This window comes from Enterobacter sp. 118C5, from assembly GCF_034107645.1.
Taxonomy (GTDB): Bacteria; Pseudomonadota; Gammaproteobacteria; order Enterobacterales; family Enterobacteriaceae; genus Enterobacter; species Enterobacter nematophilus.
The window spans coordinates 1-57,671 of record NZ_JAWNEU010000015.1 but is presented as its reverse complement, the minus strand read 5'-3'; the positions used below and the strand labels follow the sequence as shown (position 1 = coordinate 57,671).

The 57,671-nt window shown below is 56.3% G+C and carries 49 protein-coding genes and 1 pseudogene (1 of these 50 running past the window's edge); 27 read left to right on the top strand and 23 right to left on the bottom strand.

The annotated features are described in order from the left end of the window. The 3 genes in view from UTO39_RS19290 to fabY are tightly spaced (at most 44 nt apart) and all read left to right on the top strand, a layout consistent with a single transcriptional unit that may run on beyond the window. Window positions 1-211 carry the 3' portion of a virulence factor BrkB family protein gene (locus tag UTO39_RS19290; RefSeq protein ID WP_045260235.1) on the top strand. 671 nt of this gene lie to the left of the window's left edge, so the window shows 211 of its 882 coding nt (coding positions 672-882); the start codon falls outside the window, past its left edge; its stop codon occupies window positions 209-211. Then, window positions 208-645 (top strand): D-aminoacyl-tRNA deacylase, encoded by a 438-nt coding sequence (gene dtd, locus UTO39_RS19285; RefSeq protein ID WP_008501836.1) that lies wholly within the window; start codon window positions 208-210, stop codon window positions 643-645. Before UTO39_RS19290 ends, dtd begins: the two co-directional genes overlap by 4 nt. A 44-nt stretch (window positions 646-689) precedes the next feature. Beyond that, the gene (gene fabY, locus UTO39_RS19280; protein ID WP_023331628.1) at window positions 690-1,631 is read left to right on the top strand and encodes a fatty acid biosynthesis protein FabY; all 942 of its coding nucleotides are present in this window, start codon (window positions 690-692) and stop codon (window positions 1,629-1,631) included. A gap of 8 nt (window positions 1,632-1,639) precedes the next feature. On the opposite strand, the gene UTO39_RS19275 is transcribed toward fabY, so the two are convergent. The 10 genes and pseudogenes from UTO39_RS19275 to fdnG form a co-directional block, all read right to left on the bottom strand. Beyond that, window positions 1,640-2,560: an alpha/beta hydrolase gene (locus tag UTO39_RS19275; protein ID WP_320727833.1), complete on the bottom strand. Its 921-nt coding sequence runs from the start codon at window positions 2,558-2,560 to the stop codon at window positions 1,640-1,642. Between the two features lie 673 nt (window positions 2,561-3,233). Continuing rightward, window positions 3,234-3,392, bottom strand: coding sequence for a hypothetical protein (locus tag UTO39_RS19270; RefSeq protein ID WP_316330806.1), 159 nt, complete (start codon window positions 3,390-3,392; stop codon window positions 3,234-3,236). A gap of 492 nt (window positions 3,393-3,884) precedes the next feature. Continuing rightward, window positions 3,885-4,247 (bottom strand): annotated as a pseudogene (locus tag UTO39_RS22360) (VENN motif pre-toxin domain-containing protein); the annotation flags it as partial. 294 nt (window positions 4,248-4,541) lie between these two features. Next, window positions 4,542-13,097 carry a hemagglutinin repeat-containing protein gene (locus UTO39_RS19260; protein ID WP_320727831.1) on the bottom strand — a complete coding sequence of 2,852 codons (8,556 nt, stop codon included), beginning with the start codon at window positions 13,095-13,097 and terminating at the stop codon, window positions 4,542-4,544. A 19-nt stretch (window positions 13,098-13,116) separates the two neighbouring features. Then, window positions 13,117-13,629, bottom strand: coding sequence for a toxin-activating lysine-acyltransferase (locus UTO39_RS19255; protein WP_151412541.1), 513 nt, complete (start codon window positions 13,627-13,629; stop codon window positions 13,117-13,119). Window positions 13,630-13,631: 2 nt separating this feature from the next. Continuing rightward, a complete protein-coding gene (locus UTO39_RS19250; RefSeq protein WP_320727830.1) occupies window positions 13,632-15,317 on the bottom strand; it encodes a ShlB/FhaC/HecB family hemolysin secretion/activation protein in 1,686 nt (561 codons plus the stop codon). A gap of 200 nt (window positions 15,318-15,517) precedes the next feature. Next, the gene (gene fdhE / locus UTO39_RS19245) at window positions 15,518-16,447 is read right to left on the bottom strand and encodes a formate dehydrogenase accessory protein FdhE (RefSeq protein ID WP_061096528.1); all 930 of its coding nucleotides are present in this window, start codon (window positions 16,445-16,447) and stop codon (window positions 15,518-15,520) included. Next, complete coding sequence (fdoI, locus tag UTO39_RS19240) at window positions 16,444-17,079, bottom strand: formate dehydrogenase cytochrome b556 subunit (RefSeq protein ID WP_010436852.1); 636 nt, start codon at window positions 17,077-17,079, stop codon at window positions 16,444-16,446. Before fdoI ends, fdhE begins: the two co-directional genes overlap by 4 nt. Further along, window positions 17,076-17,978 carry a formate dehydrogenase subunit beta gene (gene fdxH / locus UTO39_RS19235; protein ID WP_003861960.1) on the bottom strand — a complete coding sequence of 301 codons (903 nt, stop codon included), beginning with the start codon at window positions 17,976-17,978 and terminating at the stop codon, window positions 17,076-17,078. The genes fdoI and fdxH overlap by 4 nt, the downstream gene beginning before the upstream one ends. A 12-nt stretch (window positions 17,979-17,990) precedes the next feature. Continuing rightward, window positions 17,991-21,041, bottom strand: coding sequence for a formate dehydrogenase-N subunit alpha (gene fdnG, locus UTO39_RS19230; protein ID WP_266179929.1), 3,051 nt, complete (start codon window positions 21,039-21,041; stop codon window positions 17,991-17,993). A 371-nt stretch (window positions 21,042-21,412) separates the two neighbouring features. On the opposite strand from fdnG, the gene fdhD reads away from it, so the two are divergent. The 7 genes from fdhD (at window position 21,413) to UTO39_RS19195 (ending at window position 28,331) form a co-directional block, all read left to right on the top strand. After that, entirely contained in the window at window positions 21,413-22,249 is an 837-nt protein-coding gene (gene fdhD / locus UTO39_RS19225) for a formate dehydrogenase accessory sulfurtransferase FdhD (protein ID WP_320727829.1), read from the top strand. A gap of 114 nt (window positions 22,250-22,363) precedes the next feature. Continuing rightward, complete coding sequence (locus UTO39_RS19220) at window positions 22,364-22,576, top strand: DUF1471 domain-containing protein (protein ID WP_021242795.1); 213 nt, start codon at window positions 22,364-22,366, stop codon at window positions 22,574-22,576. A 448-nt stretch (window positions 22,577-23,024) separates the two neighbouring features. Continuing rightward, complete coding sequence (locus tag UTO39_RS19215; protein ID WP_320727828.1) at window positions 23,025-23,741, top strand: DUF1120 domain-containing protein; 717 nt, start codon at window positions 23,025-23,027, stop codon at window positions 23,739-23,741. Between the two features lie 87 nt (window positions 23,742-23,828). Beyond that, window positions 23,829-24,536, top strand: a complete 708-nt coding sequence (locus tag UTO39_RS19210) for a DUF1120 domain-containing protein (RefSeq protein WP_320727827.1) — start codon at window positions 23,829-23,831, stop codon at window positions 24,534-24,536. Between the two features lie 62 nt (window positions 24,537-24,598). Further along, window positions 24,599-25,282, top strand: coding sequence for a fimbria/pilus chaperone family protein (locus tag UTO39_RS19205; protein WP_320727826.1), 684 nt, complete (start codon window positions 24,599-24,601; stop codon window positions 25,280-25,282). A gap of 32 nt (window positions 25,283-25,314) precedes the next feature. Next, entirely contained in the window at window positions 25,315-27,741 is a 2,427-nt protein-coding gene (locus tag UTO39_RS19200; protein ID WP_320727825.1) for a fimbrial biogenesis usher protein, read from the top strand. Further along, complete coding sequence (locus UTO39_RS19195; protein WP_320727824.1) at window positions 27,732-28,331, top strand: hypothetical protein; 600 nt, start codon at window positions 27,732-27,734, stop codon at window positions 28,329-28,331. The genes UTO39_RS19200 and UTO39_RS19195 overlap by 10 nt, the downstream gene beginning before the upstream one ends. Before the next feature lie 42 nt (window positions 28,332-28,373). On the opposite strand, the gene UTO39_RS19190 is transcribed toward UTO39_RS19195, so the two are convergent. Together UTO39_RS19190 and UTO39_RS19185 are read right to left on the bottom strand one after the other, a co-directional pair. Beyond that, window positions 28,374-28,697 carry an AzlD domain-containing protein gene (locus tag UTO39_RS19190; protein ID WP_061096520.1) on the bottom strand — a complete coding sequence of 108 codons (324 nt, stop codon included), beginning with the start codon at window positions 28,695-28,697 and terminating at the stop codon, window positions 28,374-28,376. Beyond that, complete coding sequence (locus tag UTO39_RS19185; RefSeq protein WP_253543441.1) at window positions 28,697-29,356, bottom strand: AzlC family ABC transporter permease; 660 nt, start codon at window positions 29,354-29,356, stop codon at window positions 28,697-28,699. Before UTO39_RS19185 ends, UTO39_RS19190 begins: the two co-directional genes overlap by 1 nt. A 99-nt stretch (window positions 29,357-29,455) precedes the next feature. Here UTO39_RS19185 and UTO39_RS19180 point away from each other — a divergent pair, with 99 nt between their 5' ends. From UTO39_RS19180 to UTO39_RS19155, 6 genes are all read left to right on the top strand, one after another. Then, window positions 29,456-30,004, top strand: coding sequence for a helix-turn-helix domain-containing protein (locus tag UTO39_RS19180; protein ID WP_061096518.1), 549 nt, complete (start codon window positions 29,456-29,458; stop codon window positions 30,002-30,004). 538 nt (window positions 30,005-30,542) lie between these two features. Then, complete coding sequence (locus UTO39_RS19175) at window positions 30,543-31,088, top strand: fimbrial protein (RefSeq protein ID WP_154643284.1); 546 nt, start codon at window positions 30,543-30,545, stop codon at window positions 31,086-31,088. 45 nt (window positions 31,089-31,133) lie between these two features. Further along, a complete protein-coding gene (locus tag UTO39_RS19170; RefSeq protein ID WP_320727823.1) occupies window positions 31,134-31,859 on the top strand; it encodes a molecular chaperone in 726 nt (241 codons plus the stop codon). Between the two features lie 30 nt (window positions 31,860-31,889). Beyond that, window positions 31,890-34,394, top strand: a complete 2,505-nt coding sequence (locus tag UTO39_RS19165; RefSeq protein WP_320727822.1) for a fimbria/pilus outer membrane usher protein — start codon at window positions 31,890-31,892, stop codon at window positions 34,392-34,394. Between the two features lie 15 nt (window positions 34,395-34,409). Beyond that, complete coding sequence (locus UTO39_RS19160; RefSeq protein WP_320727821.1) at window positions 34,410-35,720, top strand: fimbrial protein; 1,311 nt, start codon at window positions 34,410-34,412, stop codon at window positions 35,718-35,720. Next, window positions 35,717-36,415: a molecular chaperone gene (locus UTO39_RS19155; RefSeq protein WP_320727820.1), complete on the top strand. Its 699-nt coding sequence runs from the start codon at window positions 35,717-35,719 to the stop codon at window positions 36,413-36,415. Before UTO39_RS19160 ends, UTO39_RS19155 begins: the two co-directional genes overlap by 4 nt. Window positions 36,416-36,430: 15 nt before the next feature. Here UTO39_RS19155 and rhaM read toward each other — a convergent pair whose 3' ends face one another. The 4 genes from rhaM to rhaB all read right to left on the bottom strand — a co-directional run bounded on the left by rhaM (window position 36,431) and on the right by rhaB (window position 40,425). Further along, window positions 36,431-36,745: an L-rhamnose mutarotase gene (gene rhaM, locus UTO39_RS19150; RefSeq protein WP_320727819.1), complete on the bottom strand. Its 315-nt coding sequence runs from the start codon at window positions 36,743-36,745 to the stop codon at window positions 36,431-36,433. 88 nt (window positions 36,746-36,833) lie between these two features. Continuing rightward, window positions 36,834-37,664 (bottom strand): rhamnulose-1-phosphate aldolase, encoded by an 831-nt coding sequence (gene rhaD / locus UTO39_RS19145; RefSeq protein WP_151412532.1) that lies wholly within the window; start codon window positions 37,662-37,664, stop codon window positions 36,834-36,836. 35 nt (window positions 37,665-37,699) lie between these two features. Continuing rightward, window positions 37,700-38,959, bottom strand: coding sequence for an L-rhamnose isomerase (gene rhaA, locus UTO39_RS19140; RefSeq protein ID WP_151412531.1), 1,260 nt, complete (start codon window positions 38,957-38,959; stop codon window positions 37,700-37,702). After that, window positions 38,956-40,425 (bottom strand): rhamnulokinase, encoded by a 1,470-nt coding sequence (gene rhaB, locus UTO39_RS19135; protein ID WP_320727818.1) that lies wholly within the window; start codon window positions 40,423-40,425, stop codon window positions 38,956-38,958. Before rhaB ends, rhaA begins: the two co-directional genes overlap by 4 nt. 301 nt (window positions 40,426-40,726) lie before the next feature. Here rhaB and rhaS point away from each other — a divergent pair, with 301 nt between their 5' ends. Both rhaS and rhaR read left to right on the top strand, forming a co-directional pair. Next, on the top strand, window positions 40,727-41,560 hold the full coding sequence (rhaS, locus tag UTO39_RS19130; protein ID WP_266179917.1) for an HTH-type transcriptional activator RhaS: 834 nt from the start codon (window positions 40,727-40,729) through the stop codon (window positions 41,558-41,560). A 72-nt stretch (window positions 41,561-41,632) separates the two neighbouring features. After that, window positions 41,633-42,481, top strand: coding sequence for an HTH-type transcriptional activator RhaR (rhaR, locus tag UTO39_RS19125; protein WP_061096508.1), 849 nt, complete (start codon window positions 41,633-41,635; stop codon window positions 42,479-42,481). On the opposite strand, the gene rhaT is transcribed toward rhaR, so the two are convergent. Continuing rightward, entirely contained in the window at window positions 42,482-43,516 is a 1,035-nt protein-coding gene (gene rhaT, locus UTO39_RS19120) for an L-rhamnose/proton symporter RhaT (RefSeq protein WP_320727817.1), read from the bottom strand. Window positions 43,517-43,805: 289 nt separating this feature from the next. Here rhaT and sodA point away from each other — a divergent pair, with 289 nt between their 5' ends. Together sodA and yiiM are read left to right on the top strand one after the other, a co-directional pair. Continuing rightward, window positions 43,806-44,426: a superoxide dismutase [Mn] gene (sodA, locus tag UTO39_RS19115; protein ID WP_003861999.1), complete on the top strand. Its 621-nt coding sequence runs from the start codon at window positions 43,806-43,808 to the stop codon at window positions 44,424-44,426. Window positions 44,427-44,492: 66 nt separating this feature from the next. Beyond that, a complete protein-coding gene (yiiM, locus tag UTO39_RS19110; RefSeq protein ID WP_320727816.1) occupies window positions 44,493-45,167 on the top strand; it encodes a 6-hydroxyaminopurine reductase in 675 nt (224 codons plus the stop codon). 87 nt (window positions 45,168-45,254) lie between these two features. On the opposite strand, the gene cpxA is transcribed toward yiiM, so the two are convergent. Further along, window positions 45,255-46,628 carry an envelope stress sensor histidine kinase CpxA gene (cpxA, locus tag UTO39_RS19105; protein ID WP_015569937.1) on the bottom strand — a complete coding sequence of 458 codons (1,374 nt, stop codon included), beginning with the start codon at window positions 46,626-46,628 and terminating at the stop codon, window positions 45,255-45,257. Continuing rightward, the gene (cpxR, locus tag UTO39_RS19100; RefSeq protein ID WP_006179159.1) at window positions 46,625-47,323 is read right to left on the bottom strand and encodes an envelope stress response regulator transcription factor CpxR; all 699 of its coding nucleotides are present in this window, start codon (window positions 47,321-47,323) and stop codon (window positions 46,625-46,627) included. Before cpxR ends, cpxA begins: the two co-directional genes overlap by 4 nt. 150 nt (window positions 47,324-47,473) lie before the next feature. Between cpxR and cpxP the strand changes: the two genes are divergently transcribed. From cpxP to UTO39_RS19070, 6 genes are all read left to right on the top strand, one after another. Then, window positions 47,474-47,977, top strand: a complete 504-nt coding sequence (cpxP, locus tag UTO39_RS19095) for a cell-envelope stress modulator CpxP (protein WP_061096505.1) — start codon at window positions 47,474-47,476, stop codon at window positions 47,975-47,977. A 153-nt stretch (window positions 47,978-48,130) separates the two neighbouring features. Continuing rightward, a complete protein-coding gene (gene fieF, locus UTO39_RS19090; RefSeq protein WP_266179914.1) occupies window positions 48,131-49,024 on the top strand; it encodes a CDF family cation-efflux transporter FieF in 894 nt (297 codons plus the stop codon). 174 nt (window positions 49,025-49,198) lie between these two features. Further along, a complete protein-coding gene (gene pfkA / locus UTO39_RS19085) occupies window positions 49,199-50,161 on the top strand; it encodes a 6-phosphofructokinase (RefSeq protein WP_028014852.1) in 963 nt (320 codons plus the stop codon). Window positions 50,162-50,295: 134 nt separating this feature from the next. After that, window positions 50,296-51,285 carry a sulfate ABC transporter substrate-binding protein gene (locus UTO39_RS19080; RefSeq protein WP_320727815.1) on the top strand — a complete coding sequence of 330 codons (990 nt, stop codon included), beginning with the start codon at window positions 50,296-50,298 and terminating at the stop codon, window positions 51,283-51,285. 107 nt (window positions 51,286-51,392) lie between these two features. Continuing rightward, on the top strand, window positions 51,393-52,136 hold the full coding sequence (locus UTO39_RS19075) for a CDP-diacylglycerol diphosphatase (RefSeq protein WP_061099596.1): 744 nt from the start codon (window positions 51,393-51,395) through the stop codon (window positions 52,134-52,136). Between the two features lie 73 nt (window positions 52,137-52,209). Next, window positions 52,210-53,514 carry an SLC13 family permease gene (locus UTO39_RS19070; protein ID WP_266179912.1) on the top strand — a complete coding sequence of 435 codons (1,305 nt, stop codon included), beginning with the start codon at window positions 52,210-52,212 and terminating at the stop codon, window positions 53,512-53,514. A gap of 98 nt (window positions 53,515-53,612) precedes the next feature. On the opposite strand, the gene tpiA is transcribed toward UTO39_RS19070, so the two are convergent. Together tpiA and UTO39_RS19060 are read right to left on the bottom strand one after the other, a co-directional pair. Continuing rightward, the gene (gene tpiA, locus UTO39_RS19065; protein WP_006808674.1) at window positions 53,613-54,380 is read right to left on the bottom strand and encodes a triose-phosphate isomerase; all 768 of its coding nucleotides are present in this window, start codon (window positions 54,378-54,380) and stop codon (window positions 53,613-53,615) included. Between the two features lie 111 nt (window positions 54,381-54,491). Beyond that, window positions 54,492-55,088 (bottom strand): DUF1454 family protein, encoded by a 597-nt coding sequence (locus tag UTO39_RS19060; RefSeq protein WP_320727814.1) that lies wholly within the window; start codon window positions 55,086-55,088, stop codon window positions 54,492-54,494. Window positions 55,089-55,200: 112 nt separating this feature from the next. Between UTO39_RS19060 and UTO39_RS19055 the strand changes: the two genes are divergently transcribed. After that, the gene (locus UTO39_RS19055; protein ID WP_320727813.1) at window positions 55,201-55,620 is read left to right on the top strand and encodes a DUF805 domain-containing protein; all 420 of its coding nucleotides are present in this window, start codon (window positions 55,201-55,203) and stop codon (window positions 55,618-55,620) included. Here the strand turns inward: UTO39_RS19055 and fpr are convergent, their stop codons facing one another. Both fpr and glpX read right to left on the bottom strand, forming a co-directional pair. Next, window positions 55,621-56,367: a ferredoxin--NADP(+) reductase gene (gene fpr, locus UTO39_RS19050; RefSeq protein ID WP_320727812.1), complete on the bottom strand. Its 747-nt coding sequence runs from the start codon at window positions 56,365-56,367 to the stop codon at window positions 55,621-55,623. It abuts the gene before it with no gap. Between the two features lie 96 nt (window positions 56,368-56,463). Next, window positions 56,464-57,474, bottom strand: coding sequence for a class II fructose-bisphosphatase (glpX, locus tag UTO39_RS19045; protein ID WP_061096499.1), 1,011 nt, complete (start codon window positions 57,472-57,474; stop codon window positions 56,464-56,466). Window positions 57,475-57,671: the final 197 nt, after the last annotated feature.

The following is a 57,671-nucleotide window of genomic DNA, read 5'->3' as shown; positions in this document are numbered from 1 at the left end:
TAAAAAAGGGTTTGCCCTTTACATCACCATGTTCCCCTCTTATCAGCTGATTTACGGCGTGCTGGCGGTGATCCCCATTTTGTTTGTCTGGGTTTACTGGACCTGGTGTATCGTCTTGCTCGGCGCCGAAATAACTGTCACTCTCGGCGTATACCGCGAACTTAAAAAAGCAGCAGAAGCTGAAAAACAATTAGAAGCAGACCAACCATGATTGCATTGATACAGCGCGTAACCCGTGCCAGCGTCACCGTGGAGGGAGAGGTGACGGGTGAAATTGGCCCAGGACTTTTGGTGTTGTTAGGTGTCGAAAAGGATGATGACGAACAAAAAGCGAACCGCTTATGCGAGCGCGTGCTGGGCTACCGCATATTCAGCGATGCGGAAGGCAAGATGAACCTGAACGTCCAGCAGGCGGGCGGCAGCGTGCTGGTGGTTTCCCAGTTTACGCTGGCAGCGGATACCGAGCGCGGCATGCGCCCGAGTTTCTCTAAAGGCGCCGCGCCGGATCGTGCGGAAGCACTTTACGAATACTTTGTTGAGCGTTGTCGCCAACAGGAAATGAATACGCAAACCGGACGATTCGCTGCAGATATGCAGGTCTCGCTGGTGAACGATGGCCCCGTCACATTCTGGCTCCAGGTATGAGCCAACTGGCGGCGTGGCCGCGGGTAACAAGAGAGAGCACAGCTATGTATCACCTTCGAGTACCGCAAACGGAAGAAGAGTTAGAAGCGTATTACCAGTTCCGCTGGGAAATGCTGCGCAAGCCCCTGCATCAGCCAAAAGGCTCTGAACGCGACGCCTGGGACGCGATGGCCCACCATCAGATGGTGATGGACGAAGAGGGCAACCTTGTTGCCGTCGGGCGACTGTATATCAACGCCGATAACGAAGCGTCGATTCGCTTTATGGCGGTTCACCCGTCAGTACAGGACAAAGGCCTCGGCACCCTGATGGCGATGACGCTGGAGTCCGTCGCCCGTCAGGAAGGCGTCAAGCGTGTCACCTGTAGCGCCCGGGAAGATGCCGTGGAGTTTTTTGCCAAACTTGGTTTCGTTAACCAGGGTGAAATCACCGCTCCGCAAACCACGCCGATCCGTCACTTTTTGATGATCAAACCCATCGCCACGCTGGATGACATTCTCCACCGCGCGGACTGGTGCGGGCAGCTGCAGCAGGCCTGGTATGAACACATCCCGCTGAGTGAAAAGATGGGCGTGCGTATCCAGCAGTACACCGGACAAAAATTCATTACCACCATGCCGGAAATCGGCAATCAGAACCCTCACCACACCCTGTTTGCCGGCAGCCTGTTTTCCCTGGCGACGCTCACCGGCTGGGGGCTAATCTGGCTAATGCTGCGCGAGCGGCATCTCGGCGGCACCATTATTCTGGCCGATGCCCACATTCGCTACAGCGCACCGATAAGCGGCAAGCCGAGCGCGGTGGCGGACCTTGGCGCGCTGGGTGGTGACCTTGACCGTCTGGCGCGTGGCCGCAAAGCGCGCGTGCAGATGCAGGTTGAGCTGTTCGGCGATGAAACGCCGGGCGCGGTGTTTGAAGGAACTTACATCGTTCTCCCTGCGAAGCCGTATGGCGCGTATGAAGAAGGGGGGAACGAGGAGGAGTAATCGCCTGTTCACTCTCGTCGGATGTGATGAATCCGCCATGCGATATCCCGGATAACGTCTCGCGCTGACTGGCTAATTCCACCAAGCTGGAAGAAGCCGTGGATGACACCCAGCCAGCGCTGAGCGGTACACGTCACCCCTTGTTCCGTGAGGCGTTGGAACAGCGCCTCTCCTTCATCGCGTAGTGGATCGTACTCAGCGGTAATGATATGGACAGCCGGCAGGCCGCTGAAGTCTTCTCGCCACTGCGGGCTAACTTCAGGGTGCTGACGGTCGGCTCCAGCCAGATATATTTCATAGCCGCTCAGCAGGGTATCGCGAGTAATCACGTAATCCATGCCGTTGAGGCTATAGCTTTCAAAACTGGCCGTGGCGTCGAGCATGGGGTAGATAAGGATAAGCTGCGCAGGTTGCCACAGCCCTTTAGCCTTAAGCCGCAGCGCCGTCACCAGCGCCAGATGTCCCCCCGCGCTGTCTCCACAAAGGGTGATCTGATTCCTATCCACGCCCAATTTGTCTGCATACTTCCAGATCAGATCCGCACCTTTTTCGGCATCGTCATGTGCGGCGGGGAAGGTATGCTCCGGTGCCAACCTGTACTGAACCGCAATCACCCGGCAATTGCCGTAGCAGGCTAACTGACGGAGTTGGTTATCATGGGTATCAAAGCCGCCGCTGATAAAGCATCCGCCGTGATAGTAGATGGCAGCAGGCAATATTTCAGGCGCATTGAGAGGTGAAAACACGCGAATGGTCATATTTTCAATAACAAGCGTTTTAATCTGGACGCGCGTTTCTGTCTTCCCGGCAAGACCTGTGCTGAGAACATACCCCGCTCGTCGTAACTCAATAGTCTGACGACGTGATGAGGGGCGACCTGCAGCGATAAATCCTTTAACAAACCGTTCAATACCCTTTTCCAGTGCCATGAAAACCCCCTTAAGCTGTATGGATGTACAGTTTTATAGCCTGGTTTGATTCAAAAGAAAACAAGAATATTGTCGAGGATTATAAGCTAGAAAGCGGCTCGCAAGGGTGAGTGTTGTTATAAGCTGCGCTGTTCTCGCTCCTTATCGAAGAGGGTGTTGATGGTGCCGTTTGCATTTTCCGTGTCGCAGGAGAGGGCGGCAGTGTCCTGCGTCTAATTTGCTTTATTACGCACCACAATACGCACCAGCGAGTTATTCTCCACCACGCTTTCCCCGGTCTGCGCCTATGCCAACGCAGATGCCGTGCTGTCGCCCGTCATTTCGCCAAGTTTGGCATACCGATTCTGATGGGCCTTCATTACAAGTTGTCATGTCAACACCATGCTGACGTGACCACATAACTTCACTCCGGTCATATCCCACAAATTTCTGAAGCGAAAGTGATCATTTTTTTAGCGAATTAGCAACCCATAACATTGAACCAACAAAGCTACCTATACTTACACTTAATTTGATTAACAAAAGAAAAAACCTTGATGAAAAAGACATTTGTATCCCTCTATAAAAAAAGAAAAAAACTCCCCACATATATATAAAACCACCCCTGTTAGAAAAATTGACACTATGCTAAAAGCAATCAAAAAAAATAAAGGGAACATGAAATTTAGTGATTTCATTTACCACCTCCTGCTTTTTTCATTTTGTATTCTTTATATGTACCGCCAACTTCTGAAGATATACTATCTCCAATGTCGCCAATTGAACTGGGAACATTACTTGGCACCATTTCCTTTGAAATCCAGAAATCTCCTTTTATTTCAGTCAGCTGCATTAGCTCTGGGTTGAATTTCGGATCCCATCCAACTTTCCACCAGTTTGCACCAGAGTTTATTCATCACGAAAGGCCCTTACCGATACCATAGCCTGCGACAGAACCCACACCATTGATTAATGCGCCAGACAACGGGACTTTACCATCAATCCAGTTACCCAATGCCCCTCCGGCGGCATTCCAGCCCACAGTACCTACTGCGCCATAACCCCTACTAATTACGTTTACCCAGCCAGCAATAACTGCATTTGCCGGATCAATTGTGCCATAAAACCAATAACTTATACCTGCATTCGCTCCAGCCCCTAATGCCCAAAGTGCCAGTGCCTCCCCTGAGAGAAAAGCCGTTCCTCCAGATGCAATCGCCAGTGTGACAGCATCCCGCTCATTTATTGCTTTCTGACATGCCGCCCCGGACGGGTTATCGGCACATGACGCCATATCCGTTCCGTGTTGTCGTAACCACGCCGCCTGTGCATCTTCATTCCCGGCCATCAGGTTATTCTCCACCGTCGTCTTCCCGGCCTGCGCCCCTTCCACCGCAGATGCCGTGCTGTCGCCCGTCAGCCCGCCCGCGATGCCTGCGGCGAGGGTCGCCAGGGCGCTGATGGTCTGCTTTTCCCTTTCGCTCAGCGCACTAACATCCTTCCCGTACATCTCCAGCGCGAGCGTGCCCGCCAGCTCTCCGGCCGCAGCACCCGCTGAACCCGCAAGCGCGTCTTTCCCCTGCATTGTTGCCAGTGCGGCATTTGCCACCGCGTGGGCAGCGCCTTTTTCCATCCCGTCGTCCAGTCCGGACCGGTGACCGATAATCTCCGCCACGTACGGTGCGGCGGCTCCGGCCAGCGCGGTGGTCGTAACCACGCTGCCTGTGCATCTTCACTCCCGCCCATCAGGTTATTATCAACTATAATTTTTCGTTTTTATAATAAATATACCAGCATCCAATGCCAGCAATGATTGCTCCAAAAGAAAACCCTTTGATTATCCTAAAAAAGCCAGGGAGATACGTACCAAAGGGAATATCGCGAACAAAATAAAGATATATTTTTGCAGCTAAATATATAAAACAACTAAGTATAAAAGATGAAAACATAAAACTTAGCACAAGAAAAATCAGTAATGATAGCCATTTTAAAAATAACATTTTTATTGTTCTCCATTAACGGTATTTTTATTGGGATCAACTAAAACATTAAATCCTTCACCTGCACCACCACCAAAGAAAGTGCCTGTTATACCGGGGGTAGGATTCAAATGTGAGGGCTGGGACATTCCCACCCCAATATCATCCCACTGTAATACTTTCCATGTTGGGTTAATGAAATCATCTAAAGCAGGGGTAAGTATTTTATTACCTAAGCCATAACCGATAGCACCACCGACGCCACTAATAGTGCCATATAAGAATGGGTTTTTTCCATCGATAGAATTAGTTATAGCGCCACTGGCCGCATTTATTAACACAGTAGATTTGTAGCCAGTATTTCTGGTTAAAACTCCAGTCCAGTATGCTGCTATGACATTTTTAGGATCAACTGAACCGTTAAAACCAAAGTCGATAGCACTAACTGCGCCAGCAGTTATAGCTCCAGAAATAACCATCGCTTCAGGAAGAGCACCTCCTGACATCACGGTTCCCATTGCAGCCACAGCCATTTGACAGGACATTGGCGTATTCCCACTACACGCCTCCTTAATCGCAGCCTGCTGCTCTTCCTGCCACTTATCTACCGTACCTGATTTATTCGCCTCTGCCGCAGCAAGTACATGCGCCAGCGAGTTATTCTCCACCGTCGTCTTCCCGGCCTGCGCCCCTGCCACCACAGATGCCGTGCTGTCGCCCGTCAGCCCGCCCGCGATGCCTGCGGCGAGGGTCGCCAGGGCGCTGATGGTCTGCTTTTCACTTTCGCTCAGCGCAGTAACATCTTTCCCGTACATCTCCAGCGCGAGCGTGCCTGCCAGCTCTCCGGCGGCGGCACCCGCTGCACCTGCAAGCGCATCTTTCCCCTGCACTGCCGCCAGTACGGCACTGGCCACCGCGTGGGCTGCGGCTTTTTCCATCCCGTCGTCCAGCCCGGACCGGTGACCGATAATCTCCGCCACGTACGGTGCAGCCGCTCCGGCCAGCGCGGCGGTCATATCTCCGCCCGCCAGCCCCTGAGCCGCAGCGGTGGCGGCCTGGATGGCCCGCTGGATGTCGCTGCCCGTGCCGGACTGTGCCTCCCCGTTCAGCTCGCCCTGCGTGCGGGCGATATCAGACACCTGGCTCCCGATGTCGCTGATAAGCTGCGCCTCGTCGAGCCTGCGCTGCTCTTTTTCCTTATCGAATATCGTATCGATGGTGCCGTTTGCATTTGCCGTATCGCGGGAGAGGGTGGCTATGTCCTGCGCCTGATTCGCTTTATCACGGACAATCACCGAGCCATTCTCAATCGCAGCACGCGTGGTGCCTTCCGCGCTGCCGCTGCTGTCTGCCCCGCTCAGCTTGCCGTTTGCCATATTCCCGGCAAACTGTCCCGCAATGCTGCCGCCGGTGCTGATGCCCGCGCTCTGGTGCTCCACGCTGTATTCGGCTGTGTTATGGATATCCCGCCAGCCGAGCGTGCCGGTGTCGAGGCGGTTTTTATCCGCCGTGGCCGCAGAGGCCATCACGCCGCCGTCCAGCTGGGTGTGGCCGCCCACCGTGACGTCAAACCCGCCGGAGCCTGCGAATATCCCGCTCTGCTCCCGTACGGAGGCAAAATCGCTCTCCATTTTATCGCGGCTGTAGCTGATGCCGCCCGAGCCGGTCATGGTGCCGAAGCTGAAGCTGCCGCCTGCGCTGATGTTCTTCTGGCTGCTGTCGTAGTGGTCGGTGTCCTGCTCGCTGGTAATGGTCAGGTTGCGGCCGATATCGGCCAGCACGCTCTCCCCGCTGACCTGCGCCCCGGTGAGATTCGCATCGCGGCCGCTGACGATAGTGAGGGTATCCCCCGCGTTAACCGTGGTTTCGGTGTGGGTGAGGGTGGTGCCGTTCTCCTTACCTTTACCAGCATTCACGCTGGCGGAAATATTGATGCCCGCACCGCCGGATCCAAAGCCAATCCCGATGCCCGCGCTGCCGCCGTGGCTCTCATTTTTACCTTCAAGCGTTGAGGTGTTTTGTGCTGATATGAGGTTTACGTCGCGGCTGGCCTGAAGCAGCAGGTCGTTTCCGGCATCCAGCTGGCTGCCCTGCACCAGCACATCCCCGTCCGTCGCCACCACCGAGAGGTTATTGCCAGCGAAGAGGCTGCTGCCTTTCGCCGTGGTCTCCTTCATGGTCTGCGTCGATGTTGAGGCCTGGCTGCCGTAAGAGAGGCTGATACCGACGGTGTTGTCGTTGCCCGCCTGGTTGCCGGTGGCCTGGTCGCTGAGGACCGCCTGCGCCCCCTGTCCCGCGGTCATTGCACCTTTTACCGCCTGCAGCGCGGCCAGCCGATCGTTATCGGTCTCCCTGGCCTGTTTCAGGGTGCTCACGCTGGTGTTAAGCGCGCTGCCTGCGGAACCGGACAGGGCGAGCGTCAGGCCTGAGGACTTCTGCTCCACGGTATGGCTCTGTGCGCTGCTGTTCGCGGCGGCGGTGATGCTGACATTTTTCCCGGCAAGCGTCATGTCCTGCCCGGCGATCAGGTCTGAGCCGTGCACCGTCAGGTCATTACCTGCGCTGAGCGAGACAGTGCCGTTTACGGAACCGATGGTGCTGCCGCGATGGGTCACCTCCTGCGCATTATCCGCCACCTTCAGGCTCTGGCTGCCGTAGCTGATACCGATGCCGCCCGTGCCGGAGAGGCCGGATTTTTTCTCCTGTCGCTGATGGCTTTCCAGGCCGTGTTCTTCTGCTGAGGTGACGGTCAGATTGTTTCCGGCGGCGAGCCGGACATCGTTATCTCCGACAATATCGCTACCCTGGACCCGTAAATCATGTCCCGCTTGCAGGGTTACGCTGTCGCCGCTGAACAGGGAACCCTGTGCCGTCTCGCTATTTACCGCATCGTGCGTGGTCACGGTTTTTTTCGAGAACGCGCCGCTGCTGCCGGTGGATTGATGGTGTGATTCAAATTCGCTGCTGTCGATGGCGGCGGCGATGGACATGTCGCGACCTGCGCTGACGGCAAGGCTGCTGCCCGCTTCGACGGTCGCGGCCTGAGCGCTAACGTCGCGGCCCGCCATCATCGAGACATTGCCCCCGCCAGCCACCTCGCTACCCACCTGCTGCGTGGTGGACTGCTTCAACCAGTTATTTTTATCCCAGGTCAGGTTATCGCTGGCGGAAGTAGTCACGGTGGTGAGGTTCAGGTCACGTCCTGCGTTAAGCACCGTCTGGCTCTCGCTGCCGCTGTTAACGACCTGCGCCCCGGTCAGGTTGAGATCGCGCCCGGCGTTAAGCACAAGCTTGCCGTCGTCGCCCTGAACGTAGATGCCCGCAACACGCTCAAGGGTGGTGCGCTCAAAGCTGTTTTTCCCGGCGGTGCTTTTGGCGCTACGGGTCGTGGTGGTGAGGTTGATATCCCGCCTGGCGGTTGCCACTACGGAATGGTTACCCGAGATTGTGCCGCCGATGTTTTTAATATCCGTGCGGGCCAACAGGCTGACATCCGCACCGTGAATGGTGCCCGCGCGGTTGGTGAGGGAGTCTGCGCTCAGCTGAACCCTCTCCTTGCCGTGGATCGTGCCGCTATTGACCAGATCGCGGTTCAGGTTCATCACCACGTTCTGCCCGCCCATCAGCGCGCCCGCGCCGTCAACGTCACCCGGCTGTACGCGAACATAAACCTGCGGCACCATCACCGTCTGCCAGCTTCCGTCCGCAAGCTGGACGCGGGTGTTGACCAGCCAAACCATATCTTCCGTCAGCAGACCCATCTGCTCGGCGGTGAGCGCTACCCCTGGAACAAGCTGATGCGCCTTGCCGAAGGCGATACCGGCATCCATCAGCGCTTTGAACTGCGTTTCGTCGTCACGGTGATCGCCCAGGTAACGCTCGCCGGTAAGCGCAATCACCTGCTCCCGCACCAGCCGCTGCTCGTAATAGCCGTCGCCAAGACGCTTGTGCATATTGTCATGGTCCAGCGCGAACGCGTCCTGCATGTAGTCGCTGCCCAGCCACTCTTTATTGTTCGTGAACCGCGGGTCGGTCTCGATCAGGTAACGGGCATCGGGTGCTGGCAGCGTGTTAAACAGGCTGTTGTCCGGCAGGCGGATGTCGGGGGCGATTGCGCGGATCACATCGCCCTCTGCGCCGCTGGCAGGGGTTTCAATCCATTTTCCTGCCGTATTGCCTGCAGGTAATACAGGAGCAAGCTTTTCCTGTTCCGGTGAAGCCGCGTCCACGTCGACGGACAGGCTACCCGTCCCACTGAGCGCGGCATCTGTTCCGTGCGCGGTGGTGGGCGAAAGGGTCATGCCGCTGCCCTCGGCCTGGCTGTATCCTTCCATTTTTCCTGGCGACAGGGTGATAGACTGGATCACCGCGGGTGGCAGATAGTCCGAGGTGCTTTTTCCCTGCGAGTCGCCACCTTTTTTGGTTTTACGGCTGTAGTGAGTAACCGAGCCAGCATCCGTTATCCACCGGCTGCCTTCCGGCATGAAGTTATCGACCGTATCGGCGAAAATACCGAGCGTCCCTCCCGCGACAATCTGGCTTTTGTCGTTCAGAACGTGGTCCGCGCTGATGGTCATTTGTCCGCCAGAGAGGATTTTGCCAGGGTCGCTCTCTGCGATGACCTCCTCTTCGATGGTGCGGGTGTAGCTGTATTCGTAAAAGTTGTCGTTGTTGGCGCCGGTATCGTCCGGCGTGTTGAGGTTCAGCAGGTCGTCGGACGAATTGTGGTCGACAAACACCCCTTCATCATCGGCGCTCCAGCGATTGGGCGACCCGCTGTGCTGGTATTCGTGGATCTGCTCCGTGGAGATCCACGCCACCTCGGTGCTGAAATGGTCGTTGATGTTATTAAGCTGGCTAACGGAGAGCGCCATATCACCAGCGGATTCAATGGTTGCGCTGTGGTTGTTCAGCGTTTGCGCCTGCCCGGTCGCAAAGCCATTTTCATCCACGCGTCCACCGATGGCCAGCACGCCGTCGCTGTAAATCAGCGCGTGGTCACGGTTGTTGATCGTCCCTGCCCCGATGTCCACGCGCTGGCGTCCGGCAATGGTTGCCGCCGTACCGTCCTGGGCGAGGTTATTGAGCGTTGTCGCCTGAAGTGAAATATGGTCGCCATAAAGTCGCCCCGTTCCGACGTTGGACAGCGTGTCAGCTTTGATCCATGTCTGGCTGCCGTCGATAAGACCGTAATTACTGAGTGAAGAGGAGACGGTCAGCCAGGTCGCTCCGGCGGCAATCTCACCGGACGCGGTATTGAGCAGGCTGGCGGCGCTGAGATCAAGTTTTGCCCCTGCCAGCAGGTTACCGCTATTGGTCACGCTACCCGGCGTGGTGAATGTCATGCTGCCGTTAGCGATGACGTCACCCGCGTTGTTAAAACTCTGCTGCGTGCGAACCATCATGTCGCCGAGCGAGAGGATCTGGCCATCGCCGGTCAGGGAGTCGGCTTCAAGTGTGACGTTCTCGCCGCCAATCACGACGCCGTCTGTGTTGATGAGGCGCAGAGCCGCGCCGCTCAGCGACAGCGTGCCCGCGGCGGACAGTTCGCCCTGAGCGTTATTAAGGGTTTCGGCTTGCGTGATGTGCAGCGTATCGCCTGAAATCACGGTTCCCTGCGCGTTATCAAGCTGCTGGCTGACGATGGCCACATCCAGCCCCTCAATCCCTTTCTCGGCGGCCTGGGTGTTACGGTTGATCAGGCTGGCGGCGTTGAGCGTCACCGTTGCGCCGCTGCGCATCAGCCCAAGCGTATTGTCGATAACCCCCGAAACGGCGTTGACCATCAGGTTACCGAGGGATTGTATTTGCCCCTCGTGGTTATCAAGACGTTCGAGATGTAATTCGATCGCCTGCTCGCTGACCACGCGCCCACCAGCGCGGTTATCCAGCGACGTGGCGTGCAGCGTTATATCGCTCTTTGCGCCTATCGTGCCGTTCTGGTTATTCAGGATGGCAGTCGCCAGCTGCATTGACGCCAGGCTGTAGAGCGTGCCTTGCTGGTTATCCAGCTGATATCCGTGTGTATCCAGGAAAATGCCGTTGCCCTGCATCACTCCCTGACGGTTATCGGTATCGCTGCGCGTTGCAAGCGTTAGCACGTCCAGCGCCACCAGCGTGCCAGCGATATTGCTAAAGCGGGTAGTGTCTAACGTCGCCTGTTTCCCCGCCAGCACAACTCCCGTATCGTTTTGCACATCGGCGGCCTGGATCGTTATGTTACCCTGGCTGACGAGCCCGCCGGTGTCGCCGCTTTCGCGGTTGCTGATGTGCTCAACGTCCAGCGTCAGATCGCCGCCGCTCTGCACCAGACCGCCACCGTCGTTATCCAGCCGTTGCGCCGTCAGCGTAACATCGCGTTGGGCGGCGATGAGCCCTCCCTGATTGACGATTTGCGCGGTTTCTATATGTGCGTCGTCACCCGAGACCAGCGTTCCCTGTGTATTCTCAAGCGTCCCGGTACGTGCATTAAGCGCTCCCGTCGCGCTGACCGTACCGAACCGGTTGTCAACGGAGAGCGCATCCAGCTGCAGGGTGGCTTCAGAGGCCAGTGTGCCGTTGCGGTTATCCACGCGGGTGGCCTGAATCGTGCTCTTTTGCGCACCGGCCAGCATGCCGTACTGGTTATCAATGGTGCTGGCACGAACGTCCAGCTCGCCAAAGCTGACGATGCCCCCCGTGGCGAGGGTGTCCTTGTTTGAAATCGCATTGCCGCGCGTGTTGATGGACATTGCCGAACCGGACTGGATAAGACCGGAATTATTATTCAAGGCACCGCTTTCGAGGGACAGCGTGGTGCGGGCGGCGATTTGTCCGCTGACGTTGGTAATCGGCTTAACGCTGGCGAGCGCGACGCGGCCCTTTTCCGCGCTAATAAGCCCGCTGTCATTGAACAGCTGGTCTGCCGTCACGCTAACGCTTTCTGCGGCGGCCAGAACACCTTCGCGGTTATCCGCCGCACCCGCGGTCTGTAACGACAAGCTACCCGCATCTGCCGCCAGGATCTGGCCTTTACGGTTATCCAGCGCGGCGGCACTAAGGGTTACAGCGGCGTTTGCGGCAATAGTACCGTCGCGGTTATCTATACCGTCCCGGTGGTTAAGTTCCAGCGTCTGCGTTCCGCTCTGGCTTATCTGGCCTTTCTGGTTTTGCAGCTTTTTCGCCGTGAGCGTGACGCGGTCGGCGGCAAGCAGGCCGCTGCTGTTATCGAGGGTGCCGTACGTGGTGACGCTGAGCCGGTCATTCGCGACGATTTGCGCGCTGGTGGTGCTGATATCGCCTTGTCCGGCATTGAGCGTAATGTTTTTTGCCTGCGTCAGGCTCCCGGAGGCATCAAGACCCAGCCCGGATGCGCTTACGTTTCCGCCCGCCGCGTTCAGGCCATGCATCTCAAGTTTTCCGCTGGCGTTGAGCGTTATGTCGCCGTCGCGGCCTAATGTGCCGTCCGGCTGTACGCCTGCGGCCAGCGTGCCGGTGCTGGCAATCGTGTTGCCTGTCAGGCTGACGTTACGCTGAGCCGCGATGGATCCGCTGTTTTGCATGGAAGCGCTGCCGGAGAGGGCAACGTCAGTGGAAGACCAGATTGCACCGCTGTTTTCGATACGGCCATCGGCTGAGAGAGTAACCATCCCGGCCTCTGCGCCAATATTGCCCGCATTACGCACGCCGACGCCTTTTTCCGTCCCGCGAAGGCGAATTTTGCCGGCGTACATGCCGCCCACCTGCGATACGTCCAGCGCCAGGCTGGGCTTTGCCGTGCCGTTATCCGCGAGCGCAGCGATCTGTTCATGAGCGGCATCCACGCTGTTTCGCCCGGTCGTAACGCGTAAATCCTGTGCATGAATGGCAGCATTTATCTGCACCGCTCGGCCAATGATATCGGTGTGGCTCTGGCCGGTAGCGTTCATTCCGTTACCGCTGATGTGGATTTCACCCTGCTCGACCCGGTAGCCCGTTATCTGACCGTTCTGCATTTGCGCCGTGCCTGTGGTGAGCGTGGCGCGCCCGGCGTTGATAAATCCGCAGCCGTTACAGGTAATGCCCGACGGGCTGGCGATGATGACATCCGCTTTTTGTCCTGCCACTTCGATAAAACCGTTAAGGTGGCTCGGATCGCGGGCGTTAACCTCGTTGAGGATAATTTTCGCCTCGCCTTTTGCCAGCCATGGGTTGGCTGCCACCATTCCGCCAAGCTGGGTGGCGGCATTTTTATGGGAGTTGTTAAGAATCACACCACTCTGGTCAACGTCGAACTGACTGAAGGTATTGCGGGAAACGCCGCCCGCTGAAGGGGTCTGGATATTCACCTGCGGCGTACCGTTGGCGGTGCTGATGATGGTAGGCTGCTGTTTATTGGGTGCAGATTTATCCGCCACAATCCCTGCGGCCTGTACCGTTACTGCTCCGCCTGCCAGCCACAGGCTTAGGCTAATCGCCCCGATACGGCAGATAAGCCGCTGGTGGCAATGTTGAATACCGGAAGAGGGCGCGCTGCCAGAACAGCCGCGAGCCAGCTCCGATACCACCATCAGCATGCCGCGAGCTTTGTTAAAGACGATACGGTAAAGGCGTTTGTTCATGTGAAAATCCTTTTATGTTTTATCCGTTCAGCGGGTGCGTCTTTTTCCAGTGCAGCAACGCGTCGCGCGTGACCCGTTTGCCGTAAAACGTTTTGATGCGGCGTCCTTTTTCTTCACCGCGATGCCAGAGAGAGCGGGCCATGTGATGCGGGAAAATCTCTTCGCGTAACAGGCGGAACATGTCCCGCGCGTGGCCAAAGGGAGCGATAAAGTCGCGAAACCACAGGCGATCGCCGCTGCACCAGTCTTCCTCCGGCAGAAAAATTGCGGCTTCGTTGAGGTAGCGGCGTTCAGCCTCTTCGTTCATCCACGCCCAGCTCAGAAAAAAGATCGGGCGACCTTCTTTTTCTACCAGTACGTACTGCTGGCGTTTGATGATGGGCAGAAGAACCACAGGCAGCACGTGCAGCGGCGCATCCCGGTGGTTGAAAGAGTGCATCCAGAGCCAGACCGATGCGCCCAGCGCTTCTGCTTCGTTAAGGGTTTCACCCAGCATGAACGGACAGTGGACCGTGAACTCGCCATATCGCATCGTCAGAGATCCATATTCAGGTTGAAGCCGAAGGTGGCCGGGCTGGTTTTGAAGCCCTCGGGGCGAGAAAATGGTACGCCTGCAAACAGGTCGAAGCCGACTTTCCAGAGCGTGCCGCGTAGCCCGGCTGCGCCGCCGGCCAGATGATTTCCCGCCAGGTATTCCGTTCCGTTACCCGCCACTTCGCCGTAGTCGGCTGCCAGATAAAACTCGGTGCCTGGGAGAGGGGTTTGCCAGGAGAGATCGTTTCGCACCAGCCAGCCACGATCGGCATTCAGGGTGCGTTCGCCATCAAAGCCGCGCACTGTCCAGCGTCCGCCAATAGAGAATTGATCCTGCGAGGTCAGTGGAGTGGTGCTGGTCTGGCGCTGCCAGGCTATGTCGTAGCGGAAACGCTGGTCGATCAGCTCAAACGGCAGGCTCAGACGGGCATCCGTGCGAAGAATGCGCGTCAGCGCCGTGGCCTCATCGAAAACTTCTTCAGGCGCAGGCTGCGCGCCAAACCAGCGAGTACCGCGCTGATAGCTTATTCCCGCATCCAGCGTTGCCGGGCCGAAATAGTGACGGTGCGAAAGCCCTGCTTTCCAGGAGGAAACGTGGCGGCGTTGAACCTCAATTTCGGTGTCGCTGATGTAGTTTCGCGTTGTCCGGCTCTCAACGTCCCAGGTGAATGCGGTTTTTTGCGCGCTGTTGCGGTGCAGTACCCGGCTGATCTGGGCAGCCAGGCTCTGGCTCTTCCCGCTGTAGCGGTAATCACCGCTCAGTCCGGCGACCGTCTGTTGATAGTGGTAGTCGCTGCCGGTCAGGGAAAACCCCCACCAGCCAACCGGAACGGACCAGTGAGCGCTGAGGTTTTGGTTGCCTTTCTCCGGCCCGGTTTGCAGGTCGTGGTTAATGGAAAACCAGAAGAGATCGCTCAACGCCAGCGGGTTATCCAGTGAGAGGGTCAATCCACCCTGATAGCGCCCGGTTGATGACGAACCGGCGTCGTCAAGCGACAGGCCAAGCCGCCAGAACTTGCGCTGCTGGCGGGAAATGACAATATCGCTCTCGCCGGGCTGTTCGGCAGGAACAATCTCCATTTCCACCTGCACGGTGGGCAAACGCTGGAGGTTCTCAAGCCCTTGTTCAATGTCCCGTAAATCGAGCAGATTGCCGTCATGCGCCGGGAAGGCGCCGTAGAGCCAAATCCAGGGGCTGCTCTTGTCGGTTAAGGTGACGTGACGAATTTTTCCCGGTATCACGGCCAGTTTTAGATGGCCGCTTTTTATATCCTGAGCGGGGGCCAGCACGCGTGCGGTCGTCCAGCCGTGGGAAATCAGCCGGTTCTGAAGCGTGCTCATGAGGTGGTTAATCCCTTTCGCGCCGAGGCATCTTCCCACCGCCCGATCCGCGAGGCGTTGCAGCGGAAGCCAGTGTGGCAATGCCTCCTGTCCCGCGAGCGTGACGTCGTGAATAACAAAACAGGGTGTCTCGGCTGGGAATGTCGTGGTGATGGCTTTTTCGGCGGGGGGCTGCAGGCGAACGTCCGGTGCCTGCGGCGTCAGCTGGGCTTCCAGAGCATGCTGACGCTGTTGCTGAAGGATAAATTGCTCATCTGCCGGTGCGGCGACAGCCGCCGATGAAAGGCTGAGAACAGCGCAAATGAAAAAAGCGGTTCTGCCCGTCGTAAACAGTCGAAATTCCATTTCAACACTTTCCCTTACAAATAGTCATGTTTTGTTGCGAGGGATAGTGACGAAGTAATAGTGAGTTTTCTACGCGCAGCGCCTAAATAAAATCTGAAATGTCGCGCTATGGAAGGGGCTTGAGACGTGGGGAGGCGGATATAAAAAACGGGTATTTACAGGCCGGGCAAGCGTGCGCCGCCCGGCACTGTCACAGGAGATTACTCCCCTTCACCCGGGAACAAGAACGGGTTAATCGAGCTGCGGGCAAAGCCCTCTTGCTCCATCTTCGCGTCCAGAATCAGCGAGGCGAGATCGTCCGCCACCGCTTCGACTTTCGGGTCTTTTTCCTGATACAGAATCTTCAGGTAGGTTCCGCAGTCGCCGCAGCTTTCGGCTTTCACCGCTGCGTCTTCATTTTCCAGCGACCAGTAGTTGAGATCGCGGGTCTGCTCGCAGTTGCTGCACTTGATGCGCACCACGTGCCACTCGGTTTCACACAGGTTGCAGTGCAGGTAGCGCAGCCCCTGCGTGGTGCCAATCTGCACCATGCTGGAGACGGGCATGGAGCCGCAAACCGGGCAGAACTGGCGCGCTTCGCCGTATTCGGCGCGGGCTTTACCGGGGATCAGGCTCGCCATTTGCGCCCAGTAGAGCGACAGCGCGGCCCAGATAAACGGCGCTTTATCGCTGCTGACCAGCGAGAAGTCGGACGCGAACAGCGCGCTCGCCATCTCTTCCAGCTCCTGATCGGAGGCTTTTTCCAGGTTCTCAATGACCGCCAGCGCCGTGCCGCTCATCTCCGGCTTCAGCTCGGCAATCAGCGAATGCAGCAGCTTATGCCAGTGCTTGTCGCGTGGCAGGACGTGTATGTCCAGCGGCGGCTTGCCCTGCGCGTTGGCTTCTTTGATGCGTGCGGTCAGGTCCATTTGCAGCGGGTGGTCGTACAGCACCACTTCCTGCGCGTGGGCGACCAGCGCGGCAAAACGCAGAAAATCGCCCAGCGGGTTGTTCTCTGCCAGCTCGCGTAGACGCTCTGCGCGGCGGTTGTAGAGGTTCTTGAGTCTGGGGAATAACAACGGCGGAATATACTCCGCCGTGCGTTTCTCGCTCGACCCCAGCTCATCTTGCGGGATTATGCGAATACTCATTCAGATGACTTTTCCTGTTTCTGGCGGACTTCACGGTACCAGCGCGGGTGATGTTTCTTCGCCCACGTACTGGTTACCCATCCTTCCACCATCGCGGTAATGGTGCCTTTCACCCAGAGGGCGGCGTAGATATGCACCATGATAACCACAATTAACGCCACTGCGGCAAATGAATGCAGCATCAGCGCAAATCGGATCACCGGGATTGAGAAAGCAGGCGCAAAGTACGGACGCCAGATGATCACGCCGCTCACCAGCAACAGGACCAGGAAGATAATCGCCGCCCAGAATACGCATTTCTGGCCGAAGTTATAACGCCCGGTATCACCTACTTCCTCGTTGACGACGATCTTACGAATATTCTTCGCCCAAAAGATATCATCCCGATTGATTAGGTTATGGTGCCAGTAGCGGAAGAACATGATGATAAACGAGGCAAACATCACCACACCCACGAATGGGTGAAGAATGCGCGCCAGCTGCGGCGTGCCCAGCACCTGCATCAGCCAGTTGAAGGAGGGGAAGAAGAACCCCAGCCCGCTTATCGCCGCCAGCATGAAGCAGAAGGCGGTGACCCAGTGGTTGATGCGTTCCGGCGCGGTGTAGCGCACGATGGTGTCACGTTTTCTCATTTGCGCACCTCGTCTTTCTCTTCATGCAGGTTGTCGTCTTCCTCTTCCGCGCGGTTCGGACCAACGCCGACGTAGTGGAAGATGCTCGCTGCGAAGGTGGCAGCAAAACCTACCGCTGCCAGCGGTTTCCAGATGCCTTTCCAGAACTTCACGGTGGCGCTGATTTCCGGGTTCTCCGGCAGGCCGTGATACAGGTTTGGCTTGTCGGCGTGGTGCAATACGTACATGACGTGCGTACCGCCAACCCCGGCCGGATCGTACAGGCCCGCGTTGTCGTAACCGCGGGTTTTCAGCTCGCCCACGCGCTCTGCCGCCAGCGTTTTCATATCCTCTTTAGAGCCAAAGTGGATAGCGCCGGTTGGGCAGGTCTTCACGCACGCTGGCTCCTGGCCCACGTTAACGCGGTCAACGCACAGCGTACATTTGTAGACGCGGTTGTCTTCCGGGTTCATGCGCGGCACGTCGAACGGACAGCCGGCGATGCAGTAGCCGCAGCCGATGCACTGCTCGGACTGGAAGTCGACGATGCCGTTGGCATACTGAATGATAGCCCCTTCTGACGGACATGCCTTCAGGCAGCCCGGATCCGCACAGTGCATACAGCCGTCTTTGCGGATAAGCCATTCCAGCTTGTCGTTCTGCTCCACTTCCGAGAAACGCATCACCGTCCAGGACTTGGCGGTCAGGTCTGCCGGGTTGTCGTACACCCCGACGTTGTGACCCACTTCGTCACGGATGTCGTTCCACTCTGAACAGGCCACCTGACAGGCTTTACAGCCGATACAGGTGGTCACGTCGATAAGCTTCGCCACTTCCTGCTGGTGGTCCCGCGCCTGAGGCGCGGGCGTGAAACCGTTAGTCGCGGAACGACGGATAATGTCTTGAGATTGATAAGCCATAAGTCGTCTCCGTTACACCTTTTCCACGTTCACGAGGAAGGCCTTAAACTCCGGCGTCTGCGTGTTCGCATCGCCGACAAACGGCGTCAGGGTATTCGCAATGAACCCTTTCTTCGCCACGCCCTCATAGCCCCAGTGAATCGGAATACCGATGGTATCCACCTGCTGACCGTGAACGTTCAGCGTGCGAATGCGCTTGGTCACCACCGCCTTGGCCTTGATGTAGCCGCGGTTGGAGGAGACCTTCACGGTATCGCCATGGGCAATGCCGAGCTTGTTCGCCAGCTTCTCGCCGATCTCCACAAACTGTTCCGGCTGCGCGATGGCGTTAAGCAGCGCGTGCTTGGTCCAGTAGTGGAAGTGTTCGGTCAGACGGTAAGTGGTGCCCACGTACGGGAACTTGTCCTTTTTACCCAGCGCTTCAAAGTCGCCCTTGAAGATACGGGCTGCCGGGTTAGAGACCACGTTCGGGTGCAGCGGGTTGGTGCCCAGCGGCGTTTCAAACGGCTCGTAGTGTTCCGGGAATGGCCCTTCCGCCATCTTGTCGATAGCAAACAGGCGCCCCATCCCTTCAGGCTGCATGATAAACGGCCCGACGTCGCTGCCCGGTGCGGCGGTGCTGTAGTCCGGAATATCCACGCCGCCCCATTTCGCGCCGTCCCACTTCAGAAGCTGACGCTTCGGATCCCACGGGTTGCCCTGCGGGTCAGCGGAGGCACGGTTATAGAGGATGCGGCGGTTAAGCGGCCACGCCCATGCCCAGCCCAGCGTATTGCCAAGGCCCGACGGGTCGGCGTTGTCGCGGTTGGCCATCTGGTTGCCCTTCGGCGTCCAGCTACCGGCAAAGATCCAGCAGCCGCTTGACGTGGTACCATCATCGCGCAGGTGTGCGAAGGTGCTGAGCTGATCGCCTTTCTTCGCCAGAACCGCGCCGGTAGCCGGGTCGATAACGTCCGCCAGCGCCTTACCGTTGCTCTCCATCGCCACTTCTTCCGGCGCAGGGTTTTCCGGCGTCGAGTAGTTCCAGGTCATGTTCAGCACCGGCTCAGGGTTCGCGCCGCCTTCTGCCGCGTACATCTTACGCAGGCGTAAGAAGATACCGGCCAGGATCTCGCCGTCGTTCATGGCGATGCCCGGGGCGTCCGCGCCTTTCCAGTGCCACTGCAGCCAGCGGCCGGAGTTAACGATAGAACCGTTCTCTTCCGCGAAGCAGGTGGACGGCAGGCGGAACACTTCGGTCTGAATCTTCGACGGATCGACATCGTTCGATTCGCCGTGGTTCTGCCAGAAGGTCGAGGTCTCGGTGTTGAGCGGGTCAATCGTGACCAGGAACTTCAGCTTCGACAGAGATTCAACAACCTTATTCTTGTTCGGGAACGACGCCACCGGGTTAAAGCCCTGGCAGATATAGCCGTTGACCTGGCCCTGGTGCATCATCTCAAAGTACTGGAGAACGTCGTAACCTTTGTCCCACTTCGGCAGCCAGTCAAAGCCCCAGCTGTTTTCCGCCGTCGCTTTGTCGCCGTAGAAGGCTTTCATCAGCGAGACGAAGAACTTCGGATAGTTGCCCCAGTAGTTCACCTGGCCTTCGAGCAGCGGTTTTGGCGTGCTGGCCGTCAGGTAGGTCTGCAGGTCAGGCTGTTTCTCGCTTGGCAGGTTCATGTAGCCCGTCAGGCTCTGCGACAGCAGGCCGAGGTCGGTCAGACCCTGAATGTTGGAGTGACCGCGCAGGGCGTTCACGCCGCCGCCAGCCATCCCCATGTTGCCGAGCAGCAGCTGCACCATTGCCATGGTACGAATGTTCTGCGCGCCGATGGAGTGCTGCGTCCAGCCGAGTGCATACAGGAACGACGCCGTTTTGTCCTTCGCGCTGGTCTCCGCGATCAGCTCGCAGACCTTCAGGAAGTCCGCCTTCGGCGTGCCGCAGATGTTCTCAACAACGTCCGGCGTGTAGCGGGAAACGTGCTCTTTCAGCAGGTTCCACACGCAGCGCGGGTGTTGCAGAGTGGTATCGCGCTTCGCAAAGCCTTTCTCATCCAGCTCGTAGTTCCAGCTGGTTTTGTCGTATTTGCGTTTTTCCGCGTCATAACCGCTGAACAGGCCATCTTCGAAGTGGTAGTCCTCACGCACGATCAGGCTGGCGTTGGTATAGGCTTCGGTGTACTCGCGGTTATATTTTTCGTTGGTCATCAGGTACAGCAGTACGCCTGACAGGAAAGTGATGTCAGTACCTGAACGAATAGGGGTGTAGAAATCCGCCACTGACGCAGTACGCGTGAAGCGGGGATCGATCACAATCAGTTTCGCACCGTTGTGGATTTTGGCTTCCATCGCCCAGCGAAACCCGACAGGGTGCGCTTCAGCGGCGTTACCGCCCATCACCACAATGAGGTTGGCGTTCTTGATGTCGACCCAGTGGTTGGTCATCGCACCGCGACCAAATGTTGGAGCAAGACTTGCTACCGTTGGTCCGTGTCAGACACGCGCCTGGTTGTCGACCGCGAGCATACCGAGTGCGCGCGTGAATTTCTGGGTTAAATAGCCGGTTTCGTTGCTGGAGGCAGAAGCACACAGCATCCCGGTGGAGAGCCAGCGGTTAACCGTAACGCCGTCGGCGTTCTTCTCAATAAAGTTGGCATCGCGGTCTTCTTTAATATGTTTTGCGATGCGGTCAAACGCCTCTTCCCAGCTGATTTGCTGCCATTTGTCGGAGCCAGGCGCGCGATATTCCGGGAATTTCAGACGGCTTTCGGAGTGGATAAAGTCCACCAGACCGGCCCCTTTCGGGCACAGCGCGCCGCGGTTGACCGGATGGTCCGGGTCGCCTTCGATATGGAAAATAGACGCTTTGGCGTTTTTCGCACCGTCGCCGAGGCTATACATCAACAGCCCACAGCCGACGGAGCAGTACGTACAGGTGTTACGGGTTTCGCGGGTACGCAGCAGTTTGTACTGCCGCGTTTCCGCCAGCGCTACGCCAGGCGCAAAGCCCAGTGCCGCTGCCGTGGTGCCTGCCATACCGCCAGCGCAGATCTTAAAGAACTGCCTTCTGCTGACCTGCATGGGTCACTCCTTGTTCGACATTGCTTATATATGTAGTTTTAACTTCGCGGTTGAGAATTGACCGCAAAGGAGAAAAATTTGCGTTAATCCCTCATTTCTCCGAGGGATATCATCAGAATACCACAATGTCGGTATACCTGTTCCAACGGCGTTAATACAAAGTGAACGTATTATCACTGTGTTGATTATAAAGTGTGATACTGATCACACTATTAGCTCTGCATGTTAAAGGGGTGTAGCGGGGGCCGGGTTGCACCTCTTCTTAATGAGTAGGAGAATGAGTGTCGAAAAGTTGATCCATACTATGCGTAAGGCCTGTGGATTATGCTGCAATAGCAGGCTTACTTCCGTGGTTGTTCAGGAATACCGCTGTGTCTAAACAAAACCGTGCTACCCGCTCATCGCCACTGCCTGCGGGCATTGTGGAACTGTCGGTACGCAGACCGCCTAACATTACCCATGCCGCGCCCGATTTTCTGGCGGAAGAAGTGCCCGTTGCCCTCGTTTACAACGGTATTTCGCACGTGGTGATGATGGCTTCACCCAAAGATCTCGAACTGTTCGCCATCGGTTTTTCCCTTTCGGAAGGCATCATTGCGCACCCGCAGGAGATCTACGGCATGGACGTGGTGCAGGCGTGTAACGGTCTTGAAGTGCAAATCGAACTCTCCAGCCGCCGCTTTATGGGGCTGAAAGAGCGCCGCCGCGCGCTGGCCGGGCGCACCGGCTGCGGCGTCTGTGGCGTTGAGCAGCTTAATGATATTGGCAAGCCCGTCGCGCCACTGCCGTTTACCCAGACCTTCAATCTGGCGCATCTCGACCGTGCGCTTGAGCACCTCAACGACGTTCAGCCCATCGGCCAGCTGAGCGGCTGCACGCATGCGGCGGCGTGGGTATTGCCCTCAGGAGATATTGCCGGAGGGCATGAGGACGTAGGCCGCCACGTCGCGCTGGATAAGCTGCTGGGACGCCGGGCGCGTGAAAGTGAAGTCTGGCAGCAGGGCGCTGCGCTTGTATCCAGCCGCGCCAGCTATGAGATGGTGCAGAAGTCCGCCATGTGCGGCGTGGAGATCCTGTTTGCAGTTTCAGCGGCAACCACGCTGGCGGTAGAAGTCGCGGAGCGCTGCAACCTGACGCTGGTGGGTTTCTGCAAGCCGGGCAGGGCGACGATTTATACCCATCCACAGCGGTTAATAGTTAATCAGTAATTTTGAATGATAATAGCAAATCCTTCCGCTTTTAGTTGTTCAGGATGAGGGCTAGTATTTACCTCATCAAGGCACGGTGCCTTACCTAAACAACTTAATGAAAGGGTTTATATTATGAAAAGCATCAAAACTTTTGTCGCTGTAATCGCTCTGGCTGCTTCATTTGGTTCTTTCGCTGCACAGACTGTGACCGCAACCGCGTCCACCATTGATGGCGCAGAAGCGAAAATCGCGGCTCAGGCTCAGGAAGCGGGCGCGTCTTCTTACAAGATTACCCAGGCGTTTTCCGGCAACCGTGTACACATGACCGCTGAACTGAACAAATAAGTTATGCTGCCGCTGTCCCTGCTCTTCGGAGTCGGGACAGGTTTACTTTCTGCTGTTCCTTCCCCGAATCTCCCGCATATCTTCCAGGGTATTCCTGATTAACGAAACAATAACTGTAAAAGTTTCTCCTCTTTAGTTACTTTTGTTTGAAATTAAGCAATTCCATACACATTTCAAATATAAGGTCAGACCAGCCTTCTTCATATATTTATCAAAATAATGCATTGTGTTTTTTTGATGCTATATTACCGGTTTCACATTCAATGCAAATATGATTGATCTTGAGTTTTAAGGAATTCCTCAGGCGTAAATCCTAAAAGAATTTTGAAGCATTGATCGAGTTTATCTGTGATGCTATTTTCCAAAAACAAGCTGTTTTACGTAATAACCCCAGGCCAGATATTAATTATCTGGTTTATTTTGTATTTCACTTATATAAGGAAATTAAATGAACGCGATGTTTAAAAAAGGGATGCTGGCGTCCGTGCTGGCTGTAGCAGCGTCTTCTGCAATGGCGGCATCCAGCATTGATATTCAGGTTACAGGTAAAATTGTTCCGGCTTCCTGTACGCCAGCCTTCGTTAGCGGCGGCGGGATTGCTGATTTCGGCACCATGAAAGCGGCCGATTTAAATGACACCACCGCAACTGCGCTGGCGGATACTAAAATTATCCCTATTTCTATTACCTGCGAATCCCCTACGCGCGTTGGCGTAACGTTTAATGATGCGCACGCTGACTCTGCACCAACGGCTGATACACCTATCGCTTTTGGTGATTATGATTTTGGTATTAGCCCTGATTATACAGCCGGATTGGGCATGTATAACGGTAAGAAGATCGGTGCTTACTCAATGGGTATTCAGAAGGATGCCGGTACTGCGACAAATGATGCGGGTGACAGGCTGTATCCAATTTTTCAGGTTGATGCAAGCATGGCTTCGGCGTGGGGGGATAAATCCGGAATTCATTATTTGCAAATTAAGACTGATAAAAGCGAAACCTACTCCTTTACCAACGTATCAGGCGGCGATGCACCTGTTGCGCAGAAACAATTTAATTTTAATGTTGGCATCATGGCGCAGATCAACCCAACCAACGATCTCAATATTATAGACGAAGCTACGCTGGACGGTTTAACCAACGTTGAGCTGGTTTATCTGTAATTTTAGTTTTCACAAAATCATTTAGTCATAAACCGCAGGTTAAATATTTTCTATGCGGTAGCTATTTCATTTGAATAAGGAAATGAAATGAACGCAATGTTTAAAAAAGGGATGCTGGCATCCGTGCTGGCTGTAGCAGCGTCTTCTGCAATGGCGGCATCCAGCATTGATATTCAGGTTACAGGTAAAATTGTTCCGGCCTCCTGTACGCCAGCCTTTGTTAGCGGTGGCGGTGTTGCTGATTTCGGTACGATGAAAGCGGCTGATTTGAATTCTACAGCGCAAACAAAACTGGCAGACTTGAAAGTAATCCCTATTTCGATTACCTGTGAATCCGCTACGCGTGTAGGTGTTACGTTTAATGATGCCCATGCTGACTCTGCGCCAACTGTTGATGTAACCACGAACTTCGCTGCACCAGATTTACAGCTTGATCCTCCATATACTGCCGGGCTGGGCATGTACAACAGCAAGCCAATCGGCGCCTATTCCATGGGTATTGATAAAAGAACAGGTGCAGCGACTAACGCTGACGGTGATAACCTTTATCCGTTATTTTCATCAGACAATGGTGAAGTCTGGGGTAAAAGAGGTCTTGATTACATCCCTGTTAAAACAGACAAGAGCGAAGTATATGCATTTAGCGATGTACAGGGCGACTTAATGCCTTCTGCACAAACTCAATTTAACTTTAATGTGGCTGTGTCTGCGATCATCAACCCAACTAACGATCTCAATATTATCGACGAAGCTACGCTGGACGGTTTAACCAACGTTGAGCTGGTTTATCTGTAATAGCATCAAATTAAACACTCCACATCCGTGGAGTGTTATTTCAATATTAATGGACTAATATTATGCTGCTTTTAAAAAGAACGCTGATTTGCGCTTGCCTCTTAGCTTCGTTTAATACGCTGGCCGCCGGAATGGTGCCAGAAACGTCGCTGCTGATTGTGAAAGAAGATGAGCAGGGCGCCAGCATGGACGTCAAAAACACGGATGCTGACGCGCAGCTGCTGTATACCAAACTGGTCGACTTGCCAGATGACCCAAAACCCGGCCTGATTGTGACGCAGCCGGTAGTACGCGTGGACGCGGGAAAAACCCAGCGCGTGCGCTTTGTGCTGAAAAACAGCGCCGAACCGCTGAAGGTGGAGCATTTAAAACGCGTTATCTTCACCGCTATTCCGCAGCGCGAAAAAAATAAAGTCAAAGTAACCTTTAGCCAGAACCTCCCCGTGATAATTCGCCCAGCCGGGCTGGCGCTCAATCTGGAGCCCTGGAAGGATCTGACCTGGCAGGTAAATAACGGTAGCGTGATTGTCGAGAATAAAACGCCTTACGTTGTGCGCATGGAGCAAAAAGCAAAATTATTGCCATCAGGTTCCCTTGCTCAGTTCCCTAAACCCTATATATTGCCCGGCGAGAAAATAACGCTCAGCACAAAAGGGAAAATTTCGTCTTCAGATAATAAAATTGAAATATTACCGGCAACGCGTTATGGCTACAAAACGCAGAGTTATGTTGCCGAGCTGAAATAATAGCAAAAAATATAACAACACATGGAGTAGTTATGTTAACGGTTTCCTGTAAAAAGGGAATGCTGGCGTTTTGCCTTTCGGCGCTGGCTTTTAGCATTCGTGCGGAAATAAACCCTACCGCAAACGAGCCGATGGAACTGGCGAGAGCGATATTCGATGCAGACGCATTAAAAAACCAGGGCCTTGATCCTGCGATTGCTGAATACTACTCCATGGCACCGCGTTTTACGCCCGGCTACCATAACGTAACCGTGAATATTAACGGGAATAAGCGAACGCTGATGCCGGTGAAGTTTGATGAGGAAGGTACGCCCTGTATTGATGACGAGTTTCTGGAAAATGCGGGTCTGATTAAAAAAACCAGACGCGGTGATTGCCCAAAAATTCATCAATACTGGTCCGGCTCGACGATTCAGTCTTCCCCGGATATCGAAGAGATATCGATCGTGGTTCCACCGGAAGCGCTGGATCCTGATTTCGGACGCCAGTTCGCGGAAGTTCAGGGTGGCCGTGCGGCAATGCTGAATTATTCCATGTTCGGAACCCATAACCAGTATGACGATGAAAACGCCGACCGTTTCCAGTCCACCTTCGAAATGGGCTTTAACGCCGGGGACTGGATTGTGCGCAGCACGCAGTTCATCAGCGACGGTAGCGATCAGAGCTTTGATGTCGATTCCTCTTATACCTACGCCCAGCGCACCTTTGCCGATTATGGCGTGATGGTGCAGGGCGGCCAGATTAACGTGGCCAGCAGTCGCTTCAGTATTCCGTCTATCTATGGGGTACAGATGATGCCGGATAACGCCCTCCAGCCGCAGGGCGGTACGGGCGTGGAAGTAAGCGGTATCGCCCGCAACCCTCAGGCGCGTGTGGATATCCGCCAGGGCGGACAGTTGATTTACTCGACGCTGGTGCCTGCCGGGCCGTTTAACCTGGATGACGTGCCGCTGGCTAACCTCAACACCGACCTGAACGTGACGGTGACCGAGACCGACGGCAGCGAAAACCGTTTTACCGTGTCGGCGAGTACTTTCCGCAGCAATCACGTGGGCCGCGCACCGGGCTTTACCATGGCGGTAGGCCGTGTTGAAGACGACATGGGTTCGCGCTTCGAAAAGCCGTGGGTGGTGTCTGCCAATAACGGCTGGTCCATCAACAAGCGCGTAAATTTCCTCGCCGGAATGGTGATGGCGGATAACCACTATTACGGTTTCTCCGGCAACCTGGATACCGTCCCGGTGCAGAACCTGTATGCCTTACTCGGTTTTCTGGCATCGATAGATAACCAGTCGCAAACGGACGGCAACAAAACGACGCTCGACCTGGGGTATTCTCTGCCATGGGGGATCGGCATTTCGATGGGCGGCAGCTACGGCACGCCGGATTACCGCGAGATGACGGAGCTGTACGGTGACGACGACGATATATCGCAAACCAAATATGACACCAGCGTGGGTATCAACTGGTCTAACAGCACGCTCGGCCGTTTCTCTCTCAGCTACTACCGCAATGAGAGCTGGAACAGCGAATACGACAGCCGCCGCTTTATTACGTCATGGTCACAGACCTTTAAATACTTCAACGTGAGCGTGAACTGGGAGTCTGACGTCAGCCGTCACGACGACAGCGATAACGACATGCTCTATGTGAACGTGTCGATCCCTCTGGGACGTACGGGCGTAAATACCAGCTCCTGGTATCGTGAGAGTGAAGGGAATAGTTCCTGGGGCACGCGCGCGATGGGATCGCTCAACGATACGAACCAGTATATGGTTGGCGTCTCTCAGGACCATGATCGGAACACCACCAGTTGGGATACTTCGCTGAACAGCAATCTGCGTTACACCAACCTGGCGCTGGCGGCGGGTGGCGATAACGACAGCAACACGAACTATTCTGCGGCCCTGAGCGGCGGGATTGTGGCACACGGCGATGGTGTGACCTTCTCGCCTTACCGCGTGGCGGATACGTATGCCATCGCCAAACTGGATAAACCGGTAGCAGGCATTGAGATTGGTACCGCGCGTGGCCCGGTATGGACGGACAAATGGGGCCAGGCCGTAATCCCTTCTCTGTCACCGTTCCGCGAAAGCACTATTGAGGTCAACACGGAAAGTCTGCCGGGCAACCTCGATGTGCGAAACGGCAGGACAGCGATCAAGGCTTCTCACGGTGCCGTGGCGAAGTGGGAGTTTGCGACGTTAAGCCAGCGCCGCGTGCTGCTGGCTATCAGCCGCCCGGACGGTACGCCGCTACCGGAAGGTGTCTCCATTGTGGACGAAGCGGGTGAGTACGTCACGACGGCACCAGAAGATGGCGTGATCTTCCTTAACGATATCTCCGCCAGCCAGCAGCTCTACGCGAAGCTGGATGAGGGGCGTTGCAGGCTGACGTACACCCTGCCGGAGGCAGAACCAAATAAATTCTACGAAGAGGTGACAGGGAAATGTCTCTAAATAACGTTCATAAGTACTTGATGATGGTCGCCTTGCTTTGCGGGGTATCTGGGATACCGGCAGTCGCGCAGGCCGAGGATGGCGAATGCGAAATGATGTCCGCCGTAAAGACGGTCGACTATGGGCGTTACCGTAAAGAAGATATGCGAAAGGGTTCTGCTGAGCATGTGGGCAAAGTCTATAACGGTTATGCCTCGGTAACGCGGGAACTTCAGGTGTCGGTGATATGCCCGGATGCGCGTAAAATGCGCATCTCCATCAGCGGTGCGGCCCGACAAAATATGGCCTGGCGATATTCAGATAACGGCGCGATGAAGATTGCGTTCAAGGATGGCCGCGTGGACGGGAATACGGTGCAGCTGGCCGCTGTTGATACTGGCGCGGTGGCTGTTCAGGGTGGGGCGTCAGAAGTGACGTTGCCGCCGGAAAAAGCGCTGGCTGCCGTTAACGGAACGGAAGTTGCGGGGGAGCAGTTCACCGCAACGATGATGGTGACGACCTACCTGTCAGATAAAGCCTTTAGCACGACCAACGAGACCGATTTTACCGAGACGCTGACGCTGAGCGTCGACACCCTTTCAGCGCAATAACCTCCGCTGATGCCCGGCAGACCGATTATGCCGGGCATTTATTTAGTGGATCCCCGCTACGCGCAGCAGCGCCGTCACCACCGCCGCCGCAACGATCACCACAATTAACGGCATTTTGCGCCAGGCAAGAAACACCGCAAACGCCACGCCCAGCACGCGCGCCATCCCTGCGAAATGTTCCCCTTCATAAAACGTGGTCGCCAGCGCGACGGAAAACAGCAATACCGTTGCCGCATCCGAAAGCAGCGCCTGAGACCGTTCAGAGAGCGCCAGCCGGTTGCCCAGCTTTGCCCCGCCGAGCCGCATCAGGTAGGTTCCGGCAGAAAGAATGGCGATGCCCAGAATAAAAAACGTCATGTTTCCCATTATTTTTTCCTCGCAGCGAGACCGAGTAACGAGAGCAGCACCGGTAAGCCCACCGGGGCAAACGGTACGGCGGCCAGTGAAAGCGCGGCGCCGCTGCAGGCGCGGATCAGCGTGGTACGGTTTTTAAACGCGGGTACCACTAACGCCAGTAAAATTGCCGGGAATACCGCATCCAGCCCGATGGTTTCCGGGTCCGGCAGCAGTTTGCCGACCATGGCTCCCAGCAGCGCCCCCACCGGCCAGACGATCGCCACGCCTAAGCCGCATAGCCAGTAGGCCGCTTTACGCTGCTCGGGCGTTTTTTGCGACAGGCCAAACACCACGCTTTCGTCGTTCATGATGTGACAGCCGAGATAGCTCAACCCCCGTTTGCCCACCAGTTCACGCACCGTCACGCCAAACGGCACGTGGCGCGCGTTGACCAGCAAACCGGCGGCCGCTGCCGCCAGCGGGTTGCCGCCGCTTGCCACAATGCCGATAAACATAAATTCCGATGCGCCCGCCAGCACGGTGAGGGAGAGGACAAACGGCACCCAGAGCGGGAAACCATAGGCCATCGCCAGTGAGCCGTAGGACATCCCAACCACCCCAACCGCGAGGCAAACCAGGATGATTGCTTTTATCGTGTCGCCTTTCAGGCAAGAGAGGGGATTCTTCATACCATTTTAGCCATATCGAACGTATTTCCATTATAATGAACGCATCAAAAACGTTTTACAAGACGAACGAATCGTTCGTTATAGATAGAGACCGTTCTTATGACGCAGCCAATCAGCGTGATCGCCAAAAGCCTGGTGCGAGAACGCCTGCGAACCGGGCTTTCGCTGGCGGAAATTGCCCGCCGTGCCGGGATCGCCAAATCCACGCTTTCTCAGCTTGAATCCGGCAACGGTAACCCGAGCCTGGAAACGCTGTGGTCACTGTGCGTGGCGCTGGATATTCCTTTTGCCCGCTTGCTGGAGCCGCAGCAGCCGACCACGCAGGTGATCCGCCGTGGTGAAGGCACAAAAGTGGTTGCCGGGCAGGCAAACTATGAAGCCATTTTGCTCGCCGCATGTCCACCGGGCGCACGTCGGGATGTCTATCTTCTGATGACCCAGCCGGGTGCCGATCGTATTTCTCAGCCGCACTCGCCCGGCTCAGTAGAGCATATTATTGTGATGCAGGGGCGGGCCCTGGTCGGCCTGCTTGACGCTGCGGAAGAGCTCGCCGCCGGGGATTACATTTGTTACCCCGCTGACCAGCCGCATATCTTTAAGGCGCTGGAGCCGGATACGCACGCGCTGCTGGTGGCGGAACAAAACTAAGCAGACCCGGACTCATATCGCTTCACGGCAAAGAACCGGAGCGGCCAGCCACGCGTAGTGGTTTTCGGTCGCCCGGCAATGTCGGTGAAAGGTGATTATTTGGTAACCGTTGTTTCGGGCATAATTCCTAAAACCCATTGTGTCTAAACATAATTATTTTTTATTTAAGTTAAGCCATGTAATCACGGCATTTATCAGTAATCTTTATTTTAATAAAAATTAAAATACTTTTAAGAAAACCTAATCATTTAGATAATGTTTCGCTATTTTAACGATATTTTTCCCATTTGTTTGATTTTTAACTTGTTATTTCATGTTGCCTACCTTAAAAGTGTAAAAAGCAATCAATTCATTTGCTAAATCCATTCATTATGTGAATGTGTGTTTTGATTTTTTTAAACCTCGCCAGACAGGAATGTCATTTGTTGTATTTTGCAATAACTTTACATCTAATTTTACAGGATGTATTTTTGCCTTAACTTAGCAATTAAAAATATACCCCTTATATTTCTGTAAGCGGGTATCCCATGGAGAAACAATGATGAAAACTAAATTAATTGCGGCATTTATTTTAACTGTCGGTATGAATGGCGTTGCGTCTGCTGACAATACCGTTCGTTTTATTGGTGAAGTGAGCGATCAGACGTGTACGATCAAAATTAATGGCGCAGACTCTTATCCGGTGGTGCTGTTGCCAACCGTTAATAAAGGTTCGCTGTCTGCCGCTGGCTCCAGCGCGGGAGATACACCCTTTACGGTAACCCTCAGCGGTTGTGATGTCAGCGCAACCTCTGTGCAGAAGGACGCGGCGGCTCGCTTCGTCAGCGGCAATATTGACGGGACTAACCTGTCGAATATTGCGGCCTCCAGCCCGGCAACGAATGTTGCGATTCAGCTTCTGGAGGGTACCACCGCGCTGGACTTCACCAGCGGTGAAGCGAAAACCTCGAAGCAGTCTGTCGGGGGAGATGCGGGTTCGGATACGGTCACTTTCGATATGATTGCGCGTTATTATTCCGCAGCCGGTAATGCGACATCAGGGGCAGTAGAATCCAGCGCACAATTTGCGGTGACCTATTTGTAATTGTATTAAAGCGCCGCCCCGCGCGGCGCTTATTTCATTTAATTCATGGTTAATAATATGACGTACATCAGCAGGACGCTTGTGTGGGTTGTCATTTACTTATTTTTCGCGGTTACTCCTTCAACAGCCAGTGTCATATTAAAGGGAAACAGAATTATTTATTCCGCTGCGGCAAAAGAAAAAGTTGTGGAATTTATGAATAATGGCGATACGCCCATGCTGGTTCAGGTCTGGATGGATGCCAATAATCCTCAATCAACGCCAGAGACCGCCGATGCGCCGTTTATTGCCACGCCGCAAATATTTCGCATGAATGCGAATGCGGGGCAGGCGCTGCGCCTTAAGTATACAGGCCAGCCGCTTCCTGACGATCGCGAGTCTCTGTTCTGGCTTAACTACCTGCAATTTCCTGCCGTCAAAGCGGCGGATACCGAACGCAATCGCCTTTCTGTGGTGATTAAGAGCAGGCTGAAAATTTTTTATCGCCCGGCAGGGTTGAAAGGTGAGGCCAATCAGGCGCCTTCAGCATTAAAGCTGATCCGGCAAGGCCGTTCGCTGAGCCTGACAAACCCGACGCCCTGGCACATTAACGTACGTAACGCTGTGCTGAAGCAGGACGGAAAAACGGTCGGCATCGGGAAGCCGGTCACGCTTCCCCCCTTTGGCTCGACCCGCTGGTCGCTGCCGGAGACGCAGGCGACATCCATGACTCTTTACGCCATTAACGACTACGGTACGGCTGTGGGTCATACCTTTACGCTGCCCCATTGACGTGTTGAGGTTTCTAACCGGGAGAGTGTTATGTTTCGATGTTCCCACCTCGCACCGTTGCTGGCGGTGGCGTGTCTTCGCACTGCCGACGCCTTCGCCAGTGAGGATTACTATTTTGACGCTGCGCTACTGCGCGATACCGGATTAAGTAATAGCGACATACGTCAGCTTAATCAGGACACGCTGGTTAAGCCTGGCGCTTATTTGCTGGACCTGTACGTTAACGGCGTGGCTGTTGCGCGGGATGAAATCCTCTTTAGTGACGACGGGAACCGCATCTCGCCCTGTTTTACCTGGCAGACGCTGAAGAAAACGGGGCTAAAAGCGCTGCCAAAAACAGCGGGGGCATCGTCCTGCTATCGCCCGGACGACGCTGTATTTGATGGGGTAGCGGTGAACCTCGCGATGCCGCAAATGCGCATTGATTTCTCTGTGCCGCGGGCGCTGCTGAATATGCCTCCGCGCGGTAGCGTACCGGAGGAGAGTCTGGAGGCGGGTGAGTCCATGCTGTTTCTGAACTATATGGCTAACCAATACCATGTGAGTCAGAAGCAGGCGGGCAACGAGAGTTCGGATTCCACTTTTCTTAACCTTAACGGCGGCATCAATCTTGGGCTGTGGCGCTACCGCGAACAGTCCTCCCTGAACTATGACACCGATGCAGGCAGCCGCTGGACGACATCCCGCCGTTACCTTCAGCGCGCGCTGCTTCCCCTCAAGAGTGAAATTATGCTGGGTGAGGGTTTTACCGATGGCCGCTTTTTCTCGGGAATGGGCTTCAGCGGTGTACAAATGACCTCTGACAGCCGCATGCGCCCTGACTCCCAGCGCGGCTATGCGCCGGTGGTGCGCGGAATCGCCCGCACAAACGCTAAGGTGACCATCCAGCAGGGCAATACCACGCTTTATGAAACGACCGTGGCGCCAGGGGCGTTTGTTATTGATGACCTGTATCCAACCCACTATGCAGGCGATCTCAACGTTACCGTGCGCGAAGCGGACGGCAGCGAGAGTACATTTACGGTTCCGTTCTCGGCGCTGGCAGAATCATTGCGCGCCGGGCTTTTTGACTATGCCGCCACGGTGGGCCGTGCGCGGGATGTGGGAGATGATGACCTGTTCAGCGAGCTGGTCTGGCGGCAAGGCATCAGCAATGCGCTGACCTTAAACCTGGGCAATCAGCTGGCGGACGGGTACCAGGCATTCATGCTGGGTGGCGTCTACAGTTCGTCGCTGGGTGCCTGGGGTATGGACGGAACGTTCTCCCGCGCTCGCCTGCTTGACGACGATTACCAGACCGGATGGATGTTCCGCCTGAACTACAGCAAATATTTCTCGCAGACTTCCACGTCGGTTGCGCTGGCGGGCTACCGCTACTCCACCCGCGGATTTGCCGAGCTGTACGATGTGTTCGGCGCGCGGGCGGCGCGCCAGAGCAGCGAGGAGTGGCAATCGTCCACATATCAGCAGCGTACGCGGCTGGAATTGTCGGCTAACCAGTCCCTCAACGCGCTGGGGAATCTGGCCATCTCGCTCTCGTCACAGGATTATCGTGATGGTAAAAGCCGCGACAAGCAGATGCAGGCGAGCTGGAACAAAACCTTCGATGGGGGCGTTTCGGTGAACTTTACCGCCGCTCGCACGCGACGCGTCTCACCCGCCAGCGGCAGCCTTTTTGCCGACACCGGCTGGCAGGCTGACACACAAACCCTCTGGTCACTCTCCTTTTCCATACCTCTGGGCCATAACCGCTACTCACCAACGCTGTCGCTAAGCGCCAACCGCGCAGACGATGAAAGCGGCGGTTACCAGTCGACCCTGAGTGGGATGTACGGCGAGCGCGATCCGCTGAGCTATAGCCTGAACTATGCCGACGATGAACACGGCGATCGCGCCGTCTGGGGGGCGACCGTACGCAAAAACTTCCCGTGGGCTAACGGCGGCGCCTCGTGGTCAACTTCCAGTACGTACTGGCAGGCATCGGCCTCCGTTCAAGGGGCGCTGGTGGCGCACCGCGGCGGTATCACGCCCGGTCCTTATCTCGGAGATACGTTTGCGCTGGTTGAGGCGCCAGGCGCAACGGGCGCACAGGTTATGGGCGGCCAGGGAGCACGGGTGAATGCGTTTGGCTACGCGCTGGCACCGGCGCTGGTGCCTTACCAGTTTAATACGGTGGGATTAGACCCTCAGGAGATGAGTGACGATGCTGAACTGCAAACGTCCACGCAGCGTGTTGCTCCCTATGCCGGGGCGATGGTGCGGCTACGCTTCTCGACGTTGCAGGGGCAGGCGATGCTGATTGCTGCTCAACGTCCGAACGGTAGCGCAATTCCGATGGGCGCGGCGGTGTATGACGAATACGACAACAGCGTGGGGATGGTCGGACAGGCTAACCAAATCTATTTTCGTGCGGCCGATGAAAAAGGACGACTGCAGGTCAGATGGGGCGACAGCGTACAGGATCGCTGTCAGATCCAGTGGCAACGACCCACCACGTCGGAGCCGTTATCTGTCTTGAGTCTGCCCTGCCGCTAACGTCTGGAGGAACTGATGGAAAAGATTCGTATATTACTGGCCGCTGGATTGTGTTTACTGAGCGCCGGAGCCAGCGCGGTCTGTCAAAAAGGCCCCGACTTCGTGAAAACAACAAACGACTCCCTGGGCGTTGGGATTGGCCTTGGCAATATCAATCTCACGTCCGTTAATATTCAGCCGGTGGGCACGGTGCTGGCGAGCACGGTGTTTAATTTCTCAGATAACGCGCTCTATAAAGGCCCCGACAGCGTCTTGTATGTGTGTGATATCACCGATACAAACAACATCTATGAGGTTATCGCAACCAATGGCGACGATCGCAGCGGGGGGTTCTGGGATATGGGAGTGGCTGACGGTAATCCCAATGTGTACGGCACATGGTTTAACTACGTTGGTCTGCGTTTAACTCACGTCAATTCCGGGACGGTATTCACCCGCAACTATCAGCGGATCCCAATGACCCGTTATGCCGTATCGGCAGACGGTAAAAAGATAAATATTCGGGTTAAAGATTTTAGCCCGATTCGTGCTGATGCCATCCGCGTCAGCGCCATTACCCCTGCTTCGGGCGCACCGAGCAGCTACTGCGGGACGCCGAAAAGCAGCGGCAGCTATTCCGCCTGCAATCAGCCCAATGGTTATGTCGCATTTTGTTCGCCTGGCAGTGGAAACATTGCCTATTGTGATACCGGCGACTCGGCGTTTATCTATACCGGCTGGTGGTACGATAACTGGATGGCGATGAACATGGGCATGGCGCCTGCTTCCACGCTCACCACCACTGCCACCTGCGTGGCGAAAAACGTTACGCCGGTGGTGATTTTCCCGACGATCTCGCGGGCGGAACTGGAAAACGGTCAGCAGGCCCGTTCTCCGTTTACCGTGAGCGTGCGGTGTGAAAACGCGGCGGTGAGCGGTGTTACCACCTCGCAAACGGCGCTTGGGCTACAGGTTTCTTATGCCAGCTATCAGGTCGCGCAATCGCTGGGGCTGGTGAACAGCAGCGGCGGAGTGAGCCATCTGCTGTCCGAGAATTACGGGCAGAGCGACATCGCCAGCGGGGTCGGCATTCAGATTGCCAATGCCAGCGACGGCGTGCTCCGCCAGTTTCTCGGCTGGGATCGCTGTTCAACGGCCGGCGGATGCGCCACGGGCAACAGCGGCGGCTGGTACCCGGTACGCGCCGGTGCCACTCTGGTATCGGACCGTAATGGCGTGAGTGAATATCTGATTAATTTCAATGCCTTTCTGACGCGATTACCGGGAAGGCAGGTTACGCCTGGCCGGGTCGATGCGCGGGCTTACGTCTGGGTAAAAGTGCAATGATGCGGATTCTCCTCCTGATGTTTTGCCTTTGCCTGTCCGCCTCTTCTTCTGCGGGGCTGGTGGCCGCCGCTACGCGGGTTATTTTTCATGAAGGGGAAACGCAAAAGAGCCTGATGCTGGTGAACGCCAACGCCTGGCCTGTGGTGGTGCAAAGCTGGGTAGATCACGGCGATGTCAACGCCGCGCCGGGCAGCGTAAAAACCCCCTTTGTCGCTATTCCGGCGGTGTTTCGCCTGTCTCCGAATGGTGGGCAGGGGCTGCGGCTGGTCTACAATAACATGCCGTTACCTGCTGACAGGGAGTCCGTCTTTTGGCTCAATCTGTATGAAATCCCTCCTGTTACGCAGCAGGAGCAAAGCATGGTGCTAACCATGAACACACAAATGAAAATTTTCTGGCGCCCGCGCGGGTTAGGGCAGCCGGACACGGCGTTAAAACAGCTAACGTTTCGTCTGGAGGGCGGCGATCTTGTCTGTCATAACGCCTCGCCCTATTTTGTCTCGTTTGCTGAACTCGCGCTGGAATCATCAGGCTCGCTGCGCCGCGCGCGGCAACAGCCCGATATGATGGTTGCCCCGTTTAGCGAGAAACGTTATCCGCTGGAGCCGGGGGAGCGCCATCGGGCTGAAAGGGTGCAGGTGGACATCATCGACGACAACGGGAATCGCGAAATACATCGCTATCCCGTGCAGTAAACATGGGTGAAGCTATCACGCCAGGTAAAACACCTCTTCCAGCCCGGTACTCACCGGGCTGTTGTCCGGGTTCGACGGCATTACATCACGCATGTGTTTCCACCAGCGCTGGCAGACGTCGGTATTCGCGACCGCGTTCCAGCGCTCCTCCGATTCAATCTCCACCGTTGCAAACAGCAGGTTGCGCTCTTTGTCGAGATAAATGGCGTAGCGGTGCGCGCCGTGGTCTTTCAGCACCGCTTCCAGCTCTGGCCAGATAGGGTTATGGCGACGCGCGTACTCCTCGTGGGCGTCCGGGTTGACCTGCATAATAAACGCTTTACGAATCATAATGCCTCCAGATACAGCTCGCGGACCTCATCGCGGCAGGCGGCTTCGTCGCGCATCCAGCGCGTGTCGACGCCCATCGCCTGTTGCGTTACGCGTATAAATCCAGGGCCGACTGCATCGGGGTAACGCCAAAACGTTTGCCCAGCGCGATCAGCTCTTCCCGGGTGATGGTCTGCTTCATGCCGCCCATGGAATAGACCTTCACCAGCACTTCCGCGGATTTCTCGGCGGTGTCGATCAGGCCGAAGGTTTCATCCAGCGTCGGTCCGCTGCCGAACACGCCGTGGAACGGCCACAGCACCAGCGAATGTTTTTGCATGGCCGCAGCGGTGGCCTCGCCGATTTCGTCCGTACCCGGCACCATCCACGGCAGAATACCGACGCCGTCCGGGAAGACCACCAGGCATTCGGTACTGCCTTCCCAGAGCTTGCGGGTGATGTAGTCGGTGCTGTTTTCCAGCACGTAGGTCAGGGCAATCAGGTTGGTTGCGTGGCAGTGCATGATGACGCGGTCTTTACCGTGGGTCGCCGTGATGCGCTCGCAGTGAGAAAGGAAATGCGCTGGCAGTTCTGACGTCGGCACCGCCTCGTCCGTCAGCCCCCAAAGAATGTGGTAGCCCGCGCCGTCGCTGTCTACCCTCACGACGCCGAGATTGGCCTGCGGGTCGAGCTGGACGTTACGAAAGAACTTGCCGGAGCCGGTGACGATAAACGGCGTGTTCGCGAGCAGCGGCATCGGCTGACTCAGCGCAATATAGCGCGGTTTTTGATGGAAATCGGCGGCGTACGGCTCAATGTCGGCATCGTCCAGACGCAGCGTCAGGTTGCCGCCGTTGCGCTCATCCCAGCCTTTTAGCCAGGCGTCAGAGGTGGCTTTGATCATGCCCTGGACGAACCAGGAAGTCGTGATGGTCTGCATAGTTTTTTTTTCCAGTTATCGTGGTGAGGGGCCAGTTACCCGCGCTTTCTCAATACGTCCTTCTCATACGCCCGCACGTTCTCCAGCCACTGGCTGCCCGCAGGCGCGTCGTTACGCTGGCAGTACATCTCCCACACCGCCTGCCACGGCAGGGATTTTTGCTCCTCCAGCAGCGCCAGGCGCGCGGTGTAGTCGCCGTTTGCTTCCAGCTGTTTCAGCGCGGCAGTCGGCTCCAGCAGAGCGCGAAGCAGCGCTTTCTTCATGTTGCGGGTGCCGATAACCCACGCCGCGATGCGGTTGATGGAGGCGTCGAAGAAGTCGAGGCCGATATGCACGCGGTCGAACAGATCGTGGCGGACGATCTCGCTGGCAATGGCCTGCGTTTCGTCATCCAGCAGCACCACGTGGTCACTGTCCCAGCGCACCGGACGGCTGACGTGCAGCAGCAGGCGCGGAACGTAGAGCATGGCGGCGGAGATTTTGTCGGAGATCGCCTCGGTCGGGTGGAAGTGGCCGGCATCCAGGCACAGGGCGGTCTGGCGGCTGGTGGCGTAACCCATGTAGAACTCGTTCGAGCCGACGGTGTAGCTTTCTGCGCCAATGCCGAACAGCTTGCTCTCCACGGCGTCAATGTGGTGCGCCGGGTCCAGTTTTTCGCTGATGGCTTCATCCAGTGCGGCCAGCAGGCGCTGGCGCGGGGCGAGGCGGTCAATGGTGATGTCCTTCATGCCGTCGGGGATCCAGATGTTCATCACTGACGGCGTGCCAAGCTGTTCACCAAAATAAGCCGAGACGCGGCGGCTGGCCTTCACGTGGTCGATCCAGAACTGACGGATTTCATCGTTGGCATGGGAGAGCGTAAAGCCGTCCGCGCTGAGCGGGTGCGAGAAGCAGGAGGGGTTGAAGTCCAGCCCCAGCCCGTTGGCTTTCGCCCATTCAACCCAGTGCTTAAAGTGTTCCGGTTTAATCTCGTTACGCGCGACCGGCTCGTCGGACTCAAGATAAATGGCGTGCAGGTTCAGGCGTTTTGGCCCGGGGATGAGGCTCAGCGCCAGTTCCAGATCCGCACGCAGTTCGGTAGCATTACGCGCTTTGCCTGGGTAGTTACCCGTTGCCTGAATGCCACCCGTCAGCGAGCCGCCAGGATCCTCGAACCCGGCGACGTCGTCGCCCTGCCAGCAATGCATGGAGACCGGCAGACGGTCGAGCTGGCGCAGTGCCGCTTCGACATCCACGCCGACGGCGGCGAAACGCTGTTTAGCCAGGTCCCAGGCTTGTTCAAGTTGAGTGGTCATGCACAAAGCTCCTTAGTCAGACGTTTTTGCTGAAACTGCGCCCGGTAGCGGGCAATTTCATGGCAGGGATTGGGGATGAAAGTAGTCAGGCGGGTATTCGCGGTGACCACCGAACGGAATTCATCGACGTCTGAAAGTTCGTCCAGGGTCATCAGCTGAATACCGATGTTACCGAGCGTTGAGGCCTCCACCGGACCCGCCACCACGGTGATGCCGCAGGCATCGGCGCAGAGCTGGTTCAAAAGCTGGTTCTGGCAGCCGCCGCCCACGATATGCAGCTGGCTGAACGGTTTGCCGCGAAGGTTTGCCAGCTCGCTCAGCACATCCGCGTAAAGCAGGGCCAGGCTGTCAAAAATACAGCGCGCCAGCTCGGCAGGACGGGAAGGGACCGGCTGTCCGGCCTCGAAACAGGCGGACTGGATTTCGGCGCTCATATGCACCGGGTTAATAAAGCGGTCGTCGTTCGGGTTGATCAGGAACGTACAGGCCTTCAGCGTTTCGGTTTCTGCGAGAAGCGCAGGCAGGTCGAAAATATGCTGCTCTTTCAGCATCCGCTGGAGCAGCCAGAGTCCCATGATGTTCTTCAGCACGCGGTAGCGCCCTTCGGCACCGCCTTCATTAGTGATGTTCGCCGCCATCGCGGCGTCGCTGGTGTACGGCGTTTTGCTCTCAAAGCCCATTAGCGACCAGGTGCCGGAAGAGAGATAGGCCGCGTCTTTGCTGGCCAGCGGGGATGCAATCACCGCGCTGGCGGTATCGTGACTGGCGACGGCAACAACAGGGATGGGGTTCCCCTGCGGGCAAAGCCACTGCCCGATCGCATTACCCGGATGGGTCGGCGTGCCGAACCAGGAAGGCGGAGCGCCCGTCCAGGCCAGCAGGTGTTCATCCCAGCTATCGGTGTTGATGTTGACCAGCTGCGTGGTGGTGGCGTTGGTGTATTCCCAGTTCATGTTGCCAGTCAGCCGGTAGCTTAAGTAGTCCGGGATCAGCAGCGCATGCGTCACCTTTTTCACCAGCTCCGGCTGCTGCTCAACCAGCGCGCGCAGCTGATACAGCGTATTAAACGGCAGAAACTGAATGCCGCTGCGGCCATAGATGTTGTCTTTGCCAAGCTGGGCGATGGCGTGCGCCATCAGTCCGTCCGTGCGGCTGTCGCGGTAGGAGACGGGCAGGCCAACGCGATTGCCGTTGCGGTCCAGCAGCACGTAATCAACGCCCCAGGTATCAATGCCGATGCTGTCGATGAGGATCCCGCTATCGCAGACTTTTTTGAGCCCGGTACGGATCGCTGCCTCAAGTCCGTCAATGTCCCAGGTATTAAAACCGTCCTGTTTTTGCAGGTAGTTCGCAAAACGATGCATTTCGCGAAGCGAAAGGGTGCGCTGGGTGCAGTCCCAGGTGGCGAGCATTACGCGACCGCTGGATGCGCCTAAATCGACAGCGACACAATGGCGAAAGGTCATGGTCTTATCCTTCTGGAAATCATTAGCGCTGAGTGTAAAAAAGGGAAGAAAAGACCACCTTCTCGCCACGGACAGCGCCCATTCCGCGCTGGCAAGAAAGCAAAGATGAACGTGAGGGAGTTCACACTTTTCCGTTAAGGCGCGCCGTCCAGCCAGTGTGACGCTGACCGCAATTCCGGATCTTTCCGCCTTTTTCTTGAAAAACAGGCAGGTTTTGCGGCGTTTTCTGCCGAAAATTTAAGGTGAGTATGAGAGGCCTTATTTACTATTTTGAGAACTTTTCTCATTAGTGGGTGCCGTTATGACCGTACTACACAGCGTGGACTTTTTTCCGGCGGGTGGTTCGCCTGTAGCGATTGAACCGCGGCTCCCGCAGGCTGCTTTCCCTGAGCATCATCATGATTTTCATGAAATTGTTATTGTTGAACATGGCACGGGCATCCACGTCTTTAACGGTCAGCCCTACACCATCAGCGGGGGCACCGTCTGCTTCGTGCGCGACCACGATCGGCATCTGTATGAGCATACCGACAACCTGTGCCTGACGAACGTGCTCTACCGGTCGCCGGACGCGTTCCAGTTTCTTGCGGGGCTTCATCAGCTACTGCCGCAGGAGAAGGAGGGGCATTATCCGTCCCACTGGCGCGTGAACCAGGCCACGCTGCAGCAGGTTCGCCAGATCTTGCTCCAGATGGAGCAAAGCCAGGACGGACAGGATATGCACGCGATGGCCACGCGCGAGATGCTGTTTATGCAGCTGCTGGTGGCGTTACGCCGTAGTAACCCGGTGGAGGGGGAGAGTAGCGAAGCCCGTCTGAACCAGCTGATGATCTGGCTGGAGGAACATTTTGCCGAGGACATCTGCTGGGAAGCGCTGGCGAGTCATTTTTCGCTGTCGCTTCGCACCCTGCACCGTCAGCTTAAGCAGCAAACCGGGCAGACGCCCCAGCGCTACCTTAACCGTCTGCGCCTGATAAAAGCGCGCCACCTGCTGCGCCACAGCGATGACAGCGTCACGGACATCGCCTTTCGCTGCGGTTTCGGCGACAGTAACCACTTTTCGACGCTGTTTCGCCGGGAATTCAGCTGGTCTCCGCGTGATATTCGCCAGGGAAAGGACACCTCACTGCAGTAACGCGAGCCCAGTCAACGTTTTGCTGTCGTAAAGCGGGTAATAATGTCAGGTTTTCGCCGTTGAGGTGGTGATGTGGCCGCGCCGTTAATTCTTCGCAAAGATGACTTTTTTGCCTCCGCTGAACAAGCCGTTGCGGTGGCGGATCGCTACCCGCAAAACGTCTTTGCTGAACATACGCACGAATTTTATGAGCTGGTGCTGGTGTGGCGCGGCAACGGTCTGCACATTCTCAACGATCGGCCTTACCGCATTACCCGGGGGGATCTGTTTTACATTCGCGCCGAAGATAAACACGCCTACGCCTCGGTCAATGACCTGGTCTTACAGAACGTTATCTACTGTCCCGATCGGCTCAAACTTAACGTCGACTGGGCCGCGTGTATCCCCGGCTTTAACGGTGCGAAAGGTTCACCGCACTGGCGCTTAAGCAGCAGTGGCATGACCGCTATTCGTCAGGCAATTTCTCTGCTTGAACAGGAGAGCGCTAAAACCGATCCGCTGGTTAACCCGATGTCAGAGATCCTCTTCGCGCAGCTGGTCATGATGCTTAAACGCTATCGCTACGCGACGGATAACCTCTCCGCCACGCAGCAGGAAACGCGACTTGATAAGCTGATTGCCACACTGGCGGCCAGCCTGAATAAAAGCTTTGTGCTGGAAAAGTTCTGCGAGCAGGAGCAGTGCAGCGAGCGTGCCCTGCGCCAGCAGTTCCGTACCCAGACGGGCATGACGGTAAATCACTATTTGCGCCAGCTGCGTATTTGCCACGCCCAGTATCTGCTCCAGCATACGGAGCTCATGGTCAGTGACGTGGCAATGCGCTGCGGCTTTGAGGACAGTAACTACTTTTCGGTGGTCTTTAACCGCGAGGTGGGGATGACGCCGGTGCAGTGGCGTCATCACAGTCGAAGGGCGGCGTAATCAGTTCGCCATACCGAGGCCTACAATGTTGGCCGCAATGATAATCACCACGCAGCCCAGGCTCAGAACGCCCACTGGTCGACGTCCGGCGTTGTTCCACTCCTTCAGTACCAGCCCAACCAGCCCGCCGCACAGCACGTAGAAGCTCATGTGCAGCATCCAGCTCATATAGTCGTATTGCGCCGGAATGCTGGCGTGCCCCCAGGCGTAGAAAAAGAACTGCAGGTACCACATCAGGCCGCCGATCGCCGAAAGGAGTACGTTGGCGATGATGACCCGCTTTGCCAGCGAGAAGTCGGCTTTTAGCGACAAACTCTCAACTTTTGCCAGGCGGATAACGCAGAAACCGAGGTTGACCAGCGCACCGCCGCCCATGATCACCACGTAGCTGGGCAGCGCCACGTACAGCGGGTCGACGCCCAGGGCGGCGGCGGCCTCATGCATCGGTTTTGCGGCGTTCATGGCAAACGACATGCCGGCGGAGAAGATGCCGCACATGACCGCCAGCAGCAGACCTTTTTTGAGGTTAAAGTCCTCGGCTTTAATGCCCATCTTGCGCTCTTTCAACTGGCCCGCGCGGGTCACGATCCCGACGCCGATAACCGCGACCAGCACGCCCAGCAGCGTCATTCTGCCGCCTTCGGTATTAAGCAACACGTCGAGGTTACCGTTGAGGACGGGCGTCATCAGGGTGCCGACAATTAGCGTGATGCCAATCGCGATGCCAATCCCCATCGACATGCCGAGATAACGCATGGTGAGGCCGTAGTTGATATTGCCTATGCCCCACATGGCACCAAACAGAAATACCGGCAGCAGGATGGAGGCGTTAAAGGAGGAGAAGTAGCCCCAGAAATCCGGGAGTAGCATGGCGCTGATGGCCCAGGGAAGCAGGATCCAGGAGACCACGCCGCCAACGGACCACATGGTTTCCCACGACCACCCTTTCACCTTTTTGAACGGGGCATAGAAACAGGCTGCACTGGCTGCGCCTATCAAATGCCAGAAGATACCCATCGTAATCGCATGATTCATGTTTACGTCCTCATCGTTTTTATCGATCAATGGCTTCCCACCGACCCGATGAGTGTAAAAATTAACCAGAATGGCCACCTTCGGGAGGCTGCCGCACTTTGGTTTTGAATGGCAATCAACGCGTTAAACGGGTGAGCTGATTCACATTTTCGCGCTTCATCAGAAAACGAATAACCTTATAAAAACTACGGCATTGATAATCATTTTCAATATCATTTAATTAACTATAATGAACCAACTGCTTACGCGGCATTAACAGCTGTGCCGCCCGACAATAATGGAGAGGATTATGAGTTATACACTGCCATCCCTGCCGTATGCCTACGACGCACTGGAACCGCATTTCGACAAGCAGACGATGGAAATCCATCACACTAAACACCACCAGACCTATGTGAACAACGCGAACGCAGCGCTGGAAAGCCTGCCAGAGTTCGCTAACCTGCCTGTTGAAGAGCTGATCACCAAACTGGACCAGCTGCCGGCAGACAAGAAAACCGTGCTGCGTAACAACGCGGGCGGTCACGCTAACCACAGCCTGTTCTGGAAAGGCCTGAAAACCGGCACCACCCTGCAGGGCGACCTGAAAGCGGCTATCGAGCGCGACTTCGGTTCCGTTGACAACTTCAAAGCGGAATTCGAAAAAGCTGCTGCAACCCGTTTCGGCTCTGGCTGGGCGTGGCTGGTTCTGAAAGGCGACAAGCTGGCGGTGGTTTCTACTGCTAACCAGGACTCCCCGCTGATGGGTGAAGCGATCTCTGGCGCATCCGGTTTCCCAATCCTGGGTCTGGACGTGTGGGAACACGCTTACTACCTGAAGTTCCAGAACCGTCGCCCTGACTACATCAAAGCGTTCTGGGATGTAGTGAACTGGGACGAAGCAGCAGCGCGTTTCGCCGCTAAAAAATAAGGTTGCATTGACGCCTGTGAGAAGCGAGTCTGATGACTCGCTTTTTTTGTATCTGAAGGAGTTGAGATGCATTACCCGGTGAATGTTTTTACAGGCAAGGTAAGGGAGTACGACGGCAGCCGCCCGAGCGCCATCGCTAAAATTCAGGTCGACGGGGAGCTGACGTTAACCGACCTCGGGCTGGCGGGTGACGAGCAGGCCGAAAAGAAAATCCACGGCGGGCCGGAGCGCGCGCTGTGCCACTATCCGCGCGAGCACTATCAGCACTGGAAAACCGAATTTCCCGAGCAGGCGGACCTCTTCGTCGCGCCCGCGTTTGGCGAAAATCTCTCGACCGAAGGGCTGACGGAGAAAAACGTCTTTATCGGCGATATCTACCGCTGGGGTGACGCCCTGATTCAGGTGACGCAGCCACGCTCGCCGTGCTTCAAGCTCAACTACCATTTCGGGATTCAGGATATGTCGGCCCAGCTGCAAAACGCGGTTAAAACCGGCTGGCTGTACCGCGTGGTGCTGGCAGGACAGGTATCTGCGGATGCGCCGCTGGAGCTGGTATCGCGCCTGAGCGACGTGTCCGTTTACGACGCCTGCGCCATTGCCTGGCATATGCCGTTTGACGACGAGCAGTATCACCGCCTGCTGTCTGCGGCGGGGTTATCGACAAGCTGGACCAGAACGATGCAGAAGCGGCGCTTAAGCAACAAGATCGAAGATAATTCACGGAGATTGTGGGGGAAATAACTTCTCCTCACCCCGGCCCTCTCCCCAAAGAGGCGAGGGTGTTTTACGTCCCCTCTCCCCTATGGGGAGAGGGTTAGGGTGAGGGGATTACGAACGCTTATACAACGGCAGCCACAGCGTTAACCGCAACCCGCCCAGCGGGCTGTCGTCGGCTTTCACCCAGCCGCGATGCTGCTGCATGGCGGTTTCTACAATCGCCAGCCCCAGCCCCGTGCCGCCAGACTCGCGGTCGCGCGCTTCGTCGGTACGGTAAAACGGACGGAAAATCTGCTCGCGATCTTCCGGGCTGACGCCAGGACCGTCGTCATCGACAATGACGGTAATCCCGTCTTTATCCACCGAAAACGCCACTTCAATCTTCGTATGCGAGTAGCGCAGGGCGTTACGCACGATATTCTCCAGCGCGCTTTCCAGCGTGTTGGGGTTACCGTACAGCGGCCACGGGCCCGGCGGGAAGTTGACGGTGAACGATTTACCCATCTGTTCCGCTTCGAACGCCGCGTTGTCCAGCACCTCGTGCCACAGGTGATTGGCCTTCACCGTTTCGCTCACCAGCGCGTTTTTCTGCTGATTGCGCGACATCACCAGCAGATCGTTGATCATGCTGTCCAGACGGTGCGCTTCCGTTTCAATGCGCTCCAGCTCTTTGCTTTCCCCGCTGCGGCGGCGCAGCAGGGCGGTGCCCAGCTGTAAGCGCGTGAGCGGGGTACGCAGTTCGTGTGAGATGTCTGACAGCAGGCGTTGCTGCGCGGTCATCATCCGATCCAGCGCGCTCACCATCTGGTTAAAACTGGTCCCGGCGGCCAGGAACTCCTGCGGCCCGGATTCCAGCTCCGGATGCTGTCGCAGGTTACCCTGCGCCACTTCATCGGCGGCATTTTTCAGCTTACGCGCCGGTTTCGCCAGGCTCCACGCCAGCCATAGCAGCAGCGGGGAACTGACCAGCATCGTGACAATCAGCAGCAGAAGCGGACGGTCAAACAGCAGGTTGATGAAGTCGGACTGGGAGCTGCTCGCGGGGCGAATCAGATAGAGCTGATAATTGTCTTCCCCATCACGTACCGAGAAAGGACCGACCATCTCTACCCGACCATATTTCTTCTTCTGTGGGTGATCGGCGTTATCCGCCTGGCCAATAAAGTTGCGGATGATCTGCATTTCATTGCGATCGGCTCCGATCACGCGGCCTTCGCTGGTGACCAGCAAAAGACGTTGTCCTGGCGGTGCCCACTTGTCGATAGCGCGAAACAGCCTGCGCCACCACATCAAATCGTTCGGCGGATCGTTTGCCAGCTCCGCTTCCACGTGCTGCTCGATCATCACGCCCTGACGTTGCTCGCTGTCGAGAAGCTCCGTCATCTGGCGTGAGTCGAGTTTTGGCAACATCAAAACGAGCATTAAAACCAGTGCCAGCGTCAGCCAGAAGATGGCGAAGATGCGGGCGGTTAAGCTGCCTATCATGAAGCGGAAACCATCAGATAACCGCGACCACGCAGGGTTTTAAACCATGGGTGACCGTCTTTACGCTCCGGCAGCTTGCGGCGCAGGTTAGAGATGTGCATGTCGATGGCGCGGTCAAACGGCGTGAGGCGTTTGCCCAGCACTTCCTGGCTTAAATGTTCACGCGAAACTACCTGGCCGAGGTGCTGCGCCAGCAGATACAGCAGCGTGAACTCGGTGCCAGTGAGTTCCAGCGTCTGGCCGTCGAAGCTCGCTTCCTGACGGCCCGGGTTCAGGCTCAGGGAGTCCACTTCCAGCGTTGGCGAGCTGTTGTCGGTATTCTGCTGCTGCTCGCTCCAGTGGGAACGGCGCAGGATCGCGCGAATACGGGCCACCAGTTCACGGTCGTTGAACGGCTTCGGTAAATAGTCATCCGCACCCAGCTCAAGGCCGAGAACGCGGTCAAGCTCGCTGCCGCGGGCGGTCAGCATGATAACGGGGGTCTGGTGTGTCTGGCGAAGCTCTTTCAGCGTATCAATACCGTTTTTCTTCGGCATCATTACGTCGAGCAAAAGTAGATCGATGCTGTCGTCAAGGAGACTCAGCGCCTGCTCGCCATCATGGGCAACCAGGACGTTGAAACCTTCCATGTCGAGCAACTCCTTTAAAAGGGATGTGAGCTCTCGGTCATCATCAACTAACAGGATTTTATTCATTGTTTAAATACCTCCGAGGCAGAAATTACGACATCAAGGCTATCTAATCCATGACTTTACGTTGTTTTACACCCCCTGACGCATGTTTGCAGCCTGAATCGTAGACTGTCTCTCGTTGAATCGCGACACGAAAGATTTTGGGAGCAAGTGATGCGCAAAGTTACCGCTGCCGTCATGGCCTCAACGCTGGCGTTCAGTGCGTTTAGCCAGGCTGCTGTAGCTATCATCGGCGATAACGGTTCCTCGCAGGAGGGCGCAACGCACAGCAGCCAAAGCCATATGTTTGACGGCATAAGTTTAACCGAACATCAGCGTCAACAGATGCGAGATCTGATGCAGAGGGCACGACACGACCAGCCCCCTGTTAATGTTAGCGAAATGGAGACAATGCATCGCCTTGTCACCGCAGAAAATTTTGACGAAAGCGCTGTCCGCGCTCAGGCCGAAAAAATGGCACAGGAACAGGTTGCCCGCCAGGTAGAGATGGCGAAGGTCCGCAACCAGATGTTCCACCTGCTAACGCCCGAGCAGCAAGCGGTTTTGAATACCAAACATCAGCAGCGGATGGACCAGCTGCGTGAGGTTGCACGGATGCAGCGAAGCTCAGAAACAACGTTTTTCAGTAGCAATAGCAGTACCCGTAGTAACCAGTAAACCCTGTTTTCCTTGCCATAGACACCATCCCTGTCTTCCCCCACATGATGTGGGGGTTTTTTTTGCCCCGCATTCTGATTTGTTAACCGTTTATTCATCCTTTGCCTCCCCATGCTTCCGTTATACTAGCGGCATGACATGACAGGAGCGTTTATGAATCAATCCTATGGAAGGCTGGTAAGCCGGGCCGCCATTGCGGCGACCGTAATGGCCTCTGGCCTGCTGCTGATCAAAATCTTTGCCTGGTGGTATACCGGCTCGGTCAGTATTCTGGCGGCGCTGGTGGATTCACTGGTAGATATCGCCGCCTCGCTGACCAACCTTCTGGTGGTGCGCTACTCGCTGCAGCCGGCGGATGAAGAGCACACGTTTGGGCACGGCAAAGCGGAGTCGCTGGCCGCGCTGGCGCAAAGTATGTTCATTTCTGGCTCCGCGCTGTTCCTGTTTTTGACCGGTATTCAGCATCTGGTTTCGCCTTCACCGATGAACAATCCCGGGGTCGGCGTGGTCGTCACGGTAATTGCACTTATGAGCACACTTGTTCTGGTAACGTTCCAGCGCTGGGTCGTTCGCAAAACGCAAAGTCAGGCCGTACGGGCGGATATGCTTCATTATCAATCTGATGTTATGATGAATGGGGCTATTCTTATTGCGCTCGGTCTGGCCTGGTATGGCTGGCATCGGGCCGATGCGTTGTTTGCGTTAGGGATTGGTATCTATATTTTATATAGCGCCCTGCGGATGGGGTATGACGCGGTGCAATCACTGCTCGATCGCGCTCTTCCGGACTCAGAACGTAGTGAAATTTTTTCCATCGTGACCTCCTGGCCCGGCGTCAGCGGTGCACACGATCTTCGAACGCGGCAGTCAGGGCCGACCCGCTTTATTCAGATTCATATTGAAATGGAAGACAACCTGCCGCTGGTTCAGGCTCACGTGATTGCTGAACAGGTCGAGCAGGCGATTTTGCAGCGTTTTCCTGGTTCAGACGTCATCATTCACCAGGATCCCTGCTCGGTTGTACCCGGACATGTTGGGCTTTCGTAATTCGTTGTAAAAAAGTGAGCCAGGCCAGCATTTTGTGTATAAATTACCGCCATTTGGTCTGACCTGAATCAATTCAGCCAGAAGGGATTGATATACTATTTGCAGTATTCGTTGGTCGATAAATTTCTTCCGGCAACAGATTTCAATTTTGCATTCCTAAGTTCAGAGGTAGTCATGATTAAGAAAATCGGTGTGTTGACAAGCGGCGGTGATGCGCCGGGCATGAACGCGGCAATTCGTGGGGTTGTCCGTGCAGCGCTGACGGAAGGTCTGGAAGTTTTTGGTATCTATGATGGTTACCTGGGTCTGTATGAAGACCGTATGGTTCAGCTCGACCGTTACAGCGTGTCTGACATGATCAACCGTGGCGGTACCTTCCTTGGGTCTGCGCGCTTCCCGGAATTCCGTGACGAACACATCCGTGAAGTGGCTATCGAGAACATGAAAAAGCGTGGCCTGGACGCGCTGGTTGTTATCGGCGGTGACGGCTCGTACATGGGGGCAAAACGTCTGACCGAAATGGGCTTCCCGTGCATCGGCCTGCCGGGCACCATCGACAACGACATCAAAGGCACTGACTACACCATCGGTTACTTCACCGCGCTGGGCACCGTTGTGGAAGCCATTGACCGCCTGCGTGACACCTCATCTTCTCACCAGCGTATCTCTATCGTTGAAGTGATGGGCCGCTACTGCGGTGACCTGACCCTGGCGGCGGCTATCGCCGGTGGCTGTGAGTTCGTGGTGGTTCCTGAAGTGGAATTCAGCCGTGAAGATCTGGTTGCTGAAATCAAAGCCGGTATCGCGAAAGGTAAGAAACACGCGATTGTGGCTATCACCGAGCACATTTGTGACGTTGACGAGCTGGCGAAGTACATCGAAACCGAAACCAAACGCGAAACCCGCGCGACCGTTCTGGGTCACATCCAGCGCGGCGGTTCCCCTGGCCCGTACGATCGCATTCTGGCCTCCCGTATGGGTGCGTACGCTATCGAGCTGCTGCTGCAGGGCCACGGCGGCCGTTGCGTCGGTATTCAGAACGAACAGCTGGTTCACCATGACATCATCGACGCGATTGAAAACATGAAGCGTCCGTTCAAAGGTGACTGGCTGGACTGCGCGAAAAAACTGTACTGATCCTTCGAGCCCTCTTCTTTCTGAAGAGGGCTTTTATTCCTCCACGTTATAGCCAATCTTTTTTTATTCTTTAATCCTCGATTCGCTTTCTGGCACGCTGCATTCATCAAAACACTACACAAGAGAGCTGGGCGATGAATAAATGGGGCGTGGGGTTAACGTTATTGCTGGCATCGACCAGCGTGCTGGCAAAGGACATTCAACTCCTCAACGTGTCGTACGACCCGACGCGTGAGCTGTACGATCAATACAACAAAGCCTTCGCGGCGCACTGGAAGCAGGAAACCGGCGATAACGTGGTGGTTCGCCAGTCGCACGGTGGCTCCGGTAAGCAGGCAACGTCTGTGATTAACGGTATTGAAGCCGACGTGGTTACCCTGGCGCTGGCCTATGATGTCGACGCCATCGCCGAGCGTGGTCGTATCGATAAAAACTGGATCAAACGTCTGCCGGATAACTCCGCGCCATACACCTCGACCATCGTCTTCCTGGTGCGTAAAGGCAACCCGAAACAAATTAAGGACTGGAACGACCTGATCAAACCGGGCGTTTCTGTGATTACCCCGAACCCGAAAAGCTCCGGCGGCGCACGCTGGAACTACCTGGCGGCCTGGGGATACGCGCTGCACCATAACAACGGTGACCAGGCAAAAGCGCAGGAATTCGTCAAATCCCTGTACAAAAACGTTGAAGTGCTGGACTCCGGCGCACGCGGCGCCACTAACACCTTCGTCGAGCGCGGAATTGGCGACGTGCTGATTGCCTGGGAAAACGAAGCCCTGCTGGCGACCCACGAACTGGGTAAAGACAGGTTTGAGATCGTGACCCCGAGCGAATCCATCCTCGCTGAGCCGACCGTTTCCGTGGTCGATAAGGTCGTTGATAAGAAAGGCACCAAAGCGGTGGCGGAAGCCTACCTGAAGTATCTCTACTCGCCGGAAGGCCAGGAAATCGCGGCGAAGAACTTCTATCGCCCACGCGATGCGGCTGTCGCGAAGAAATACGATAGTGAATTCCCGAAACTGAAGCTCTTCACCATTGATGATGTGTTCGGCGGCTGGACGAAAGCGCAGAAAGAGCACTTCTCTAATGGCGGCACCTTCGACCAGATTAGCCAGCGCTAACCGTCAACAAACGACACGGCGACCCGGTGTGAGAAATCCACCGGGTTTTTTATTTGGTCATCATTTTGCGTTACTCTTTTGCCTCTATTGAAAACAGGGAACGCGTTGTGAAAAAAATTATCTTATTGATCCTGATTGTCATCGCCCTTGCCGCAGGCGGCGTGTACTGGATAAAAGCGGGTAATCCGAATGCGTTGCGTCATATCGTTCTCGACCAGTGCCTGCCTAATCAACTGCAACACCGTAACCCGGCGCCCTGCGCGCAGGTGAAGCCTGACGCGGGCTATGTGGTGTTCAAAGACCGCAACGGGCCGCTGCAGTATCTGCTGATGCCAACGTACCGCATCAACGGCACCGAAAGCCCGCTCCTGACCGAGCCTCACACGCCAAACTTCTTCTGGCTGGCGTGGCAGTCGCGCAGCTTTATGACCCTGAAGCGTGGATCCGAGGTGCCGGATAGCGCCATTTCGCTGACGATTAACTCACCGACAGGACGCACGCAAAACCATTTCCATATCCATATCTCCTGCCTGCGCCCGGACGTGCGCGAGAAGCTCAACGCGGCGCAGGGAGACATCAGCACCCAGTGGCTACCGTTCCCGGGCGGGCTGGAAGGGCATGAGTATCTCGCACGACGGGTGACGGAGAATGAACTGGTCCAGCGCAGTCCGTTTATGATGCTGGCGGAAGAGCTGCCGGAAGCGCGCGACCATATGGGGCGCTTCGCGCTGGCCATGGCGCAGCAGTCGGATGGTTCGTTTGTTTTGCTGGCGACCGAGCGTAACCTGCTCACGCTCAACCGCGCGTCGGCAGAGGAATTGCAGGATCATCAATGCACTATCCTGAAATGACCCCACCATAAATCGCGTTTACTCAGGCTGCCTGTCACCGTAGACTTGCTGAAAAATTCTACAGGAGACAGGTATGTCGCTCTGGTTAACGCATCCTCTGCTGCTGCCCTCGCTGATCGTCGGCGTCACCATCGTGCTGTGGGCGACGTCGCTATTGCCGGAATTTATCACCGCTCTGCTGTTCTTTACGGCGGCGATGGCCGCCAGAATCGCCCCTCCGGAAGCGATCTTCGGTGGTTTTGCCTCGTCGGCTTTCTGGCTGGTCTTCAGCGGCTTTGTGCTCGGCGTGGCGATCCGTAAAACCGGGCTGGCGGACAGGGCCGCCCGGTCGCTGTCGGCAAAGCTCACCGACTCCTGGATGCTGATGGTGGCGAGCGTGGTATTGCTCAGCTACGCGCTGGCGTTTGTGATGCCGTCGAACATGGGGCGTATTGCGCTGCTGATGCCCATTGTCGCGGCGATGGCGAAACGCGCCGGTATCGCCGACGGCTCCCGCGCCTGGTTCGGGCTTGCGCTGGCCGTCGGGTTCGGCACCTTCCAGCTTTCGGCCACTATCCTGCCTGCAAACGTCCCTAACCTGGTGATGAGCGGCGCGGCGGAAGGCTCGTACGGCATTCACCTGAACTATGTCCCGTATCTGCTGCTGCACACGCCGGTGCTGGGCATTCTCAAAGGCCTGATTCTGATTGGCCTCATCTGCTGGCTGTTCCCCGGCAGCCCTAAACCACCGAAGGATAGGGCGCCGTCTGAACCCATGGGGCGGGATGAAAAGCGTCTTGCCTGGCTGCTGGCGCTGGTGCTGGGGATGTGGGTAACGGAGAGCTGGCATGGCGTAGGGCCCGCGTGGACGGGGCTGGCGGCATCGGTCATCGTTATGCTGCCGCGCGTGGGTTTCATTACCGGGGACGAATTTTCTGCCGGGGTGAACATGCGCACCTGTATCTACGTCGCGGGCATTCTTGGGCTGGCGATCGTCGTGACGCAAACGGGTATCGGAGCGGCCGTAGGCGAGGCGCTGCTGCGCATTATGCCGCTGGATGCGGACAGGCCGTTTACCAGCTTCCTGGCGCTAACCGGAATTACTACGGCACTCAACTTCATTATGACCGCCAACGGCGTTCCGGCGCTGTACACCACGCTGGCGCAGAGCTTCTCGGACGCGACCGGTTTCCCGCTGCTGTCGGTGATCATGATTCAGGTGCTGGGCTATTCCACGCCGCTGCTGCCGTATCAGGCGTCGCCGATTGTGGTGGCGATGGGGTTAGGAAAGGTGCCTGCAAGGGCGGGGATGATGCTCTGTCTGGCGCTGGCGATAGCGACGTATCTGGTGCTGCTGCCGCTGGATTATTTATGGTTTAGCGTATTAGGTAAAGTGTAGTTCAGTGCGAGGGGTTTCCCCTCACCCCAACCCTCTCCCAAAGGAGAGGGAGGAGAAGAGCGGTGGGTAAGCGCAAGCGCCACCCGCCGCAAAGGCCATTACGCCTGTTTAGCCGCTTCTGCCGCTTTAACGATCACCGCGAAAGCGTCCGCTTTCAGGGATGCACCGCCAACCAGCGCGCCATCGATGTCTGGCTGGGTGAACAGCTCAGCAGCGTTGGAGGCGTTTACGGAGCCGCCGTACTGGATGATCACTTGCTCAGCCACTTTCGCGTCGGCTTTAGCAATGTGGTCACGGATGAATTTGTGCACCGCCTGAGCCTGCGCAGGGGTAGCTGATTTGCCGGTACCGATCGCCCAGACTGGCTCGTAAGCGATAACCGCGCCTTCGAACGCTGCCGCGCCCTGCGTTTTCAGCACGGCGTCGATCTGACGTGCGCATACTTCTTCGGTTTTGCCCGCTTCGTTTTCCGCTTCGGTTTCACCGATGCACAGAACCGGGATCAGACCCTGCTCTTTCAGCACGGCGAATTTCTTCGCGATAAACTCGTCAGATTCTTTGTGGTAGGTGCGACGCTCGGAGTGGCCGATGATGATGTATTTCGCGCCGATATCTTTCAGCATTTCAGCGGAAGTTTCACCGGTGAACGCGCCAGACAGGTTAACGTCAACGTTCTGCGCGCCCAGCACGATGTGGCTGCCGTCAGCGGCACGTTTAGCCAGATCCAGGTACATATCTGGCGGAGCGATAGCAACCGCGCAGCCGGTCACGCCAGCCAGCTCTTTACGCAGGTTCGCAACCAGTTCGTTTACCATGTGGCGGCTGCCGTTCAGTTTCCAGTTACCCATCACTAAAGGATGTCGCATTTCAATTCTCCACGCTAAATAAGCGAATTAAGGAATATGGCCGCCCTGTCGGGCAGCATGGTCTGTGAATCAGTATAGAGATTTTCCCTAGAAAGGCTTTGCTTTTTGTCATTAATTCGCCCCGCCAAGGGTTTCAGATAGCGCCAGCTTAATCGGTTCAACGGCGAAGGTCAGTCCTTTTTCGCCGTTATCCGCCACCACATAGCGAATCGCGCCTTCGGTGGTGGCGTAGTACCGCTTGTTTTTACCGGCGGCCAGCAGCTTTTGCAGCTTTTGCTGGCTCTGCTTTTTCGTCAGCGCAGGCGTAAACGCCTGCAGCACCGCGCTCATGTAATCAAGCGCCTTCGATTTAGCGGCTTTCTGCTCTGGCCCCTGAATCGGCAGCCAGGTGATTTGCATGCTTTTGATTTTTAACGTACCGCGCTCCAGCGCCGTAGAAGCATACAAATTCTCGTTAATTTTGCTCGCCGCACGGGTCAGGGTTGGGGTATCTCGTGAGCTATCAATGGCGCGAAATTCATCCAGCGGCAGCGCTGGGTTGGCCTGATTGAAAGCTTCGCGAAACTGGCTAATGGACTGATCGAAAGACGGTGCGCCCGCCAGCAAATACGGCGCAGCGGTGGGGGCCGCGGTGTTGGCGGCGTGCAGCGGAAAACCCGCGCCGAGCATCGCTAAACACAGGAAAAGAGAATGTGCCGAATTTTTCATCAACGTTGCACCTGGCCGTAAGTGCTCATGATTAAAACGATATCTGGTCGGCTTGTCAAAAGGTCACAACTCCAGGGTAAAATGCGGGCTAAACGATAATAAGGAACCTTACATGACCATACAGCAGTGGCTGTTTTCATTCAAAGGGCGTATTGGACGCCGAGATTTCTGGGTCTGGATGGTGACGTGGGTTGTCGCCATGCTGCTTCTGTTTTTCGTTGCTTACAACGCCTGGCTGAGCACGCAAACGGCGGCCTTCGCGCTGGTCTGCCTGCTATGGCCAACGGCGGCCGTTGTGGTGAAACGCCTGCACGATCGCGGCCGCTCCGGCGCATGGGCATTTTTGATTATTCTGGCGTGGATGCTGGTGGCAGGTAACTGGGAGATGTTGCCGTCCATCCTGCCGTGGATCGTGGGCAGGCTGCTGCCGTCGGTTATCTTCGTGATGATGATTGTCGATCTGGGCGCGTTTATCGGCACCCAGAGCGAAAACAAATACGGTAAAGATACCGTCGAGGTGAAATACCGCTGATCACCAGTAGTGTTCGGCGGTCATATGGCCCGGTCGGCGGCGAAGATGTTTCGTCATCTGCCGGGTATCCTTCAGAAGCTGCTGCGTGTCCCGCACCATCTGCGGGTTACCGCACAACATTACGTGGCTGGTTTCGGCCGTCATCGGTAAACCCACTGCGTCTTCCAGGGCTCCACTCTCGATTAGTGCCGGGACGCGGCCGGTAAGCGTTCCTGCTACGGTTTCGCGGCTGACCACGGTCTGAATCTTTAACTTTCCACCGTACTTCTGTTCCAGCGCCTGCATCTGCGGGAGATAGCTTAAATCTGCGGCGTAGCGCGCGGCGTGCACCAGCACGATGTTTTTGAAGCGCTCGAGATCCTTACCGTACTGCAAGATAGAGAGATACGGACCGATGGCCGTGCCGGTTGCCAGCATCCAGAGCGTGTCACAGTCAGGGATCTCTTCGAGCACAAAGAAGCCCGCCGCTTCGCTCACAATCTGCACATCGTCGCCGGGCTTAAGGGCGGCAAGACGCGGGCTCAGCTTGCCGTCCGGGACGGTGACCAGATAGAACTCGAGGTCCGGGTTATCCGGCGCGTTAACGTAAGAGTAGGCGCGCTGCACGCGCTCGCCGTCGACATCCAGCCCCAGCTTCGCAAATTGCCCGGCCTTAAACGGGTGCACGGGAGCATGCAGGGTGAGACTAAATAGCGCATCGGTCCAGAATTCTATCTTAGTGACTTTACCTGTTACCCAGTCCGCCATGATCTTCTCCTGTGCTGTTTCTCTGTTCTATCTTCCGTACTTGTGGGAAACATTTCCAGCCCCTTCGGGCCGGAAAGCTCTATCGATCAAACGGTTTTACAGAATGTGCATCTGCACGTCAGGGTCTTTACGGTCGAGATAGTGAATGGACTGAATGCGTCGAATGGTGCGCGATTTGCCGCGGATCAGCAGCGTTTCAGTGGTCGCCATGTTGCCCTTGCGGGTGATGCCGTCCAGCAGATCGCCTTTGGTGATGCCGGTTGCGGAGAAGACGACGTTATCGCTGCGCGCCATGTCGTTCAGCGCCAGCACTTTATTGGCTTCGATGCCCATCGCTGCGCAGCGCGCTAGCTCGTCCTCTCCGATACGACGGTTCTCGTCGCTGTCGCCTTTTACCTCATGACGCGGCAGCAGGCGCGCCTGCATATCGCCGTCCAGCGCGCGGATCACCGCCGCAGAGACCACGCCTTCCGGCGCGCCGCCGATGCCATAAAGCACGTCCACTTCGCTGTCCGGCATGCAGGTCAGAATAGACGCGGCAACGTCGCCATCCGGAATGGCAAACACGCGCACGCCGAGTGCCTGCAGATAAGAGATGGTGGCGTCGTGGCGCGGTTTCGCCAGAATAGTGACGGTGAGTTCGTTGAGCGGTTTACCCAGCGCCGCTGCGATATTGCGAAGATTGGCATCCAGCGGCAGGCTGAGGTCGATTGCGCCTTTCGCACCAGGACCAACAATCAGCTTTTCCATGTACATGTCCGGCGCGTTGAGGAAGCAGCCTTTATCACCCACGGCCAGTACCGCCAGGGCGTTGGCCTGGCCCATCGCCGTCATGCGCGTACCTTCGATCGGGTCCACCGCAATATCCACGGCATCACCTTTACCCGTTCCAACTTTTTCACCGATGTAGAGCATTGGCGCTTCGTCGATCTCGCCTTCACCGATGACGATAGTGCCGTCGATGTTGACCTGGTTAAGCACAATGCGCATGGCGTGGACGGCCGCGCCGTCTGCAGTATTTTTGTCGCCACGACCCAGCCATTTGTAGCCTGCGAGGGCGGCTGCTTCGGTGACGCGGGAAAACTCGATAGCAAGTTCACGTTTCATGAGGGACTCGTACAGTCAAAAGGAATTGCACGAAGTTTATCACAGAGTGGGGAGGGGGGAGGGACCGGTGCGGTCGGGGGGGGGGGGGGGGGGGGGGGGGGGCCGGCCCCCGCCGCCGGCGCGCGGGGGGGGGGCGGGGGGGGGGGGGGGGGGGGGGGGGGGGGGGGGGGGGGGGGGGGGGGGGGGGGGGGGGGGGG

Coding starts and splice junctions, on each gene's coding strand:
- dtd (WP_008501836.1), top strand. CDS start 208: ATGATTGCATTGATACAGCGCGTAACCCGTGCCAGCGTCACCGTGGAG.
- fabY (WP_023331628.1), top strand. CDS start 690: ATGTATCACCTTCGAGTACCGCAAACGGAAGAAGAGTTAGAAGCGTAT.
- UTO39_RS19275 (WP_320727833.1), bottom strand. CDS start 2,560: ATGGCACTGGAAAAGGGTATTGAACGGTTTGTTAAAGGATTTATCGCT.
- UTO39_RS19270 (WP_316330806.1), bottom strand. CDS start 3,392: ATGCAGCTGACTGAAATAAAAGGAGATTTCTGGATTTCAAAGGAAATG.
- UTO39_RS19260 (WP_320727831.1), bottom strand. CDS start 13,097: ATGAACAAACGCCTTTACCGTATCGTCTTTAACAAAGCTCGCGGCATG.
- UTO39_RS19255 (WP_151412541.1), bottom strand. CDS start 13,629: ATGCGATATGGCGAGTTCACGGTCCACTGTCCGTTCATGCTGGGTGAA.
- UTO39_RS19250 (WP_320727830.1), bottom strand. CDS start 15,317: ATGGAATTTCGACTGTTTACGACGGGCAGAACCGCTTTTTTCATTTGC.
- fdhE (WP_061096528.1), bottom strand. CDS start 16,447: ATGAGTATTCGCATAATCCCGCAAGATGAGCTGGGGTCGAGCGAGAAA.
- fdoI (WP_010436852.1), bottom strand. CDS start 17,079: ATGAGAAAACGTGACACCATCGTGCGCTACACCGCGCCGGAACGCATC.
- fdxH (WP_003861960.1), bottom strand. CDS start 17,978: ATGGCTTATCAATCTCAAGACATTATCCGTCGTTCCGCGACTAACGGT.
- UTO39_RS19220 (WP_021242795.1), top strand. CDS start 22,364: ATGAAAAGCATCAAAACTTTTGTCGCTGTAATCGCTCTGGCTGCTTCA.
- UTO39_RS19215 (WP_320727828.1), top strand. CDS start 23,025: ATGAACGCGATGTTTAAAAAAGGGATGCTGGCGTCCGTGCTGGCTGTA.
- UTO39_RS19210 (WP_320727827.1), top strand. CDS start 23,829: ATGAACGCAATGTTTAAAAAAGGGATGCTGGCATCCGTGCTGGCTGTA.
- UTO39_RS19205 (WP_320727826.1), top strand. CDS start 24,599: ATGCTGCTTTTAAAAAGAACGCTGATTTGCGCTTGCCTCTTAGCTTCG.
- UTO39_RS19200 (WP_320727825.1), top strand. CDS start 25,315: ATGTTAACGGTTTCCTGTAAAAAGGGAATGCTGGCGTTTTGCCTTTCG.
- UTO39_RS19195 (WP_320727824.1), top strand. CDS start 27,732: ATGTCTCTAAATAACGTTCATAAGTACTTGATGATGGTCGCCTTGCTT.
- UTO39_RS19190 (WP_061096520.1), bottom strand. CDS start 28,697: ATGGGAAACATGACGTTTTTTATTCTGGGCATCGCCATTCTTTCTGCC.
- UTO39_RS19185 (WP_253543441.1), bottom strand. CDS start 29,356: ATGAAGAATCCCCTCTCTTGCCTGAAAGGCGACACGATAAAAGCAATC.
- UTO39_RS19180 (WP_061096518.1), top strand. CDS start 29,456: ATGACGCAGCCAATCAGCGTGATCGCCAAAAGCCTGGTGCGAGAACGC.
- UTO39_RS19175 (WP_154643284.1), top strand. CDS start 30,543: ATGATGAAAACTAAATTAATTGCGGCATTTATTTTAACTGTCGGTATG.
- UTO39_RS19170 (WP_320727823.1), top strand. CDS start 31,134: ATGGTTAATAATATGACGTACATCAGCAGGACGCTTGTGTGGGTTGTC.
- UTO39_RS19165 (WP_320727822.1), top strand. CDS start 31,890: ATGTTTCGATGTTCCCACCTCGCACCGTTGCTGGCGGTGGCGTGTCTT.
- UTO39_RS19160 (WP_320727821.1), top strand. CDS start 34,410: ATGGAAAAGATTCGTATATTACTGGCCGCTGGATTGTGTTTACTGAGC.
- UTO39_RS19155 (WP_320727820.1), top strand. CDS start 35,717: ATGATGCGGATTCTCCTCCTGATGTTTTGCCTTTGCCTGTCCGCCTCT.
- rhaM (WP_320727819.1), bottom strand. CDS start 36,745: ATGATTCGTAAAGCGTTTATTATGCAGGTCAACCCGGACGCCCACGAG.
- rhaD (WP_151412532.1), bottom strand. CDS start 37,664: ATGCAGACCATCACGACTTCCTGGTTCGTCCAGGGCATGATCAAAGCC.
- rhaA (WP_151412531.1), bottom strand. CDS start 38,959: ATGACCACTCAACTTGAACAAGCCTGGGACCTGGCTAAACAGCGTTTC.
- rhaB (WP_320727818.1), bottom strand. CDS start 40,425: ATGACCTTTCGCCATTGTGTCGCTGTCGATTTAGGCGCATCCAGCGGT.
- rhaS (WP_266179917.1), top strand. CDS start 40,727: ATGACCGTACTACACAGCGTGGACTTTTTTCCGGCGGGTGGTTCGCCT.
- rhaT (WP_320727817.1), bottom strand. CDS start 43,516: ATGAATCATGCGATTACGATGGGTATCTTCTGGCATTTGATAGGCGCA.
- sodA (WP_003861999.1), top strand. CDS start 43,806: ATGAGTTATACACTGCCATCCCTGCCGTATGCCTACGACGCACTGGAA.
- yiiM (WP_320727816.1), top strand. CDS start 44,493: ATGCATTACCCGGTGAATGTTTTTACAGGCAAGGTAAGGGAGTACGAC.
- cpxA (WP_015569937.1), bottom strand. CDS start 46,628: ATGATAGGCAGCTTAACCGCCCGCATCTTCGCCATCTTCTGGCTGACG.
- cpxR (WP_006179159.1), bottom strand. CDS start 47,323: ATGAATAAAATCCTGTTAGTTGATGATGACCGAGAGCTCACATCCCTT.
- cpxP (WP_061096505.1), top strand. CDS start 47,474: ATGCGCAAAGTTACCGCTGCCGTCATGGCCTCAACGCTGGCGTTCAGT.
- fieF (WP_266179914.1), top strand. CDS start 48,131: ATGAATCAATCCTATGGAAGGCTGGTAAGCCGGGCCGCCATTGCGGCG.
- pfkA (WP_028014852.1), top strand. CDS start 49,199: ATGATTAAGAAAATCGGTGTGTTGACAAGCGGCGGTGATGCGCCGGGC.
- UTO39_RS19080 (WP_320727815.1), top strand. CDS start 50,296: ATGAATAAATGGGGCGTGGGGTTAACGTTATTGCTGGCATCGACCAGC.
- UTO39_RS19070 (WP_266179912.1), top strand. CDS start 52,210: ATGTCGCTCTGGTTAACGCATCCTCTGCTGCTGCCCTCGCTGATCGTC.
- tpiA (WP_006808674.1), bottom strand. CDS start 54,380: ATGCGACATCCTTTAGTGATGGGTAACTGGAAACTGAACGGCAGCCGC.
- UTO39_RS19060 (WP_320727814.1), bottom strand. CDS start 55,088: ATGAAAAATTCGGCACATTCTCTTTTCCTGTGTTTAGCGATGCTCGGC.
- UTO39_RS19055 (WP_320727813.1), top strand. CDS start 55,201: ATGACCATACAGCAGTGGCTGTTTTCATTCAAAGGGCGTATTGGACGC.
- fpr (WP_320727812.1), bottom strand. CDS start 56,367: ATGGCGGACTGGGTAACAGGTAAAGTCACTAAGATAGAATTCTGGACC.
- glpX (WP_061096499.1), bottom strand. CDS start 57,474: ATGAAACGTGAACTTGCTATCGAGTTTTCCCGCGTCACCGAAGCAGCC.